The organism is Photorhabdus sp. P32, assembly GCF_038085095.1.
GTDB classification, from domain to species: domain Bacteria; phylum Pseudomonadota; class Gammaproteobacteria; order Enterobacterales; family Enterobacteriaceae; genus Photorhabdus; species Photorhabdus luminescens.
The window spans coordinates 1-57671 of the sequence record NZ_JAZGJN010000288.1 but is presented as its reverse complement, the minus strand read 5'-3'; the positions used below and the strand labels follow the sequence as shown (position 1 = coordinate 57671).

General features: G+C 44.8%; 48 protein-coding genes and 1 other RNA gene (1 of these 49 running past the window's edge). 34 read left to right on the top strand and 15 right to left on the bottom strand.

Annotated features, from left to right (window positions below; genetic code table 11):
• On the bottom strand, window positions 1–86 hold the 5' end (the start) of the coding sequence (gene nadC / locus V2H77_RS19155; protein WP_341500079.1) for a carboxylating nicotinate-nucleotide diphosphorylase. The gene continues 805 nt to the left of window position 1, outside the view; the window shows 86 of its 891 coding nt (coding positions 1–86); its start codon is at window positions 84–86; its stop codon lies beyond the left edge, outside the window.
• 254 nt (window positions 87–340) lie between these two features.
• Here nadC and ampE point away from each other — a divergent pair, with 254 nt between their 5' ends.
• A complete protein-coding gene (ampE, locus tag V2H77_RS19150; protein WP_341500078.1) occupies window positions 341–1195 on the top strand; it encodes a beta-lactamase regulator AmpE in 855 nt (284 codons plus the stop codon).
• 102 nt (window positions 1196–1297) lie between these two features.
• Here ampE and V2H77_RS19145 read toward each other — a convergent pair whose 3' ends face one another.
• The 8 genes from V2H77_RS19145 to V2H77_RS19110 form a co-directional block, all read right to left on the bottom strand.
• A complete protein-coding gene (locus V2H77_RS19145) occupies window positions 1298–2617 on the bottom strand; it encodes a hypothetical protein (protein ID WP_341500077.1) in 1320 nt (439 codons plus the stop codon).
• Complete coding sequence (locus V2H77_RS19140; RefSeq protein WP_341500076.1) at window positions 2601–5243, bottom strand: fimbria/pilus outer membrane usher protein; 2643 nt, start codon at window positions 5241–5243, stop codon at window positions 2601–2603. The genes V2H77_RS19145 and V2H77_RS19140 overlap by 17 nt, the downstream gene beginning before the upstream one ends.
• A gap of 82 nt (window positions 5244–5325) precedes the next feature.
• Window positions 5326–5991, bottom strand: coding sequence for a fimbrial biogenesis chaperone (locus V2H77_RS19135; RefSeq protein ID WP_341500121.1), 666 nt, complete (start codon window positions 5989–5991; stop codon window positions 5326–5328).
• On the bottom strand, window positions 5969–6091 hold the full coding sequence (locus V2H77_RS19130) for a hypothetical protein (protein ID WP_341500124.1): 123 nt from the start codon (window positions 6089–6091) through the stop codon (window positions 5969–5971). Before V2H77_RS19130 ends, V2H77_RS19135 begins: the two co-directional genes overlap by 23 nt.
• A 62-nt stretch (window positions 6092–6153) precedes the next feature.
• Window positions 6154–6819 (bottom strand): fimbrial biogenesis chaperone, encoded by a 666-nt coding sequence (locus V2H77_RS19125; RefSeq protein WP_341500075.1) that lies wholly within the window; start codon window positions 6817–6819, stop codon window positions 6154–6156.
• Between the two features lie 102 nt (window positions 6820–6921).
• Window positions 6922–7497, bottom strand: a complete 576-nt coding sequence (locus V2H77_RS19120) for a fimbrial protein (RefSeq protein ID WP_341500073.1) — start codon at window positions 7495–7497, stop codon at window positions 6922–6924.
• Window positions 7497–8195, bottom strand: coding sequence for a fimbrial biogenesis chaperone (locus V2H77_RS19115; protein WP_341500120.1), 699 nt, complete (start codon window positions 8193–8195; stop codon window positions 7497–7499). Before V2H77_RS19115 ends, V2H77_RS19120 begins: the two co-directional genes overlap by 1 nt.
• A gap of 138 nt (window positions 8196–8333) precedes the next feature.
• Window positions 8334–8885, bottom strand: a complete 552-nt coding sequence (locus V2H77_RS19110) for a fimbrial protein (protein WP_341500072.1) — start codon at window positions 8883–8885, stop codon at window positions 8334–8336.
• 861 nt (window positions 8886–9746) lie between these two features.
• Here V2H77_RS19110 and V2H77_RS19105 point away from each other — a divergent pair.
• From V2H77_RS19105 to acnB, 9 genes are all read left to right on the top strand, one after another.
• Window positions 9747–10325, top strand: coding sequence for a hypothetical protein (locus V2H77_RS19105; protein ID WP_049582366.1), 579 nt, complete (start codon window positions 9747–9749; stop codon window positions 10323–10325).
• A gap of 8 nt (window positions 10326–10333) precedes the next feature.
• Window positions 10334–10555, top strand: a complete 222-nt coding sequence (locus tag V2H77_RS19100) for a helix-turn-helix domain-containing protein (RefSeq protein WP_049582365.1) — start codon at window positions 10334–10336, stop codon at window positions 10553–10555.
• Window positions 10556–10900: 345 nt separating this feature from the next.
• Window positions 10901–11173 (top strand): lipoprotein, encoded by a 273-nt coding sequence (locus tag V2H77_RS19095; RefSeq protein WP_341500071.1) that lies wholly within the window; start codon window positions 10901–10903, stop codon window positions 11171–11173.
• 47 nt (window positions 11174–11220) lie between these two features.
• Entirely contained in the window at window positions 11221–11589 is a 369-nt protein-coding gene (locus V2H77_RS19090) for a hypothetical protein (RefSeq protein WP_341500070.1), read from the top strand.
• A 595-nt stretch (window positions 11590–12184) separates the two neighbouring features.
• On the top strand, window positions 12185–12949 hold the full coding sequence (pdhR, locus tag V2H77_RS19085; RefSeq protein WP_265378503.1) for a pyruvate dehydrogenase complex transcriptional repressor PdhR: 765 nt from the start codon (window positions 12185–12187) through the stop codon (window positions 12947–12949).
• A gap of 189 nt (window positions 12950–13138) precedes the next feature.
• On the top strand, window positions 13139–15802 hold the full coding sequence (aceE, locus tag V2H77_RS19080) for a pyruvate dehydrogenase (acetyl-transferring), homodimeric type (protein ID WP_088373302.1): 2664 nt from the start codon (window positions 13139–13141) through the stop codon (window positions 15800–15802).
• A 14-nt stretch (window positions 15803–15816) separates the two neighbouring features.
• A complete protein-coding gene (gene aceF / locus V2H77_RS19075) occupies window positions 15817–17409 on the top strand; it encodes a pyruvate dehydrogenase complex dihydrolipoyllysine-residue acetyltransferase (RefSeq protein ID WP_341500069.1) in 1593 nt (530 codons plus the stop codon).
• A gap of 206 nt (window positions 17410–17615) precedes the next feature.
• The gene (gene lpdA, locus V2H77_RS19070) at window positions 17616–19043 is read left to right on the top strand and encodes a dihydrolipoyl dehydrogenase (protein WP_341500119.1); all 1428 of its coding nucleotides are present in this window, start codon (window positions 17616–17618) and stop codon (window positions 19041–19043) included.
• 475 nt (window positions 19044–19518) lie between these two features.
• Window positions 19519–22116 (top strand): bifunctional aconitate hydratase 2/2-methylisocitrate dehydratase, encoded by a 2598-nt coding sequence (gene acnB, locus V2H77_RS19065; protein WP_341500068.1) that lies wholly within the window; start codon window positions 19519–19521, stop codon window positions 22114–22116.
• Between the two features lie 980 nt (window positions 22117–23096).
• Here acnB and V2H77_RS19060 read toward each other — a convergent pair.
• Window positions 23097–23393, bottom strand: coding sequence for a Dabb family protein (locus V2H77_RS19060; RefSeq protein WP_341500067.1), 297 nt, complete (start codon window positions 23391–23393; stop codon window positions 23097–23099).
• Window positions 23394–23768: 375 nt separating this feature from the next.
• Between V2H77_RS19060 and V2H77_RS19055 the strand changes: the two genes are divergently transcribed.
• Window positions 23769–24137, top strand: a complete 369-nt coding sequence (locus V2H77_RS19055; protein WP_341500118.1) for a YacL family protein — start codon at window positions 23769–23771, stop codon at window positions 24135–24137.
• Window positions 24138–24270: 133 nt separating this feature from the next.
• Entirely contained in the window at window positions 24271–25143 is an 873-nt protein-coding gene (gene mscS / locus V2H77_RS19050) for a small-conductance mechanosensitive channel MscS (protein WP_341500066.1), read from the top strand.
• Between the two features lie 111 nt (window positions 25144–25254).
• On the opposite strand, the gene V2H77_RS19045 is transcribed toward mscS, so the two are convergent.
• Window positions 25255–25635, bottom strand: coding sequence for a hypothetical protein (locus V2H77_RS19045; RefSeq protein ID WP_341500065.1), 381 nt, complete (start codon window positions 25633–25635; stop codon window positions 25255–25257).
• A 235-nt stretch (window positions 25636–25870) separates the two neighbouring features.
• Here V2H77_RS19045 and argO point away from each other — a divergent pair, with 235 nt between their 5' ends.
• A complete protein-coding gene (gene argO, locus V2H77_RS19040) occupies window positions 25871–26494 on the top strand; it encodes an arginine exporter ArgO (RefSeq protein ID WP_265512621.1) in 624 nt (207 codons plus the stop codon).
• 113 nt (window positions 26495–26607) lie between these two features.
• Entirely contained in the window at window positions 26608–27330 is a 723-nt protein-coding gene (locus tag V2H77_RS19035) for an oxidative stress defense protein (RefSeq protein WP_265378510.1), read from the top strand.
• Here V2H77_RS19035 and V2H77_RS19030 read toward each other — a convergent pair.
• Complete coding sequence (locus V2H77_RS19030) at window positions 27327–28229, bottom strand: LysR family transcriptional regulator ArgP (RefSeq protein ID WP_341500064.1); 903 nt, start codon at window positions 28227–28229, stop codon at window positions 27327–27329. The two genes, V2H77_RS19035 and V2H77_RS19030, sit on opposite strands and share 4 nt — an antisense overlap.
• A 399-nt stretch (window positions 28230–28628) precedes the next feature.
• Here V2H77_RS19030 and V2H77_RS19025 point away from each other — a divergent pair, with 399 nt between their 5' ends.
• The 4 genes from V2H77_RS19025 (at window position 28629) to serA (ending at window position 31898) form a co-directional block, all read left to right on the top strand.
• Window positions 28629–29183 carry a hypothetical protein gene (locus tag V2H77_RS19025; protein WP_341500063.1) on the top strand — a complete coding sequence of 185 codons (555 nt, stop codon included), beginning with the start codon at window positions 28629–28631 and terminating at the stop codon, window positions 29181–29183.
• 201 nt (window positions 29184–29384) lie between these two features.
• Window positions 29385–29546 (top strand): hypothetical protein, encoded by a 162-nt coding sequence (locus tag V2H77_RS19020; RefSeq protein ID WP_167337834.1) that lies wholly within the window; start codon window positions 29385–29387, stop codon window positions 29544–29546.
• 177 nt (window positions 29547–29723) lie between these two features.
• Window positions 29724–30383 (top strand): ribose-5-phosphate isomerase RpiA, encoded by a 660-nt coding sequence (rpiA, locus tag V2H77_RS19015; RefSeq protein ID WP_049582345.1) that lies wholly within the window; start codon window positions 29724–29726, stop codon window positions 30381–30383.
• Window positions 30384–30656: 273 nt separating this feature from the next.
• Window positions 30657–31898 (top strand): phosphoglycerate dehydrogenase, encoded by a 1242-nt coding sequence (gene serA, locus V2H77_RS19010; protein WP_341500062.1) that lies wholly within the window; start codon window positions 30657–30659, stop codon window positions 31896–31898.
• Window positions 31899–31949: 51 nt separating this feature from the next.
• Here the strand turns inward: serA and V2H77_RS19005 are convergent, their stop codons facing one another.
• The 3 genes from V2H77_RS19005 to zapA form a co-directional block, all read right to left on the bottom strand.
• Window positions 31950–32543, bottom strand: a complete 594-nt coding sequence (locus V2H77_RS19005) for a 5-formyltetrahydrofolate cyclo-ligase (RefSeq protein WP_341500061.1) — start codon at window positions 32541–32543, stop codon at window positions 31950–31952.
• A 37-nt stretch (window positions 32544–32580) separates the two neighbouring features.
• Window positions 32581–32767, bottom strand: a non-coding RNA gene (ssrS, locus tag V2H77_RS19000) — 6S RNA.
• Between the two features lie 110 nt (window positions 32768–32877).
• Complete coding sequence (gene zapA / locus V2H77_RS18995; RefSeq protein ID WP_323839944.1) at window positions 32878–33207, bottom strand: cell division protein ZapA; 330 nt, start codon at window positions 33205–33207, stop codon at window positions 32878–32880.
• A 187-nt stretch (window positions 33208–33394) separates the two neighbouring features.
• On the opposite strand from zapA, the gene V2H77_RS18990 reads away from it, so the two are divergent.
• From V2H77_RS18990 to V2H77_RS18915, 16 genes are all read left to right on the top strand, one after another.
• The gene (locus V2H77_RS18990; RefSeq protein WP_049582340.1) at window positions 33395–33970 is read left to right on the top strand and encodes a YecA/YgfB family protein; all 576 of its coding nucleotides are present in this window, start codon (window positions 33395–33397) and stop codon (window positions 33968–33970) included.
• A 48-nt stretch (window positions 33971–34018) separates the two neighbouring features.
• Entirely contained in the window at window positions 34019–35335 is a 1317-nt protein-coding gene (gene pepP, locus V2H77_RS18985) for a Xaa-Pro aminopeptidase (protein ID WP_341500060.1), read from the top strand.
• Window positions 35336–35342: 7 nt separating this feature from the next.
• The gene (gene ubiH / locus V2H77_RS18980; RefSeq protein ID WP_341500059.1) at window positions 35343–36521 is read left to right on the top strand and encodes a 2-octaprenyl-6-methoxyphenyl hydroxylase; all 1179 of its coding nucleotides are present in this window, start codon (window positions 35343–35345) and stop codon (window positions 36519–36521) included.
• Between the two features lie 45 nt (window positions 36522–36566).
• Window positions 36567–37799: an FAD-dependent 2-octaprenylphenol hydroxylase gene (gene ubiI / locus V2H77_RS18975; protein WP_341500058.1), complete on the top strand. Its 1233-nt coding sequence runs from the start codon at window positions 36567–36569 to the stop codon at window positions 37797–37799.
• 358 nt (window positions 37800–38157) lie between these two features.
• Window positions 38158–39252: a glycine cleavage system aminomethyltransferase GcvT gene (gene gcvT, locus V2H77_RS18970; protein WP_341500057.1), complete on the top strand. Its 1095-nt coding sequence runs from the start codon at window positions 38158–38160 to the stop codon at window positions 39250–39252.
• Between the two features lie 123 nt (window positions 39253–39375).
• Window positions 39376–39768, top strand: coding sequence for a glycine cleavage system protein GcvH (gene gcvH, locus V2H77_RS18965; RefSeq protein WP_341500056.1), 393 nt, complete (start codon window positions 39376–39378; stop codon window positions 39766–39768).
• 87 nt (window positions 39769–39855) lie between these two features.
• Window positions 39856–42732, top strand: a complete 2877-nt coding sequence (gene gcvP / locus V2H77_RS18960) for an aminomethyl-transferring glycine dehydrogenase (RefSeq protein ID WP_341500055.1) — start codon at window positions 39856–39858, stop codon at window positions 42730–42732.
• Window positions 42733–43404: 672 nt separating this feature from the next.
• Complete coding sequence (locus V2H77_RS18955; RefSeq protein ID WP_341500054.1) at window positions 43405–52320, top strand: two-partner secretion domain-containing protein; 8916 nt, start codon at window positions 43405–43407, stop codon at window positions 52318–52320.
• Between the two features lie 5 nt (window positions 52321–52325).
• Window positions 52326–52739: a hypothetical protein gene (locus V2H77_RS18950; RefSeq protein ID WP_341500053.1), complete on the top strand. Its 414-nt coding sequence runs from the start codon at window positions 52326–52328 to the stop codon at window positions 52737–52739.
• Between the two features lie 164 nt (window positions 52740–52903).
• A complete protein-coding gene (locus V2H77_RS18945; RefSeq protein WP_341500052.1) occupies window positions 52904–53926 on the top strand; it encodes a CdiA family toxin C-terminal domain-containing protein in 1023 nt (340 codons plus the stop codon).
• Window positions 53927–53935: 9 nt separating this feature from the next.
• The gene (cdiI, locus tag V2H77_RS18940; RefSeq protein ID WP_341500051.1) at window positions 53936–54292 is read left to right on the top strand and encodes a ribonuclease toxin immunity protein CdiI; all 357 of its coding nucleotides are present in this window, start codon (window positions 53936–53938) and stop codon (window positions 54290–54292) included.
• A 207-nt stretch (window positions 54293–54499) separates the two neighbouring features.
• Window positions 54500–54877 carry a hypothetical protein gene (locus V2H77_RS18935; RefSeq protein WP_341500050.1) on the top strand — a complete coding sequence of 126 codons (378 nt, stop codon included), beginning with the start codon at window positions 54500–54502 and terminating at the stop codon, window positions 54875–54877.
• A 44-nt stretch (window positions 54878–54921) separates the two neighbouring features.
• Window positions 54922–55314, top strand: coding sequence for a hypothetical protein (locus V2H77_RS18930; protein WP_341500049.1), 393 nt, complete (start codon window positions 54922–54924; stop codon window positions 55312–55314).
• A gap of 183 nt (window positions 55315–55497) precedes the next feature.
• Complete coding sequence (locus tag V2H77_RS18925) at window positions 55498–56028, top strand: filamentous hemagglutinin (protein ID WP_341500048.1); 531 nt, start codon at window positions 55498–55500, stop codon at window positions 56026–56028.
• Window positions 56029–56032: 4 nt separating this feature from the next.
• Complete coding sequence (locus V2H77_RS18920) at window positions 56033–56380, top strand: immunity 8 family protein (RefSeq protein ID WP_105399734.1); 348 nt, start codon at window positions 56033–56035, stop codon at window positions 56378–56380.
• A 144-nt stretch (window positions 56381–56524) separates the two neighbouring features.
• Window positions 56525–56908: a hypothetical protein gene (locus V2H77_RS18915; RefSeq protein ID WP_341500047.1), complete on the top strand. Its 384-nt coding sequence runs from the start codon at window positions 56525–56527 to the stop codon at window positions 56906–56908.
• Window positions 56909–57671: the final 763 nt, after the last annotated feature.

Genomic DNA, 57671 nt, shown 5'->3' with positions numbered 1-57671 from the left:
AGGGTTACGCTGGCAGGAATGTCGTTCTGCAAGTGTTCCATAAGAACAGCACGGCGCTGATCTACATTGTAATTTTGTTTTGTCATTAAAAAGCTCCAGAGGTGATAACAATATTGATGGTTTGAACATGCTACCCTGTTGTGTAGTGAACAACTACTATCTTGGTTTTGTTATCTAGATTTAGTATGAGCTTTGTTGTACTGACACAATGATTTATGGGCAGACCCAGATATAAAAGGGCATATCACTGGTTAAAGTGACGTTGCTTCGGAAAGAAAATTGATCTGGGATTTTATTTCGATTGGACACATTACCAGCAATTGTTGCAGGAGCAGAAAGAATGACTCTCTTTATACTGTTGTTAGTGTTGGCATGGGAACGGGTTTTTAAAATGGGTGACCATTGGCAATTGGAGCGCCGTCTTGAGCCATTGTTTACCGATTTGAAGTCTTTTTCGTTATGGAAAAGCCTTTTAATGACGTTAGTAGTCATGATGATTACATGGGTATTGATTGAAATATTAAATGATTTTATGTTCGGTATTTTTGAACTGGTTTTATGGGTATTCATTTGTTTGCTGTGCATCGGGGCGGGGCGCTTACGGCATGATTATCGTGAATATTTTCGTACTGTTCATCAGGATAACAGGGAACAGCAAAGAGAATATCTTACGCGTCTCGCGATTATTCATGGTTTACCTTCTGATGCCAGTAAAGAGAATATGTTGCGAGAGATACAAAATGCGTTGCTATGGATAAATTTTCGCTATTATCTGGCGCCGATTTTTTGGTTGATTGTGGCGGGTGAATTAGGGCCGGTTGCTTTAATGGGATATTGTTTCTTAAGGGCTTATCAGGGATGGTTGGCACAATATGGTACGCCGGTTCAGCGAGCTCAATCTGGCGTTGATGGCTTGTTGCATTGGTTGGATTGGATTCCCGTTCGTCTGGCTGGCGTTACTTATGCTTTATTAGGGCATGGTGAGCGAGCTTTACCGGCGTGGGTTGCTTCTCTTAGTGATTTAAGAACCTCACAATATAAAGTGCTCTGTCAGCTTGCTCAGTTTTCATTAAGTCGCGAACCCCATCTTGATTCAATTCAAACGCCTATTGCCGCAGTGATACTGGCGAAAAAAGTGACTTTCTCTATCATCGTTGTCGTTGCCTTACTGACAATTTATGGGGCATTGGTTTGATTCGTTGGCTTAATGACTCTGATTGGTTCGGGTTTTATTCATCCCTTTAGCTATTAGAGCTGGTTTTTGCAGCGCCGACTGGCGCTGCAACAATCGTAACAACTAAGCAGAAGGTTCGATGAAATTAACATCCGACCAGACTGAAATCACAGCGACAGCCTGGGCGAGTCCACCGGCGCCATCTGTCTTCATCAGAATGGGGACCACGGATACTTGTGTTGATGCTGTATAGCTATCGTCCCCTTGCTTAACGTATCTCGCGTTTTCCCCTTCACCTCGGTGCCCGGTACTGAGTGATAAGGGTTTGTTGGCAGAATCGAAGAACGCGAAAGCGACCTGATCTATTGACGAGGCTAGGGCATTCGGTTTACCCGGCACAAATGGCCCATCGATTCGGTAGAGTAGGCGTGAATGTTGAAAGACCTCGTCATCGCCGGAACAGGTGCTGTTTATCCCTATTTGCCTGGCTGATTCCAGTGGATCTCCCGCTTTTTTACCGGCTCTTTTCACTGTTCCCCAATTCACCGATGGAGGGGTAAGGACAACGGCACAGGTGGATGGCTTTTTAACGGATGAGAGGATGACGGTGGTCCACAGGGGTTTCAGCATGCCGTTAGGCCCCGATATTGCCGCTGGAGTCCAGCCGATCGAGCCCACTGACAAATGACTTCCCCCCGGTTTTGCATTGAAATTGCCGTCACTGTCCGGGTAAATCGCTCCGGTCACTGTGCGAACACTGACATCAACCAGGCCGTTAGCATCCGGGACGCAAGGAAGGTTAACGCCGCTATTCCCGGTTGCCAGATTGGCGGTGTGGTAAGTATTGGCTGAACCATGCGTCTGGCAAGAGAGTGAAGATTGCCCGATATCGACGGTAAAGTCACCGGTTCGACCTACCCGGGTGCTACTCGGTGACGACGAAGAGAGTAATGGGCTGGCGCCCGATCCCACGGTGTAGGCCATAAACTGCGTTCCGGCAGGGACACGACAGGTTGTCGACCAATCAAGCGGGCCACTGGTGGTATAGCCCACTATTTCATCACGTGAATAATCCCGCTTATCTTTGTTGTTTGGCGCCATTGCATAACCGGTGACATTGCGAACCATATGCACCAATTCAGCCTCACAGTCCTGATAAGTCTCTGTTGCCTGGAGTGGCAAAGCGGTGAATAAAAAGAGCAGTGATACTCCCAGGCCCATAAGGGTTGGGACCGGGTTTTCGACATGACTGCCCCACAAACGTTCAGTATTTAACATCCTTCTTCTCTCCAAATTATTCATCTGTTCAAATCGCGGGTCTAACTTCCGGGGATAACCGCTCTTTTGGCTGTGTTCCGGAGGCAAACGCGAGACAGGTGATGTTTTACCGGGCGCGCAGGTCAAGCTGCCCATATGAAGGTCATGCTTATAGACACACGGCATCGGCCTGCACCAGTTGTCCGGGGGTATCGGACGACACCTGATAACGGGTGGTGCATTGTTGATTTGCCCCGTTTCCCCATTTAACTTTCACATGACCGGCGGGCGGCATGCCGCTCAGATAAACCCGGCCGTTATCGCCCACAATGCCGCCGCCGGCCTGAGCCGCGTTCCCCGCTAGCGTTGCCGTGGCGCCAAAGGGCACGGGTTTGCCATGATGTGTCAAAGTCAACAGCAACTGGCTGCCTAAGCGCACCTGATAATTGGCCAGCGTCACCGCCCCCTTGGTCGGGTAAACGTTCTTACTGGTCTGGTCAATATCAACCCCGTCCGGCAGTGTGGACGGATCTAGATTGATGGTGTTTTTATGGTAGACCGATCCGCCCGGCAGGACGGCGTAGCCGCGCCAATCGGTCTGGACGTTGCCGTTACTGACCGTCACCCCTTTTGCGCCGGGCGCGCGGACTAACACCGCTTCATCACCTAATGAGCGTGATAGCGTCATGCCGTAAGGATGGATCAGGAGGGCGCCGGAAGTCCCGTAGGTGAAATGATGGCTATTGGCGCTGTCGTTGTAACCCAGATTAACGCTGCCCTGGCTGCCCTGATAACCCAGAGACAAAGACCGGCTGTTTTGCTGGCCGCTGTGTCCCCAGCCTTGTTGGAGGTTATAATTCAGGCGGTTATCCCATAACGTGCCGCTGATGCCGGTCTGTTGAGAGGTATGACCCTGCGAGTCGCGCGAGGCGGTATAGCGGGCATAAACGCCCTGTAACGCCGACGATGACCCAAAAAGACTGAGCGGGATCTGCATATTCAATGACAGTTGGCGGTTCTCCGGCCAGTGGCCCTCGCCTTTTATACGAGAAATGTTATAACTCAGGTTATAGCTGATCCCCATCAACATGGCGTTGTAACCCAGACTCAGATTGTTGTCGGTACGGCCATTCCAGTAATCGTTGCGCGTCCCGGAGGCGTAAAGACTGCCCCAGCGTCCCAGTGTCTGACGCAGATTGACCTGCCAGGTGCTTTGACGTCGGTCAAGCGCCCACGGGACCTGATATTCATTCAGGCTGTATCCCATGCTGTTAACATCACTAAAACTGTAGTAATGCTGAGTGGAATAGCGGTAGGCGGCCAAATCAATGCCGGTGCCGGTACTGATCAAATTCTTGGAGTATTTCACCCGATAAGATTGGCCCTGTTGCTGGTGACCTTCCTGACCCTTAACCCCTTGTAACTGGGCGCGGGCAAACGTCGCATCCGCAGACAGGGCGCCAAAAACCCCCAGTGACACGCCCGAGCCTAATACCCCCGACTGGTAGTTGCCGGCGACCAGCCCGCCGCCGTACAGGGTGATATTGTGCGGCAGGCCATAAACCAGCGTGCCCAGCGCAAATACCGGGGAACGGCTGCCATCGGTGAGGTTGCCGCCGTGATATTGACCGGTCGTCAACTCATATTTAATGCCGCCGGGTCGCTGCATCACAGGAACAGACGAAGCAGCGAAGGTGGAGACCCGGGTACTGCCATCTTCCTCTTTGATGGTGACCGTCAGGTCGCCCGCGCCCCCGGTAGTGTACAGATCGTTGAAACGAAACGGCCCCGGCGCTACCGTGGTTTGATAGACGGTATAACCATTCTGGGAGACGGTCACCTGCGCATTGGAGTTCGCCACCCCGGTTATCTCCGGGGCGAAACCGCGCTGACTGTCAGGCAACATAGCCTCTTCAGAAGCCAGTTTCATGCCGCGAAACGGGATGCTGTCAAAAATGTCCCCGCCGGTATAGGTTTCACCCGCGGTGAGCTCACTGCGCAGCGACTGGATATCCCGTTGCAGGTAGGTATTACTCACCTGCCATTGGGTCTGTGCCGGTGTGGAAAAACCGGCGGGCCCCTTGTTACGCTGACGGTTGTAACTGTAAGTTTGCGTGCTGCGCAGACGCCACGGGCCCAGATTCAACCCATTGCGAAAAGAGGCGAACAGATTGCGGGAGCGTGATCCGCCGCCGGCGCCCTGACCGTCATAACGCCCTTCTGAACCGTTAACGGTGTAGTTCATCAAAAAGGCCGGGATGCCGTTATCCCACAGTGACGGATCGACCATCCCGGAATGATGAGATTGCATAGCGACCTGAGGGACGCTCAGATCCAGACGTAAACGGGCGAAATCCAGAGTTGCACGGGCCTGCGGGATCTGTTTCGTCAGATCGGTAATGAGGCTGTCGTTCGTTTTTCCCTTAAAAGCCGGTAACCCGCGAACATTGACCCCATATTCTTCTAGCTGCGCAACCGTTAATACCGGTTGAAGATGGTTGTTAATCAGCCTGAATTCAATCTCGCGGTTGTCCACCTTATTCTGATTTATGTAGACATCGACCAGATAGCGTCCCGGTGCGACATACCCCGCGGTTTCATACGCCGAGAGATCGACATGACTGCGTTCACCGTCAGCGCCCATCAGGAAAGCCGGATTAAAGTATTCCCGCGCGGAGGCGGGCAGAGCCGTTGCCGTCAGTGAACACAGCAGACATAGGTACACCGGACGGGGCCGGAAACGGCCCGGTTGACCGGACGCACGTGGGTTACCCGCCCGTAGCGCAGACGGAAATAAAATGTTTATTGCCATAGCTCATCTCTGCTTCTAATTAAGCTTATGCTGTTAATCTTGAGGTCACTTTGCCGGTACACCGTCCGCAGATGCGGCGGGTTTATAACGGGACGTGGCGATCCTGACTGTCACCGGGAAAACGCCAGACCAGCAGGCCCGGTGTCCCGGCAGTAAACGAATGGGTTTGAAACAAATAGGTTTGTATGCCTTTCGGCGGCACCATCGTTTGGCGTGTGTGGTTATCCGCGTGTTGTGCGCCTATTTTCAGGACAGAAAAAGTCAGAAAATAGGGCGTGGGATTTTCCACCCGCAATTGCGTTCCCTGAAGGGAAAATTTCACCTGTTTAGCCACCGTGGCGTTATCCCGGGCGGGGACGCCCTGAGGACGATAAAACAGCCGAATATTCATCTGTAAGGCGACTTGCACTTGCGAATGCTGGCCGGTTTTGCGCTCCGGTGTTCCTGTGTCCGGTACGGCGACGCCGGGGATAGCCCGCAGCGAGACCACAAAGGCTGATTCCCGATCCTGCGGCAACTGCCCGCCAAGCTGGCGAATACGGAACAAAAATTTCCCACCGGCTTCGACCCGCTTTAACGGCGGCAGGACAACAAAAGGGGGAACTTGCCCGGCTTTGGCGTCAAAGCGACCGGTATCGGGGTCCATCGGGCTGACAAATCCCTGTACCAGATAGCCTTGTTCGGTGTGATTCGTCATGCTGAGGGTCACGCCGCCCGGGCTATCTTTAGCCACATACGATAACTGCATCGGGGAGAACGATAACCCCTGATTCTCCGCCGCCTGCGCCTTTAACAAGCCCCCTAGCAGCAGGGCGAAACAGAAGGGGTAAATCATTGATCCACCGCATGCTCGCCCATTTCCGTTACTGACTCTCTTCACTTTCCACCTCTGGATAAAACACGGGCGAATTTAACGCGCCGCTTTGGCGGTAAACAGGTTCGAAGCCCCGCCGTAATCATTAATCATCGACCAGCTCACCGATTTTTTGCCCTCCTGTCCGACATAGGTCACACAATCTTGCGGCGCTATCATGGAGGGATAGCGGTTCAGATCGAGCGCCTGTCCGTCCAGCGTGAGGCTGTCCAGCGACAGGAAATACGGGGTGGGATTGCACGCCTTCATGCCATCGGATTGCGGCTGAAAGCGAAGCCGTCCATATGCCTCTTCCGGCGACATCGGCAGGCCATGCGGTCGCCAGAAAAACTTGATCCGCATCCCCACGCTCATCGACGCCTGCTCCCGAACAGGCTCATCCGTCACCGGCTGAGTCGCGGGGATGGCGTTCATCTGCACATACCCGAGCGATTCCCGATCCACCGGAAAAGGAGGCCGGTTAAACGTCGGCAAAATACGAAGGCTGTTCTGACTGTTGGCCTCCAGCCTGAACAGCGGCGGCGTCACCACAAACGCCGGTGCGGCTTTCTCCTGAGCTCCCGTGATCCTCACCTGCACCAGCCACGCCTGAGATGTGGTGTTGACCACCGTCAGTGTCTGTGCCCGTTCCTCCTGGCTAAAAATCACCCGAGTTTTATTCAGGCTGATACCGGCTGCCTGACTGGGTTCTGTGCCGGTCATGCCTAATCCCAGTGAGAATAGTAGCGGCGCCAGCTTGTACCGCGTTGTGCGTGCCCGACCTGTTTCCACAACGCCTCCTGAAATCGGTTACCCGAGCTACGCTCAGTGATAGTCAAATTGAAATTGAATGTGTGCGGTCAATTCACCGGGAGTCGGCACAGCCGCACCGGATTCATGTCGCATATCCATCTGGAAGGTGATTTGACTGTCTTTGGCGGCGCTACCCAGTGACGCCAAATCCACATAATCGCCATTTTTCAGGTAGCTCCCCAGTCCGCCTCCCGGCGCTTGATAGCGCAGGCCAAATCCCACATTGCCCGCTACCGTGGAGGCTTTATCCCGAAATAACGTCGGATAGTCTTCTGACGTGGGACCGGCTATTTTAATGGCCGGGGTACGGCCCGCGCGGGCTGACCCGGCACAACCTGACAACGCCAGCGTAATGGGTTTGCTGCTCACAGAATCAATATGTCCCGCACTGTTCTGCACCTCGGTGAGTGGTACGGACGAAAACTTCACAGTGGAGGATGTCTGTACATTAAGCTCACAGGTTGGCTGCTCCAGCGTCAGCGCCAGCGTCAGTTCTGCCGTGTTGGGGCTCGCTCCCCCAGACAGGGGGGCGGTACAGAACAGACTGGCTAGGGTTGTCTGTCTGATAAGAGTCCACGGTTTTAACATTACGGTATCTCCCCCTGATAAGTGGATTCGCCCCCGAGGTCATTAATCACCGTCCAGCTCACTTTGGCCGGGTAATGTGCCCCCTTGAGCGGTAACGCCAGAGCAGAGAATGGCGAGACCATGTTCTCTTTCTGCTGCTTCGTCATCAGCTCCTGTCCGCCCACTTTCAGGGAGGTAAAGGTGATGTAGTAGGGTGATGGGTTGGTGACTGTTATTCCCTCGGCTGTTGGTTTAAAGTGCAGGGTGCTAAACCCTTTTTCGACAGAAATCGGTAGCCCTTGTGGGCGATACATCAGCTTAATTGTATTGGCTATAGCAATCTGTACACCCCCGGTGATTTGCTTGCGAGAGGGATTGTCGGATTCGGGGCTTAACGGGATGGCCTGTGCGGTAAACCAGAATAGGGATTCCCGATCGGCAGGCAGGGCTTTACCAGTTTTGATAATGCGCACCTGATTCTGGCTGCCAGGTTCTAGACGAAACAGGGGAGGTGTCACCACAAACGGAGCGGCTTTCTTCCGCTCAGAGTCGGCACTGACCGCCACCTGCATCAGATAGACGGCTTCCTTACTGCTATTTCGCACCGAGGTTGCCGCTGCGTGGCTGTCAGCCGGGTAGATAATGCGGGTAGTATCAATACTGACTCCCCCAGCCCTCGTGGCAGTGATCGAGGAGCCTAGTAGACCGGCCACTATCATCGCTGTCATCAATCTTTTCATTGATCCACCTGAAAGTGTCTGTGTTGGTATTGCGTAAGCAAGAATTGGACTTCCTTGTCCAATTCCACTGCTATGCTGTTCCTTGCGCCTGACGGCGTTGATTAGCTGTAAATTTGATTATCGAGTAACAAGTTGAAATGTCAGTGGTACACTGACACTTTCCCCAGCCTTAACAGATTTAGGGTCCTTAGCAACCAGCCCCACGGTAAATTCTTTTTTCACGCCAGTAAGAGCACCCCCCTTGTCAACCAGTGCAACCTGCTTGTTGTTTTCCAGGAGCGTGGTTTCATTCTTTTCTACCAGACCCACAGCTAGGCTATTTGTACCAGCCGTACCAAAGTATCCATCCCCACTCGCGGTCAGCGGCCCAGTAATTTTCAAATCAACGTTTCGTTTCATTTTGTCTGTTGTGTCCATTTCGGATGTACAACCTACTAGTGAAATAGTGAAATTCTGAGGCTTGACTAAGGTGCCGGTTGTGACAAAATCGCCCGGTATAGCATGGCCCAGTTCGATACTGGGCTTGTCGATTTTGACCGTACAAGTCGGCGCTCCTACAGAACCTGACACGACCATCGACGCACTATCACCAATGTTATCAGCATGTGCCGCCCCCATGCTCAGGAGCACTGCGGCTAATACGCTGGTTTTCAAAATTTGCTTTTTCATTTCATCTATTCCTTATCTACATCTATTTACATACATTTTGCCTAAAACAACATCACGACAGATTAAACAGACGGGCCGCCAACGCGGTGCGTTTACTAGTCATTTAGAGTTATTTTGTTTGGTTATTAACTAGATGAAATATTTATATAAAAATATTCACGCTAAGAAATGACTTGTGACTTATATCGTTTAGTTTGAGGGCCTTAGCCCTTAGCATCGGGAACTGAATATCAAATCGCTCAAAAAACAGCCTAAAAACAGTTCGTAATATTCATAATTTAAGAAATAATTTCCTTTTGAAATCAAAAAAATAAGTAATTTTTTACAAAATAATACAAAAAATCTCTTTTAAGTGATGAAATTTTCCGTATACTGCCCCGGCGGTTGAAGATAACCGAACAAAATAACTCTAAATGTTCGGTTTTTATTCCGTATCAGAAACTGGCTTTCACTGAAAGCGCCATCACAACCTTAAGCAACTTTTTCTTCGCGTTCCGTCTATTCCTATCATTGCCCAAAAACTAAGACTTCCAGATTCGCAAAAGAAATACATTAACTATTTTTATGAATTTTTTTGGTATTGAGCGAGCATATTGAGCTTTAAAAAGGCTTCCTGTGCAAACGGCACTGTTAACCTTCATGACAAAATATCGCTGTGGCGGATAAATTGCTTTGGGAGGAATAACTACTTTTTTCTTTTCCTATCAATAAATTAATGACAGTTTTCAATGATGATCGCTATGATTTATTGATTACTCTGAATCATATTCTGTCTATTTAGTGATAAAAAATTATTGTCATACGATAATTTTTAAAGTACTTTAGCGACAGTTTAGTTGAACATGTATATGGAATGACACAATGTGTGATAAACAGGAGTTTGTAACTAATCCCAGAATCAAGCTACTTAGCTTTCTGGCTATTATTATTGCTGCTGTTATGGCAATTGGTGATATAGGGTTCCATATTGCGTCTTGGTCGTTATGGCATGATACCACTCGTCAAGCTGTTCTTCAGGCATATAGTGATCTGATGCCTGCATTAATTGCAAAAGGATTTAAGCAGTCTTTATTAAGTGAGGTACTTTATATCTTACTGGATACGATACCTCGAATCATATCAACCGCTTCTTATGTATTAATCGGAATTTTGTTTTTCCGGTTTGCTAAAGGTGAAATATGGAGTGATCGTAATATTTCCGCTTCATTTATTATTGGTTTCCTGATGATTCTGGAGCAACTGCTTTACCCTGTGATTAATACATTACAAGGGATGGCGTTATCTGTAGATTTAGGAAAAGGACAACGGGTATTTAGTTTCTCGCTTGGTGTTAATTCAGAATCTCTGTTTATTATTATGTTTGGTGTATTCCTTCTGATATTTAGCTTAATTATGCGTGAATCTAAGAAGATAAGTGATGAGCAACGTTATTTTATCTGAGAATCATCATGAGTATTATAATAAGACTGGATGTGATCTTAGCGAAAAGGAAAGTAAAGTCTAAAGAATTAGCCGCCATTATTGGCATTACTGAGCAAAATTTATCATTGCTGAAAAATGGCAAAATAAAAGGTATCCGTATCGAGACGCTGGAAAAAATTTGTAAACATTTACAGTGTCAGCCTGGAGATATATTGGAATATGTGGAAGATGGAGAGGATAGCCGTTAATATAAAAAATAAAGTCACTGTATGTCTTTTGGTATCTTATAAGATGGAACTTTATATTCATTAGCCAGTTTTAAATGCATGAAAATATCAATTATTTCATGTTTTTTATCTAGCCTGTTACTCTTTGGTGTTAATGGAACGCCAATAAAGCAGGTTTTTCCTAGCGATAAGAATATATATTTCTCTCTGGGGGGATATTGTTCTGATATTCCGTGGAATGCCAGAAAGATAAAATGCATATGTAGATATTACTTACTCGATCGTAAGAAATGATCTCTTTTTTTATATGGTTTTTTGTTTAAGTTAAATTTTTATAATATATACAGCAATTTAAGGATATTAGGAATGAATAAATTTCTCATTGCTTTGTTATCAATATTTATGGTTACAGGATGTTCCATGCCGCAGTTAAGTGATGCTTATATTTCAACCTGTGGTTATTTTGAATGTAATGTCAAAGATATAATTTCGGGTGAAGAAGTCAAAGTCGATACCACGCATCCTGTGCCTGATTTTGATAAAAATACATCAATCCAAGACAGACAAATTATACAATCTGGTGGAAGGCCATCTTTTGAGAAAGATAGTTACCGTATTAGGGGAACTTTTAAATTCTAATTTAATTGTCCTGATTATTTTCTTTGGTTTTATTTGAGGCATTTTTTATGAATTCCATAAAAAAAATCACCATTATTCCTTTAATTATATTATTTACTTTATTGACCGGTTGTACATCGTGGGAAAAACCAGGCGCAACTAAGTATGAAAGAGACAGGGATTATGCTGAATGTAAGGCATTTGGTTATTCTCAATTACCATCAGACTGGACCAGCGAAATTGTTCATTCTTTCGAGACAAAACATTTTTCCTGTAAAGATAAAGACAAAAAAGAAGATAAATCCTGTAATCATTACGTTACTGTGCCAAAAACTGAAGTTAAGCGTTGGGATAAAAATGAATCGTCAAGGAGTTGGATAATTTCATCCTGTATGTATAGAAAAGGGTGGTATGAAAAGACGCGCTATTGGTTTTAATGATAGTACATTTTTCCCATCAGCAAGAGTTATGTGGAACTGTTGCTGGTGGTTCCTCACATATTTGCCATTATTCCTTTCTGATAACCAGTTTTAGCCCCTCGATTTTATTGATTTGAGCTACATTTATAACCTGATGGTATGCAATTGTATTTAAAATCAACAGGTGATGATTTGGTAGCTATATTTTTTTATAAAGATTCAACTCTTTTATTGCTGTAACGATTCACTATACTCATTTATACGTTTAAAAAGTTAGGTTAAGGTATTATCTTAGGATGTTTATTAACCTATTGGTTATCAACTTTTGCTAATTTTTAAAAAAAATTGTTAAAATTTGCAGGTTTTTATGATTTAGCACAAGGTCTTTATGGACAGTTGGTGAATACTTTGTTACTTTTATGGCCCAGTAGTTTAAATTGGTATTACCAATTGACTTCGGCAAAGACCGAGACAATGTTTATTCATATAACCTACCTTAAGTAGGCATTGATTGATTCAGGCTGTTTGAACACTGCCTAGGTTCAAACGACAAACAAAATAGCCTAATGAGATAGGTTCTAACTGGCTTGGTTCTAACTGACTTATAGTAAATATGGCTTATAGCAAAATCCGCCAACCAAAATTATCAGATGTCATTGAGCAGCGTCTTGAACATCTCATCCTTGAAGGATCTGTGCGTCCAGGGGAGAAGTTGCCGCCTGAACGTGAGTTGGCGAAACAGTTTGATGTGTCACGTCCTTCACTGCGCGAAGCCATTCAGCGGTTAGAAGCTAAAGGTTTTCTTTTTCGCCGTCAGGGTGGGGGCACGTTTGTTCAGAGTAACCTCTGGCAAAGTTTCAGTGATCCACTGGCACAACTACTGGCTGGTCACCCAGAATCTCAATTTGACCTCCTCGAAACCCGCCATGCTTTGGAGGGTGTTGCAGCCTATTACGCGGCTCTGCGTGGAACCGACGAAGATTTTGAACGCATTCGTGAATATCACCTTGTTATTCAACAAGCTCAGGAAAGGGGTGATGTCAATGCTGAATCCGAGGCGGTTTTGCAATATCAGCTTGTCGTTGCCGAAGCTGCGCATAATGTGGTTCTTCTTCATTTATTACGCTGTATGGCGCCTATGCTGGAGCACAATATCCGGCAGAATTTTGAGTTTTTGTATACCCGCCGAGAAATGCTGATGGCCGTCAGCGATCATCGGTCGAAGATTTTTGAAGCGATAATGGCGAGGCAACCAGAGAAAGCCCGTGAGGCATCCCATCGCCATTTAGCTTTTATTGAAGATGTCTTATTGGATCTCAGTCGCGAGCATACTCGTCGCGAGCGATCATTACGACGTCTTCAACAGCATCAGGAATAAAATTAGCTGTGTAGATCTTGAAGTTTGCTGCGTCTGCACAGCTAAGTTGAGTCCCTTTACTGAGGGCGCTAGCGGCAACAACAGTGAGGGCCTATCTTCCAGTCATGACCGGCTGAACGTCAAAGGGTATGACGGGAAGGTAGGCTCCAAAACAATCATTAGAAACAGATAACAGATAAGGAATACACCATGTCAGACATTTTGAAAAATGACGTGGATCCGATCGAAACTCGCGACTGGTTACAGGCGATCGAATCGGTCATCCGTGAAGAGGGTGTTGATCGTGCCCAGTTCTTGATTGATCAGGTACTGAACGAAGCACGTAAAGGTGGCGTGAATGTTGCGGCAGGTGCTGCGAACCGCGATTACATCAATACCATTGCTGTTGAGGATGAGCCTGCTTACCCTGGCAACCTGGATTTGGAGCGCCGTATTCGCTCTGCTATTCGTTGGAATGCTGTGATGACCGTGTTGCGGGCATCCAAAAAAGATTTGGAATTAGGCGGTCACATGGCTTCATTCCAATCTTCAGCAACCATGTATGAAGTTTGTTTCAACCATTTCTTCCGTGCCCGTAATGAAAATGACGGCGGTGACTTGGTTTATTTCCAAGGTCACATTTCTCCAGGTGTCTACGCTCGTGCTTTCCTTGAAGGCCGTTTAACGGAAGAGCAGATGAATAATTTCCGTCAGGAAATTCATGGCAACGGTCTCTCTTCTTATCCGCATCCAAAATTGATGCCTGAATTCTGGCAGTTCCCAACTGTTTCAATGGGGTTGGGGCCAATTGGTGCGATTTATCAGGCTAAGTTCCTGAAATATCTGGAACACCGTGGTCTGAAAGATACATCCAAGCAGACCGTTTATGCCTTCCTAGGCGACGGTGAAATGGATGAGCCAGAATCTAAAGGGGCGATCACTATCGCAACCCGTGAAAAACTGGATAACTTGGTATTTGTTATCAACTGTAACCTGCAACGTCTGGATGGCCCAGTTACAGGCAATGGCAAAATCGTTAATGAGCTGGAAGGCATTTTTGATGGCGCCGGCTGGCAAGTGATTAAAGTGCTTTGGGGCGAGCGTTGGGATGAACTGCTGCGTAAAGATACCAGCGGTAAATTGATCCAAGTGATGAACGAAACGCTGGACGGTGATTACCAGACGTTCAAATCCAAAGATGGCGCTTATGTGCGTAAGCATTTCTTTGGTCGTTACCCAGAGACCGCTGAATTAGTCAAAGATATGACTGATGACCAAATTTGGGCGTTGAACCGCGGTGGTCATGATCCGAAGAAAGTCTTTGCCGCTTTGAAAAAAGCGCAGGAAACTACCGGCAAACCAACGGTTATCCTGGCTCAGACTATCAAGGGTTACGGTATGGGCGATACCGCTGAAGGTAAAAACATCGCTCATCAGGTTAAGAAGATGAATATGGAAGGCGTTCGCCATTTCCGTGATCGCTTCAATGTATCTGTGGCTGATGATCAACTCGAAAATCTGCCGTATGTGACTTTTGATAAAGACTCTGAAGAGTACAAATATTTGCATGAGCGTCGTGCAGCTTTGGGTGGCTATCTGCCAAGCCGTCGTACTCATTTTGAAGAGAAGCTGGAACTGCCAACGCTGGAAGATTTTGGTCCATTGCTGGAAGAGCAAAACAAAGAAATTTCTACCACTATCGCTTTCGTTCGTGCCTTGAATGTGATGTTGAAGAACAAGTCAATCAAAGATCGTCTGGTTCCAATCATTGCTGATGAAGCGCGTACTTTTGGTATGGAAGGTCTGTTCCGTCAGATCGGCATCTATAGCCCTAACGGCCAGCAGTATACTCCGCAGGACCGTGAGCAGGTTGCTTACTATAAAGAAGATGCTAAGGGCCAGATTCTGCAAGAAGGTATCAATGAACTGGGTGCTGGTTCATCATGGCTGGCGGCGGCAACGTCTTATAGCACCAATAACCTGCCAATGATTCCGTTCTACATCTACTACTCTATGTTCGGGTTCCAACGTATTGGCGACCTGTGCTGGGCGGCAGGCGACCAACAGGCGCGTGGTTTCCTGATTGGTGGTACTTCTGGTCGTACAACCCTGAATGGCGAAGGCTTGCAACACGAAGATGGTCACAGCCACATTCAGTCTCTGACTATCCCTAACTGCATCTCTTACGATCCGGCATTTGCTTATGAAGTTGCTGTGATTATGCATGATGGTTTGGAGCGTATGTATGGTGAGAAACAAGAGAACATTTACTACTACATCACTACGCTGAACGAAAACTACCACATGCCGGCGATGCCAAAAGGTGCAGAAGAAGGTATTCGTAAAGGTATCTACAAGCTGGAAAGCTTGGCAGGCAGCAAAGGTAAAGTTCAGCTATTAGGTTCTGGTTCTATTCTGCGTCATGTTCGTGAAGCGGCACAGATTCTGGCTAACGATTATGGTGTGGGTTCTGATGTGTATAGCGTAACTTCATTCACTGAACTGGCTCGTGATGGTCAGGATTGTGAACGTTGGAACATGCTGCACCCAACAGAAACGCCACGTGTGCCTTATGTTGCTCAGATCATGAATGAAGCACCGGCCGTGGCTTCTACTGATTATATGAAGCTGTTTGCAGAACAAATTCGTAATTTCATCCCTGCAAGCGAATTCCGCGTATTGGGCACTGACGGTTTCGGTCGTTCCGATAGCCGTGAAAACCTGCGTCATCACTTTGAAGTTGATGCTTCTTACGTGGTAGTTGCTGCTTTGGGTGAGTTGGCTAAGCGCGGCGAAATCGACGTGAATGTTGTGGAAGAAGCAATCAAGAAATACAACATTAACCCAGAAAAAGTTAACCCGCGTCTGGCATAAGAGGTAAAGAATCAATGGCTATCGAAATTAAGGTACCGGATATCGGTGCGGATGAAGTTGAAGTCACCGAAATCATGGTGAAAGTTGGCGATACAGTGGAAGCTGAGCAATCGCTGATCACCGTGGAAGGTGATAAGGCTTCTATGGAAGTTCCATCCCCACAGGCGGGTGTTGTTAAAGAGATCATTATTGCAGTTGGCGATAAAGTTGAAACTGACAAACTGATTATGATTTTTGATTCCGCGGCAGGTGCGGTAGAAGCTGCGCCAGCGGAAGAGCCAGCAGCGATAACATTGTCTTCGCGTATGGCAGAGCCAGAATCAGTAGCTTCTGCGGCTATGAATGTTCATGTACCGGATATCGGTGGTGATGAAGTCGAAGTTACCGAAGTGATGGTGAAAGTTGGCGATACAGTGGAAGCTGAACAATCGTTGATCACCGTAGAGGGCGATAAAGCCTCTATGGAAGTACCGGCGCCATTCGCAGGTATCGTTAAAGAAATTCAAATCAAGGTCGGTGATAAAGTGAAAACCGATTCTATGATTATGGTATTTGAAGTTGCAGGTGCAGCCCCTGCCGCTCCGGTTGCCTCAGCGCCAGCGGCTGAACCAGAGAAAGCGGCAGCGCCGGTTATTGCTAGCAGAAGCTTCGCAGAAGAAGACAAAAATGATTTCGCTGAGAATAGCGCTTATGTTCATGCAACGCCGGTGATCCGTCGTCTGGCGCGTGAATTCGGCGTTAACCTGGCTAAAGTGAAAGGTACCGGGCGTAAAGGTCGTGTGCTGCGTGAAGATGTTCAAGCTTACGTGAAGGACGCGGTTAAACGTGCTGAGTCTGCTCCTGCATCAGCGGGTGGTGGTCTGCCTGGTATGTTGCCTTGGCCGAAAGTTGATTTCAGTAAATTTGGTGAAATTGAAGAAGTTGAACTGGGCCGTATTCAGAAAATCTCTGGTGCTAACCTGAGCCGTAACTGGGTGATGATCCCTCATGTTACCCAGTTCGACGAAACGGATATCACTGAGGTTGAAAACTTCCGCAAACAACAGAATCAGGAAGCTGAGAAGAAACAGCTTGGCGTGAAGATTACTCCGCTAGTATTCATCATGAAAGCAGTAGCAAAAGCGCTGGAAGAGATGCCGCGCTTTAACAGCTCTATCTCGGAAGATGGTCAAAAACTGACGCTGAAAAAATACATCAACATTGGTGTGGCAGTTGATACGCCTAATGGTTTGGTGGTTCCAGTGTTCCGTGATGTCAACAAGAAAGGCATCATTGAGCTGTCCCGTGAGCTGACTGAGATGTCTAAGAAAGCTCGTGCAGGCAAACTGACTGCATCTGATATGCAGGGTGGATGCTTCACTATTTCAAGCCTGGGCGGTATCGGCGGCACATCATTTACGCCAATCGTTAATGCGCCGGAAGTGGCTATCTTGGGCGTATCCCGTTCATCAATGAAGCCAGTATGGAATGGTAAAGAGTTTGTACCACGCCTGATGCTGCCTCTGTCTCTCTCCTTCGATCACCGTGTGATCGATGGCGCTGATGGCGCGCGTTTCATCACATTTATTAATCATGCGATGAGCGATATCCGCCGTCTGGTGATGTAATCTCAAAGGCCGGCCATGCGCCGGCCTGATTGTTATTGCGGTGACAGAGAAACAGCTTGTATCTGGTTGGTTTGTTGCGAGTTCTGTCACGTTAACGCGCTTTTCAGGTTATTAACAATTCTGTAAACTGCTCGCGGTGTGTAGGTCCCGGTGGAATATATCGTTTTTGGCGCCTGACCCGCCGGACAAACAATTAAGAGGTCATGATGAGTACTGAAATTAAAACCCAAGTTGTGGTGCTTGGGGCAGGTCCAGCAGGGTATTCTGCTGCTTTTCGTTGCGCGGATTTAGGTTTGGAAACCGTCCTGGTGGAACGTTACTCTACCTTAGGCGGTGTTTGTCTTAACGTTGGTTGTATCCCTTCTAAGGCATTGCTGCATGTAGCAAAAGTTATTGAGGAAGCTAAAGCGCTGGCAGATCATGGCATCGTTTTTGGCGAACCCAAAACTGACATCGAAAAAGTCCGTGTTTGGAAAGAAAAAGTTATTAATCAGCTAACCGGTGGTTTGGCTGGTATGGCTAAAGGCCGTAAAGTTAAAGTGGTTAATGGTGTTGGTAAATTTACGGGAGCTAACACGCTGGTTGTTGAAGGTGAAGGCGGCGCAACAACGATTAATTTTGATAACGCCATTATTGCCGCGGGTTCCCGTCCTATTCAACTGCCATTTATTCCTCATGATGACCCGCGCGTTTGGGATTCTACCGATGCGTTGGCGCTGACAACAGTTCCTGGCCGCTTGTTGGTAATGGGCGGCGGTATCATCGGTCTGGAAATGGGAACCGTTTACCACGCTCTGGGTTCTCAGATTGATGTTGTTGAAATGTTGGATCAAGTTATTCCTGCGGCTGACAAAGACGTGGTGAAAGTCTTTACCAAACGTATCAGCAAACAATTCAATCTGATGCTGGAAACCAAAGTCACCGTGGTAGAAGCTAAAGAAGATGGTATCTACGTCACGATGGAAGGCAAAAACGCGCCGACAGAACCACAGCGTTATGATGCGGTTCTGGTTGCCATCGGTCGTGTACCTAACGGTAAAATGCTGGATGCAGGTAAAGCCGGCGTTGTAGTTGACGACCGCGGCTTTATCCATGTTGATAAGCAAATGCGCACCAATGTACCGCACATCTTTGCTATTGGCGACATCGTTGGTCAGCCTATGCTGGCGCATAAAGGTGTTCACGAAGGTCACGTTGCGGCGGAAGTTATTTCCGGTAAGAAACATTACTTTGATCCAAAAGTGATTCCATCTATTGCTTACACTGAACCAGAAGTTGCATGGGTTGGCTTGACTGAGAAAGAAGCGAAAGAGAAAGGTATTAGCTATGAAACGGCAACTTTCCCGTGGGCAGCTTCTGGCCGCGCAATTGCTTCTGATTGTGCTGACGGTATGACTAAACTGATTTTCGATAAAGAAAGCAATCGCATTATCGGTGGCGCTATTGTGGGTACTAACGGTGGTGAACTGCTAGGTGAAATCGGCCTGGCAATTGAAATGGGTTGTGATGCGGAAGATATCGCGTTGACTATCCACGCTCACCCAACGTTGCATGAATCGGTAGGTCTGGCTGCTGAAATCTTTGAAGGCAGCATTACTGATTTGCCAAATGCGAAAGCAAAGAAAAAGAAATAATTTCTTAAATCGATTAGTCTAATTTACCGAAGCGGCTTTCATTGATATGAAAGCCGTTTTTTATTCTGGTATGACCTGTTTGAAGAAACTCGGTATAAAAAGTATGGCTTTTATAGGTGTTACTGGCAAAAATCAGTGGAATAATCTGTTTTAATAGCTTTGTCTGCTGTTAATTCAGAATATTACTATCAGTTAATGTTACTTTTATGTGAACGAATTAACATCGCATTCAAATTTTGGTATGCTGGACGCCCGAAGCTGGGCATAACTTGTTTGCACTTGCAGAGTTATGCTGGCAATCCTCTGACCTGGCACCCGGAACCATAATTAACAACCTGTCCCTGGAGGGGCTATTGTTGCGAAAACACATGTTGTTGCGCAAAGACGATAGCTTTATGAGGCAGGTTCTAAGGCAGGTTCTAAGGCGGGTGCAGAGCCGGGTAGATAAAATGACAATGAGAGCGAGGAGAAAGTCGTGCTAGAAGAATACCGCAAGCACGTAGCCGAGCGTGCAGCCCAAGGCGTCGTCCCTAAACCATTGGACGCGACACAAGCGGCGGCGCTGGTTGAGTTACTGAAGAGCCCACCAAAAGGTGAAGAAGATTTCCTGTTAGATCTGCTAATTAACCGTGTTCCCCCAGGCGTTGATGAAGCGGCATATGTAAAAGCCGGTTTTCTTGCCGCCATTGTGAAAAGCGAAACTATTTCACCGCTAATCACGCCAGAAAAGGCGGTTGAACTGCTTGGAACGATGCAAGGTGGTTATAATATTCATCCTTTGATTGATGCTCTGGATAATGAAAAACTGGCTCCAATTGCAGCTAAAGCGCTCTCTCATACTTTGTTGATGTTTGACAACTTCTATGATGTAGAAGAAAAAGCAAAAGCAGGTAATCCACAAGCCAAACAAATTATGCAATCTTGGGCTGATGCGCAGTGGTATTTGGAACGCCCTGAATTAGCAGAAAAAATTACAGTCACGGTATTTAAGGTGACGGGTGAAACAAACACCGATGACTTATCTCCCGCGCAGGATGCATGGTCACGCCCTGATATTCCGCTGCATGCTCTGGCAATGTTGAAAAATGCTCGCGAAGGGATTGTCCCAGATCAAGCTGGTGTTATTGGTCCAATCAAACAAATTGAAGAGCTGAATAAGAAAGGCTATCCGCTGGCTTATGTCGGTGATGTTGTGGGTACAGGTTCTTCCCGCAAATCGGCCACTAACTCAGTATTGTGGTTTATGGGCGAAGATATTCCATTTGTGCCAAACAAACGTGGCGGCGGCGTTGTTCTGGGCGGTAAAATTGCGCCGATCTTCTTCAATACGATGGAAGATGCTGGTGCGCTGCCAATAGAGATAGATGTGACCAAACTAAATATGGGGGATGTGATTGATATCTACCCATATAAAGGGGAAGTACGTCACCACGAAACCAATGAGCTACTGGCTGAATTTGAACTGAAAACAGATGTATTGTTGGATGAGGTTCGTGCTGGCGGCCGTATTCCACTGATTATCGGCCGTGGCTTGACCAGTAAGGCGCGTGAGTCTCTTGGTTTACCCCCCAGCGATGTCTTCCGTCAGGCGAAAGCGGTTGAGGAAAGTAGTCGTGGTTTCTCCCTGGCTCAGAAAATGGTTGGCCGGGCATGTGGCACGGCGGGTATTCGTCCAGGTGAATACTGTGAACCTAAAATGACTTCTGTTGGTTCTCAGGATACAACTGGCCCAATGACTCGTGACGAACTGAAAGATCTGGCGTGTTTGGGCTTCTCTGCGGATCTGGTAATGCAGTCATTCTGCCATACGGCGGCTTATCCTAAGCCAGTTGACGTCACTACTCACCATACCTTGCCTGATTTCATTATGAATCGCGGCGGTGTTTCTCTGCGTCCCGGCGACGGCATCATTCACTCATGGCTGAACCGTATGCTGTTGCCTGATACCGTTGGTACGGGCGGTGATTCTCATACTCGTTTCCCAATTGGTATTTCCTTCCCGGCGGGTTCTGGTCTGGTAGCATTTGCTGCTGCGACGGGGGTGATGCCTTTAGATATGCCAGAATCTGTGTTGGTTCGTTTCAAAGGGCAGATGCAGCCCGGTATTACTTTGCGTGATTTGGTTCATGCAATCCCTTATTATGCGATTCAGCAAGGTCTTCTGACGGTTGAAAAGAAAGGTAAGAAAAACATCTTCTCTGGCCGTATCCTCGAAATCGAAGGTTTGCCGGATCTGAAAGTTGAGCAGGCATTTGAGCTGGCGGATGCCTCTGCGGAGCGCTCTGCGGCGGGCTGTACCATTAAATTGGATAAAGCGCCGATTATTGAATACCTGCAATCCAATATTGTGTTGCTGAAATGGATGATTGCCGAAGGTTATGGTGACCGTCGTACACTGGAACGCCGTGTAACGGGTATGGAAAACTGGCTGAAAGATCCTCAACTGCTGGAAGCCGATGCTGATGCAGAATATGCAGCGGTTATCGAAATCGATCTGGCCGAAATTAAAGAACCTATTCTGTGCGCGCCGAATGACCCAGATGATGCCCGTTTATTGTCTGATGTGGCTAACAGCAAAATCGATGAAGTTTTTATCGGTTCTTGTATGACTAACATTGGCCATTTCCGTGCAGCCGGTAAGTTATTGGATCAACATAAAGGCCAATTACCAACTCGTTTGTGGGTTGCTCCGCCAACGAAAATGGATGCAGCTCAACTCACAGAGGAAGGTTATTACAGCATCTTTGGTAAGAGTGGAGCACGGGTTGAAATTCCTGGTTGTTCCTTATGTATGGGTAATCAGGCACGCGTTGCTGACGGTGTAACTGTGGTTTCCACTTCGACTCGTAACTTCCCGAATCGTTTAGGGACGGGTGCGAATGTTTACCTTGCATCGGCTGAACTGGCGGCTGTAGCTTCTCTGTTGGGACGTCTGCCGACACCGGAAGAGTACCAGCAATTTATGGATAAGGTTGATGAGACCGCGGAAGATACTTACCGTTATCTCAATTTTGATCAACTGAACCAATACACTGAAAAAGCGGATGATGTGATTTTCCAAACCGCGGTGTAATTCCGATATATTGCAATGCCAATGAATGGGAGGTAAAAACCTCCCATTTTAGATTGCTGGTTTTTAGCGTCTCGACTATTACTGCTGAGTTTTTATCAATGATAAAACGAGTGTTAAAAAGGTCGTTTTTGCCTGTCAGTATGGTTTTAAAATCTGGAAAAAAGGGCAAACGTATCGTGAAAAAGTAGATAAAAACTTTAATCATTAAAAGTAAAAAGTAGTGATTAAGGATTTTTAAAAGTGGATAAAAAACTCGATGCTATAACTGACATGAAAAGAGAAAGTATCAGGAAAAATGGATTTTAAATTGATTAATAATGTGATAAATAACAATATTAACCGTATTAGGAAAATCATCAGTTAAAAAGAATAAAAACATTTATCGGTATCAAAAATTATTGAAGGAAAATGGGGTTTGATTTTAATACTATTAACAGGCATGTTACTCTTTCTGGTTTTAAATCTAAAAAATAAAAACAGAAAAAACTTAATTGTCAATATAACATAATTCCCAGTCACATAATTTTACAGCACATGAATCGGGTTACTTACAGTGTTATTGTATTGCATTCATTATACAAAATAACGATAACTTAAATATGTCGGTTTAAACGGGTTTTATACTGTTTTAATTCGTCATGTTTATATTATTTTTATTTTATTTTCAATGAAGTAGGTGCGATTCTTCTTTTTAAAATGGTTTTTTATGCATCCTAAAATGGGAGGTAAAATACGCTATTTTATTATCTCATTATCTTTTATAAATAATGCTGATTCTACAGCAAGCTATTATCTGATAGGTAGGGTTAAAAACTTTTTATGTGGTATTTAATTATTGATTAAATATTTAAATTCTCTATGGAGATCTGCGTAATTTTATTTCTATCGATAATCGGCGCGTCTAATTACTTTTAGGTGCGCCAGCAATATTCGTTATGTTGAACATTAATTAGCAGATAGTTATTCCCTAGAAATGAAAATTACACTTCATAATCAAAGACAATGATATCAGCGACAGAACCTATAAGTAGATCTTTTAATTTGTCATGCGCTGGGTGAGACAAATAGTTTGAAATAGCTTTTTGGTCATCAAATGTCATGGTGATGGCATGTGTAAAACCTTTATTTTTATTTTCACTACTTACATTACCTCCCCACTCAATGGCAGAAATACCTTTGATTTGATGCGACATAGAAATCGCGGTATCTCTTATCGTCGTTAATTGTTGTTCTTTTATTTCGGGTGCGAATTTTAACAAAAGAATATGACGTATCATAATGGCTCCTACAGGGTGTCTTTGTTTTTCCAGACAAGATAGAAAATAAATGGTTGTATTGCAAGACTCTTGAATATACCTCATCGATTAGCGGACATGTGTTCGATTTTGCTGTTTTTGTTTCTCTGAGATATTATTAATCATAGTGCATTTGTTTATATTTGCACTGAGGCTGAACTCATCCTCCGATGAAAGCCGTAGCGGACACAAACCTCAAGAATAACTTGGGGTGTACATTTTGGTTATCCTAGGTGGAAACCTTACCGTTGTGTCGGCATAGAGCCTTTAATCTCCCACTTCTTATCAGTTTGTGGGTTGATTCTGGGGCAGAATTGTTAGCAAATATTAAAATGAAAAGACGTACCGGAGGTGATGATGGAATACGAATTTTTGCTGGATGTTACTGGGAAGGTGACTAGCCGGTTCTCAATGGATCATGAAGCTATTGGTCAGTGGCTGAATGAAGAAGTTAAAGGTGATTTAACGGTGATAGATAAGGTTGCCGCCGCGCTGGCTGAAATTAAAGGCAGTGAACGTCAATGGCAACTTGTGGGTCACGAATATACGCTGCTAATGGATGACGAAGAGATTATGGTTCGTGCTAATCAGCTTGAGTTTGAAACTGATTCGATGGAGGAGGGCATGAGCTATTACGATAATGAGAGCCTGGCTTTTTGTGGTACTAAGGATTTTATTGATATGTTGAATGATTATCGGGACTTTATTTTAAAAAACGATTGGTAAAAAGCTGTATATAGACAAAAAGCATTCTCTGGCACGATAGTTTTTTCTTACTGTTAATGGTTGTTATGAAGGATAGTCATCGAGTGATTTTACTCAATTATAGTTGAATAGCTAAAGAATCAAGGTGGTTTTAATGGAAGATATCAATCTGTCTGGTGGCATTAATCAAGCTACAAATTGGCTTATTAATCATCAGGATTTAATCATTCAATATCTGGTCAATACTGTTGCTGCTATTCTGATTCTTGTTCTGGGGTTGATGGCGGCGAAACTCATTAGTAAGGGCGTGAAAAGAGTTATGTCATTGCGTGGCATTGATGTAACGGTATCAGATTTCCTAGCTGCTATTGTTCGTTATTCGATAATTGCATTCACTATTATTGCAGTTTTGGGCAAATTGGGTGTTCAGACGGCTTCGGTCATTGCGGTTATCGGTGCTGCTGGTTTAGCTGTTGGTTTGGCTTTACAAGGTTCTTTGTCCAACTTTGCCGCAGGGGTATTGCTGGTGGCTTTTCGTCCAATCCGTGCGGGCGAATATGTTATTTTGGGCGCGGTTGAGGGCACGGTTGTTCAGGTGCAGATTTTCTCTACTACATTGCGTACAGCGGATGACAAAATCATCGTAATTCCGAATGGGAAAATTATTGCAGATAATGTTATTAATACCAGCCGTGAACCGAATCGTCGAACTCAGATTATGGTCGGTGTTGCGTATAATGCGGATATTGATGAAGTCAAAAAAGTATTAGGCAATGTTATTGCCGCAGACAACCGTATTCAGCATGACAAAGGCGTGACGATTCGTTTGCATGAAATGGCGCCTTCTTCACTGAATTTTATTGTGCGTGTATGGACGACCAATGGTGATGCTTGGGAGGTTTATTGGGATTTGATGGAGAATTTTAAACGTACATTGGATAAGCACAATATCAGTATTCCTTATCCACAAATGGATGTTTATTTGCATCAGAATCAGGCTATGGCGCGGAATAAAATGTGTGATTAATCAGAGGACGTTGGATAATAACCTTCTGATGGAGTGAATAGACAGTAAATTTTACCAGTAAATCAGCGCCGCGCTATGGATAGCGCGGACGCTCTGTTCTCTTGGCTTATTTTATTGACATAGGGTATTAAGGTTGTTTTTAATAAAATCATCGTTGATATCTTCTGTCAGTGCTATTTTCTTGTTATCAGATAAGCAAAGGACAGCGGATGAAACATCTGAAGTATGAAGATTAATATCAGCAGCAACTATCCCATCACCTTTTTCACCCTGTATTTTTAGAATAAAACGCTCGCAGCCTTTTTTACATAAAAACGGTTGATAATGGCTGAGTGTTACGTCTGTAATATTTGCTGTACCAATATAGTATTCAATTGTTTCATAGTGGTTTAATGCCTCTTCAACATCATTTCGCAGTAAATAGTAGTTTCTGACAGTAAGAATAGCAATAATAATGATTACTAACAGTATGAAACCCATAATTTTTTTCAAAATAACCTCTTCCTCTTATTTTCATAGAATTGATAGATTCATTAACGCTTTTAGTATGTATTAGCTTGATTTCCTTTGAATTAATCAAATGGTTCTCCTGTAAAAATCTGCTTTTTGGTTGGTTATTAAAATTTCTTATGATCAATTAGAAGCATTTATTTCCTCTAATGCGCTATTCTTCTTAATATTCTGAACATTGAAATAGCAAAGTGAATAATTATCGAGGAGTTTTTTTATGTTATCGACATTTGTGCAGGGTTTTTTTCTTAGCGCAGCAATGATTTTGCCTCTTGGTCCACAAAATGCCTTTGTTATGCAGCAAGGTAGCAAGAGACAATTTCATTTGATGAGTGCAACTTTGTGCGCGATCAGTGATGGTTTTCTGATTGGTGTCGGTGTATTTGGTGGTAGTGCATTACTTAGTCAGTCAACTTTACTCTTGCAGCTTGTCACCTGGGGAGGTGTTGCTTTTTTATTCTGGTATGGATGGGGGGCTTTACGTGTGGTTTTGTTTGCCAATGTTGAACAGATGCAGGCGAGTAGTACAGCAAAAAACCGTTGGCGGGTAATTGCGATTATCTTTGCGGTCACTTGGTTAAATCCGCATGTTTATTTAGATACCATTGTTGTTTTGGGCAGTATTGGTGGTCAGTTATCTTCAGAACTCAGGCCCTGGTTTACTTTTGGTGCGGCAAGTGCCTCTGTTAGTTGGTTTTTTTCTCTGTCATTGCTGGCCGCATGGTTTTCCCCTGTGTTAAGTAAGCCGCTTTCTCAACGGATTATTAATGGGTTTATCTGTGTCATAATGTGGTATATCGCATGGCAACTTGCTAAGCAGGGATTACTAATTTCTGATTGAGCTGGACACTTCTTTGCATGCAGTCTCTGTGTTAGTGTTTTATTCATCCCATGTATATTTCGGTTTTTCCGTGGGATGAACATTTTCTGTAACAGGTTTTCTTCGGAGGTTGTGTGAAATTGAAATCATTAGGGTTGGCCGCTATGTTAAGTGCCGGGGTGCCACTGGCTGCACAGGCTGCTGATTTACCCGGAGTCCCTCATGTTATTACTTCTGGTAATGCGGTAGTGAAAGCAGAACCGGATATAGCAACATTGATGATTAACGTCAATATTTCTGCTAAAGATGCTTCTGGAGCTAAAAAGCAGGTTGATGAACTGGTTGCTAAATATTTTGATTTTCTGAAAAAGAACGGTATTGAAAAGAAAGATATTGATGCAGCGAATTTGCGTACTCAACCTGATTATGAGTATGACAATGTATCTGGCAAATCAGTGCTGAAAGGCTATCGTGCGATCCGTTCAGTGGAGGTGAAGGTTCGTAAGTTAGATCAACTTAATGATCTGCTAGATGGTGCATTAAAAGCGGGTTTGAACGAAATCGTATCTGTTCAATTTGGGGTGGACAATCCGCAAAAATATCGTGACGAAGCCCGTCAGAAAGCCATTGAGAATGCGATTGAACAAGCTGATGCATTGGCGAAAGGCTTTAATAGCCAAGTTGGTTCGATATACAGTATCAATTACCGGGCGCCAGAGGTGATTGACCATATGAAGTATCGCAATTCTGATGTGATGATGGCGGGAGGTGCTGCTGCTGGAGTGGGTGAAACTTACCAGCAGGATAGCATCAATTTCAGCGATCAGGTTGATGTTGTGTTTGAACTAAAACCTTAATCAGTGTCATCTTGTCTTAACATCTGACGCCCAAATTTTAACAGGGCGTCAGTCACTTTTTTCATGGTCCTGCTTTCTGGTGCGAAACGATGCCAATAGAGCATCCGGCGCTGACATAAACCCGGTGTCAGGTCGATCAGTTCACCATTTCTCAATTCCTGATCAATCTGTAAATGAGGGATCATACAACAGGTGGAGCCCTGTTTTGCCAGTTGTACAAAGGCTTCAGATGAGTTGACGATATGACATGGAACGCTACCCGGCGATAATTCGAAGTTCTGTTGTAAAAATGCCTGATGCATATCATCCAGGTGATCAAATGCAACCGCAGGGGCTTTTAGTAACGCCGAACGGGTAACCCCATTTGGGAAATAGCGAGCAGCAAATTCTGGTGAGGCGACAAACAGGTAATCCAGGGCGCCTAATTTATCGACCAGACAACTAGGTAGTGGTTGCGGTTGAATACTGACCGCGCCAACGACTTCGCCTCTTCTTAACTGTTCTTGAGTCCGGGTTTCATCTTCAACTTGGATATTGAGCCGGATAGGTGAGTCAGCGAGTACCGGGTGTAGAGCCGGTAACAGCCAGGTTGCTAAGCTGTCAGCGTTGACTGCCAATGAAAGCAGCAATGGAGTATCTGTACCCTGTTCATCGCCTAACCATTGTTCTTCCAACAACTCTACCTGATGTAATAGTGCCAGTAGTTTTTGTCCTTGTTCGGTGGGGCGCGGAGGAACAGTGCGTACCAGCAGAGGCTGACCGAACAGATTTTCCAACTGCTTGATACGTTGAGAAACTGCTGATTGAGTGATACAGAGTTTCTGGGCGGCACGCTCGAAACCGCGTTCTCGGATCACCGCATCTAAGGCTTGTAGTGTTCGGTAGTCAGGGCGTTTCATTGTAGAAAGATTCTCCACTTAATTTTGCTGAGTAGCACTGTTTATTTTTCTGAATATCACTATGCCATATTTTCCTGATGGATGAGGAAATTATCTGGCGGGCCGTAAAATCCTACCTTCCAGAAATTACTCATGTTATACCCCATTTGGATAAATTTTTGTTGGTTAGTAACCTTTGGGAAGGTGGTTCCATTTTTGAAGTCTAAGTTTGTTGACGTGGTTGAATAGGCGATATGCTCAGGAGAAATCACTGGGTGAAACTGTTTTTGGCTTAATGATGAATTTTTGATCTGATTAAAGATTGTTTGCATGTTTCGCTTAAGTGTGGTTTTTCAATAAAATTGTTAAAAAAGCGTTATTTTTGGCTATTTAATAACAATATGGGTAAGGTTGCTTTTTATGCTGTCACTGAAACATGTTGCACAATTAACATATAATACTTTGCAGTTATATATGGATCAGAGAGGAATAGATTTGGCAGTTGGTCCTATCTCTGACAGCGATGCAAACATGTTAACAAGAGCGTATGGTGAGCTTAATTGGGACTATTATATTACAGAGATCAGTAATCGACATGACTGTTTCAGCTTATGTATAAAATTTGTCACATCAAGAGAAAATCTCCAAATTGAGTCTGTTCCGGCTGGGGTCGCCCTATCGACATATGATTTGAACGATAAGAGTTTTAATATCCATGTATTGGAAAATTTTGTGAAGGATACAGAAAATCACCCGTTGCATAGAAAGATGCTTTTGTATACTCTGTATGCAACATTGATTTTCATGAATATGGTTGATGGTGAAGACGTCAGGATTCATGAACCCGTTAAGGATAAAATAGCTTACTATCGTTCGTTTGGTTTTGAGCTAGAGCGTTGTGGATATGTAATGTCATGTGATATTAAGACATTAACAGCAAAATTGAAAAGTAGGTCTAAGGAGTTAGCTCTTTGAAATCTCTGCGTTTATATGTGCGTTATAGTGTCCAGATAGACCAAGTCAAGTAGAATAGTTATGTTGTTTATTTAGATTGGTTGAAGGTGAAGTCTTACTAAATTTGTTGCTATGACCATAACAGAAAGATTTTGTCGGGGAATTTTTATCCCGTATGACTAAATCAGTTCAGTAATGTGAAGTTGTTTTAGAGGTGTTGCTATGAGAGCACAAAAAGAACCGATGTTCGATACCATTCAAACTTATAAAAAAGCTGGAGAGACTTTGGATTTTCTTATGAAAGTGGGGCCGGTTTTGGAAGAACATGCACAGGCGCCAAGCCAAGAAAAGCAAGGTCGTCGTCGCAATAAAGAAGCTGCATAAACATCACTTTTTTTGTAGCCCGCCATATGGCGGGTTTTTGGCATCATTTAATCTTATATTTCCCATAACTTATCCTACTCAACTTTAATTGAATTGCGGTTTCTTTGTTGCCGTCAAAGTTTATACTAGTCGAGGTCTTTCCTTGTAACTGGTAACTGATATAGGCAATGAATTGATATGACTCAGGACGAACTGAAAAAAGCAGTAGGTTGGGCAGCACTCGAATTTGTTACACCAGGAACAATTGTGGGTGTGGGGACAGGTTCAACGGCTTCACATTTTATTGATGCCCTCGGTTCCATTAAAGATCAGATTGAAGGGGCAGTATCCAGCTCTGAGGCTTCTACTGAGAAGCTAAAAAGCTTGGGAATTCCTGTATTCGATTGTAATGAAGTGGATTCCCTTGATATCTATGTTGATGGTGCGGATGAAATCAATGGCAATATGCAGATGATTAAAGGCGGGGGTGCTGCATTAACGCGTGAAAAAATCATTGCTGCAATAGCTAAAAAATTCGTTTGTATTGTTGATGCTTCTAAAAAAGTTGATGTATTGGGTAAATTTCCTCTGCCGGTTGAAGTGATTCCAATGGCTCGCGCCTATGTTGCTCGTGAGTTGGTTAAATTGGGGGGAGTACCAAAATATCGTCAGAATGTTGTGACTGATAACGGCAATCTAATCCTTGATGTGCATAATCTAGCCATACTCGATCCTGTTGAGTTAGAGAATAAAATTAATCGTATCTCAGGTGTGGTGACTGTGGGCCTATTTGCTAACCGTGGTGCGGATATTATATTGATGGGAACACTTGATGGAGTGAAAACCATCACTCAATAATATTATTCGTAGAGGGCGAAATTTTTCGCCCTTAAAAATTTTTTCACTTTTAAAATAGGTGAAGAATTTAGTGATATATTTCATATCTCTGATTGTTATTTAATCCAAATCCTAATTTTGTTCTTTTTCGGATCATTTTATTCCGCATAATAACTACTTTGTTAAGACTTATGTGACAAGAATAGCAATCGTTTATATTGCTGTGTTCGTTTTTTTTGTTATGTTGAGAGAATGAATCTTAAATGTAACGAAGCGTAACAATAGGCAGGATAAATGGTTAAGGTATCTCTGGAAAAAGATAAGATTAAATTTTTGCTATTAGAAGGTGTGCATCAAAGCACGGTAGAAAATCTGCGAGCAGCCGGTTATAGCAATATCGAATATCATAAGGGAGCATTAGATTCCAAAGAGTTAAAAGAGGCAATTCGTGATACCCATTTTGTTGGTATCCGTTCCCGCACACAACTGACCGAAGAGATTTTTCAGGCAGCCGAAAAATTGGTTGCTGTAGGTTGTTTCTGTATTGGCACCAATCAGGTTGATCTGAAAGCGGCGGCAAAACGTGGTATTCCTGTCTTTAATGCGCCATTTTCTAATACTCGTTCGGTTGCTGAAATGGTTCTTGGTGAATTGCTGTTACTGCTGCGTCGTATCCCTTTAGCGAATGCGAAAGCTCATCGAGGAGTGTGGGATAAGCAGGCTAAGGGCTGCTATGAAGTGCGTGGGAAAAAACTGGGTATTATAGGTTACGGTCATATTGGTACTCAGCTTGGTATTCTGGCTGAAAATATTGGTATGGATGTCTACTTTTATGATATTGAAAACAAATTGCCATTAGGTAATGCCCATCAGGTACGTCATTTGTCAGAATTACTGAATATGAGCGATGTGATTAGTTTGCATGTACCAGAAACGCCATCAACGAAAAATATGATTGGTGCAACGGAACTGACACTGATGAAACCGGGTTCTATCTTGATCAATGCTTCACGTGGGACGGTGGTGGATATCCCGGCATTATGTGATGCATTGGAAAGTGAACATCTGTCAGGGGCGGCTGTGGATGTGTTCCCTGTTGAACCGGCAACTAATAATGATCCGTTTGAGTCACCGCTGTGTAAATTTGATAATGTGTTGCTGACCCCGCATATCGGTGGTTCTACCCAGGAAGCGCAGGAAAACATTGGTTATGAAGTCGCAGGAAAATTAGCGAAATACTCTGATAATGGTTCTACCTTATCAGCAGTAAACTTCCCAGAAGTGTCTCTTCCTGTTCATGCTGATGATACCAACCGGTTTTTGCATATTCATGAAAATCGTCCGGGTATATTGAACAGTATTAACCAAGTGTTTGCTGAACAGGATATCAATATCGCCGCTCAATATCTGCGTACCAGTGGGGATATGGGTTATGTGGTTATCGATATTGTGACTGAAAATCCTGCTCAAGCTGAAATGGTATTCCAGAAACTGAAAGCACTGCCGGGCACTATCCGTTCTCGTCTGCTTTACTGATTATTTTGAACTATCATAAATGGGCGCTTTGTATAAGGCGCCCATTTTTTACTACCATTGCCAGATTTTTTCAGGTGTGATGATTTCGGGTAATGGGATATCCCATTCGGCTGATGGCAGTGTATCGACTAACTGGCAGTTATGCGCCAGACCTATCGGATAGAAATTTTTTTGTTGCCACTGGCTCAGAGTACGATCGTAAAAGCCGCCTCCCATGCCGAGTCGCTGCCCTGTGCGGTCAAAAGCAACCAGAGGAATCATCATGATATCCAGTTCTGATAATGGTAAAACTTGTTTAACATCTAGCGGTGGCTCTTCTATATTGAAGCGATTTCTGATGAGCGGGGTATCGGGTTGATAGTTTAAAAACAGCAGATGGTGATAACTGAAAGGGTGTAATACGGGCAGGTAGATCTGCTTATTTTGTTGCCAGAGTTGGTTAATCAGTGGACGGGTATCGAGTTCACCATCAAACGAAAGAAATAGTGCGATTTTATTGGCTTGGCGAATTTTGGGGTGGTTAATCGTTCGCTCAGCAGCCTGCTTGGCAAAAAGGGATTGTTGTTCAGGAGTAAGTTCTCGGCGTTGCTGGCGTATTCTCTTTCTAATGCTTTGTCTGAGTGATAATAGGGACTCTGATTGCATAGAACCTGCCGGTGGGTAGCAGTAGCGATTAAGGTTGAGATTCTCCAAGATGCCGTTACAGGTAGTAACCCTTGAACCCTTGGTTCAAGGTGAACGCAGCGTCGCAGCTTTAAGGCTTCTCGGCCGAACCGAGCATGCACACCAGACTACGGAGCACCACATTCTATAATGTATGAAATATCGGCTCAGGGGACTTTCCCCGTTAACGAACATCTCAGAGAAATTTATTCAGCGCTTGTAAGCAACTTTATGACACCTATTGTATGAAACTAAATACAGAAAGCAACTAATTCTCGAATGATTCACTCACTAATGTATGATTTATCAATAGAATTCATTCATTTGGTGAAATAGCGCTCTCAGTGATGCGACCTTGTTCCACTAATGCTTGTTCTATAGTCTGTTGAAGCATCTTTATTTTCTGTTCCATATTATAGGCATAGTCACGGGTTTTCACTTTTTCTTGTGCCAATTCGTGACAGATATTCAGTGCTACAATAAAAATCAGTTGTTCAGTATTGGTTACTCTGGTGCGCTCTTTTAAATCGTCTAAACGTTGTTCAAGTTCCACAGCCGCTGCCAGTAATGCTTCTTTTTGCTCTGATGGACAATTGACACGTAGTGACCGCCCAAAAATCTGGATATCTACCGGTTGTGCAGACATGACCCCTTCCTGACTTATTACTGCGCTCCGGTTTTAATTCTGAATTTACAGAATTGAAACCGGCGCCAATCATTATAACGCGATACCGATAGACAACTCACGATTAGCGACGGTTGTTGTCTGGTATAGCGACTCCCCTTGGTGGTAGCATAGCATGAACTTACACCGTCAACGATGACCAATACACATGTCTATACAGAATTCATTACCAGATTATCAATCTTTTGACGAAATATTGCATCAACAGTCAGTGGCACTGACGGCAGCGGAGATGCATGGGTTAATTAGCGGCCTGCTGTGCGGCGGTAATCGCGACAGTAGTTGGCAGGTCTTAGTTCATGACTTAGCGAATGATGGGCTCGCTTTTTCCTATCCATTAGCTCAACAATTGCGTGAATTACGTGAAATCACATTTGAATCACTGGATGACAGTAATTTTACATTCGGTTTATTGCTGCCTGATGAGGAAGATAATGTGTTTGAACGAGCAGATGCATTAGCTGGATGGGTTAACCATTTTTTGCTGGGATTAGGAGTTGCTCAACCGAAGTTCGCTGATAAAAAAGAGATCGGGGAAATTATTAGTGACTTGCGCAATATCGGTCTGCTTGGTTATGAAGAAGGTGATGATCAAGAAGAGTTGGCTCAGGCGCTGGAAGAGGTCCTTGAATATGTGCGGGTAGCTGCGCAGCTTTGTTATATCGCCTTTACTGAACCTAAAACCGTTTTAATCGCAAAAAATGACAAACCAACATTGCATTAATTGGTGTTTATTGAACGCAAAATAATTAACTCAGTCGCAGGAGAGGGTATGCTCAAACAAGAATATTTATCCCGCCGTCAGGCTTTATTGGCAAAAATGGCTCCGGCCAGCGCAGCGATTATTTTTTCTGCCCCGCCTGCGCCACGAAATTCAGATAATGAACATCCTTATCGTCAGCATAGCGATTTCCTTTATTTAACTGGGTTTAATGAACCGGAAGCGGTGCTGATATTAATTAAGAGTGATGATACGCATAGTCATAGCGTGCTTTTTAATCGAGCGCGTGACTTAACAGCGGAAATTTGGTTTGGTCGCCGTCTTGGACAAGAAGCGGCACCGGAAAAACTGGGTATTGATCGCGCTTTGCCTGTTGATGATATCAAAGAAGAACTTTATCTGTTGCTGAATGGTTTGGATGTGGTTTATCACGCACAAGGCGAATTTGCCTACGCAGATGAAATTGTCTTTCAGGCGTTGGATATATTAAGAAAGGGCAGTCGTCGTAATCTTTCAGCGCCTTTAACGATAACTGACTGGCGCCCTTGGGTGCATGAAATGCGGTTGATCAAATCTAAGGCAGAAATTGAAATTATGCGTCGGGCAGGTGAAATCAGCGCTCAGGCCCATATGCGCGCGATGAAAGCTTGCTGCTCAGGAATGTTTGAGTATCAACTGGAAGCTGAAATTCATCACGAATTTACTTATCACGGGGCTCGTTACCCGGCTTACAACACGATTGTAGGGAGCGGTGAAAATAGCTGTATTCTGCACTACACCGAGAATGAAAGTAGGATGAAAGAAGGTGATTTGGTGTTGATTGACGCAGGTTGTGAATATCTGGGTTATGCCGGAGATATCACCCGTACTTTCCCTGTCAATGGCAAGTTTACCCGTGCTCAGCGTGAAATTTACGATATCGTACTGAAAACGCTCAATATTTCATTGGAGTTGTATAAGCCAGGCGCCAGCATCAACAAAGTCACAGAACATGTCGTGCGGATTATGGTAGAAGAGTTGGTGAGGCTAGGCATTATGCACGGCGAAGTTGAACACTTAATCGAAACTAAAGCTTATCGCCAGTTCTTTATGCATGGCCTCAGTCATTGGTTAGGATTGGATGTGCATGATGTCGGTGACTATGGTGTAGAGCGTGACCGTATTTTGCAACCAGGAATGGTATTGACGGTTGAACCGGGGCTTTATATTGCCCCGGATGCAGATGTGCCGGTGGAATATCGGGGTATCGGTATCCGTATTGAAGATGACATTTTGATCACTGAAACAGGTAATGAAAACCTGACAGCCAGTGTCGTTAAAGAAGCTGATGAGATTGAAGCTCTGATGGCGAAAGCAAAACAGGGTTAAGTTAAGAATGAACGTGATTATCGTTGGTGGAGGCATGACCGGCGCGACGCTTGCGTTGGCGATATCTTCCCTGAGTAAGGGGCGGATTCATGTGTCCCTGATTGAAGCAGCAGAGCCGGAGCAGAAACATCCCGGTTTTGATGCCAGAGCGATAGCGCTGGCTTACGGTACTTGTCAGCGTTTACAACAGATTGGCGTTTGGTCTGCTCTGGAAGATTATGTGATACCAATAACTCACGTTCATGTTAGTGATCGTGGTCATGCAGGGCCTGTGAACCTTTATGCAAAGGAATATAACATTCCAGCTTTGGGTAGTGTTATCGAATTGTATGATGCAGGGCAGTGTTTGTTCAAATTACTGAAAAATGCGCCTGGTGTAACGCTATATTGTCCATCCAGGGTTATGGCTGTTGAAAGAACCCTGTCATCGGTCGCTGTTACTCTGGACAGTGGTGAACGCCTGCAAGGCGAATTGCTGGTAGCGGCAGATGGCAGCCATTCTGCTATTGGTCACGCTTGTAATATTCAGTGGCAACGGCGCGCTTATGAACAGGTTGCCGTGATTACAAATGTACTGACTTCAGAGCATCCGCAAGGCAGTGCATTTGAACGTTTCACAGAATATGGCCCACTGGCTTTGCTGCCAATGTCCGGGGGGCGGAGCTCGCTGGTATGGTGCCATCAGTTGGCGCGGAAAAAGGAGATAGCGGGTTGGAATAACGAGCAATTTCTTAGGCAGTTACAGCAAGCATTTGGCTGGAGACTAGGGAAAATATTGGAAACCGGTCAGCGTCACAGCTATCCATTGACACTATCTACTGCAAATCAACAAATTAGCCACCGATTGGCGCTGGTGGGAAATGCCGCGCAAACATTACATCCGATTGCTGGTCAGGGTTTTAATCTTGGTATGCGAGATGTTATGACACTGGCTCAGATTGTTTCTGAGGCTTTTGCTGCTGGTCAGGATATTGGTACTTATCAGGTTTTGACCAACTATCAACAACAACGAGTTTTAGATCGGGAAAACACCATCGATATTACCGATGGATTGATACGGATATTTGCCAATCGTTATTTTCCATTACAAATCGGGCGTCACTTTGGCCTGATGATGATGGAAAAATGCTCTCCTATGCGGGATATACTGGCCCGTCAGACTCTAGGTTGGATCGCCCAAAGATAACCGCAGATCGCAGATAAAGCAGACAAAATAAGAGGACATTATATTATGCAATCATTTGACGTGGTTATCGCTGGTGGCGGTATGGTGGGTTTGGCGCTTGCCTGTGGTTTACAAGGCAGTGGCTTGCGGGTGGCGGTGGTGGAGAGTTATCCGCCTGCTCAACCTGTTATTGCTGGAGAAGAGTATGCTTTGCGGGTTTCTGCGATTAATGCAGCTAGCGAGCGCCTGTTACAGCATCTTGGTGTGTGGCGACAGATCTTGGATATGCGTGCCAGTCCTTATCAAGAAATGGAAGTTTGGGAACGGGATAGTTTTGGCCGTATTCAATTCAGTGCGGCTGAATATGGGCTGGAATATCTTGGTCATATCATTGAAAACCGGGTTATCCGTGAGACATTATGGAAAAAGGCAGACAGCTTATCTGATGTGACCATTTTGGCGCCGGCGGCTTTGAAGCAGGTTGCTTGGGGTGAAAATGAAGCTTTTATGACTTTATCCGATGGTCGTATGTTAACTGCTCGTTTAGTTGTTGGTGCTGATGGCGCTCATTCATGGTTGCGTCAACATGCTGATATCCCTCTCACATTCTGGGATTATGAACATCATGCATTGGTCGCCACTATTCGCACCGAAGAGCCACACGGCGGGGTTGCCCGTCAGGTCTTTTATGGTGATGGTGTTTTGGCGTTTTTGCCGCTTGCCGATTCCCATTTGTGTTCTATTGTCTGGTCACTGCCGGGTGAGGTCGCAGAACAGTACAAACAGTTTGATCATAAGCGTTTCAACCAGCAATTGGCGGTAGATTTTGATCTGCGTCTTGGTCAATGTGAACTGATGAGTGAGCGTCTGACAATTCCACTGACCGGTCGTTATGCCCGTAATTTTGCGGCTCATCGTCTGGCCCTGTTAGGCGATGCAGCTCATACCATTCACCCATTGGCAGGTCAGGGGGTGAATTTGGGCTTTATGGATGTCGCTGAACTGATAGGTGAATTACGTCGTTTGCATGGTCAGGGAAAAGATATTGGTCAGCACTTTTATTTACGTCGCTATGAGCGCCGTCGTAAACATGGCGCTGCTGTGATGCTCGCTGGAATGCAGGGCTTTCGCCAATTATTTGATGGCAATAATCCGGCGAAAAAACTTTTGCGGGATGTCGGGTTGTCTCTGGCAGATAATTTACCGGGAATTAAACCTAAATTACTTCGTCAGGCAATGGGGTTGAATGACTTGCCGGACTGGCTCTCCTCTAAGTCCTATTCGGCTGAAAAAATCTAATTTAGCCTCTGCTTATCGATAACTTTTTCTCATATCTTGCTGAAATATGAATAGGTGATTTTATTCATATTTCAGTTAGTTTGTAACAGAAAATGAGTGTTTTCTAAAGTTAATTGTTAATTTTGAGTATTATGACTCATTTTAATAGTTGAAAATTCTGCATACTCATAACACGTTTTTTTGTGGTCACTGAATTGAACCCTATTTTTACTTATGGTTCATTTGGGTTTTCAGTGATAACTTTCATTTTAAGATATCGTTTGCGTCGCGTTTTTTAGCCGCTTTTTGTTCATGATTCACAGTATCTGTCGGTTAATACGCGGTATGTTTTCATGTAGGAAATGAAAAGAGGGAAATAATGGCAAAACAAACTCCATTGTATGACCAGCATCTGGCTTGTGGTGCGCGTATGGTAGATTTTCATGGCTGGATGATGCCTTTGCATTATGGTTCACAAATGGATGAGCATCATACTGTCCGCACTCATGCCGGTATGTTTGATGTTTCCCACATGACGATTGTGGATCTGCATGGTACGGGTTGCCGTGATTTCTTGCGTTATCTGCTGGCAAATGACATTGCTAAATTGACAGAAAAGGGTAAAGCCCTATACACCGGGATGCTTAATGCTTCTGGCGGTGTAATTGATGACCTGATTGTTTATTACCTTAGCAATGATTTTTATCGGCTGGTGGTCAATTCTGCGACCCGTGAGAAAGATCTGGCTTGGATCAATGAGCATGTAGTCAATTATTCGGTTGATATTCAGGTTCGTGATGATCTGGCGTTAATCGCGGTTCAAGGACCGGAAGCTCAGGCAAAAGTACAGTCTCTGTTAAATAATGAACAAAAACAAACTATTGCTGGTATGAAACCTTTCTTTGGTATTCAGGCGGATGATCTATTTATCGCAACAACGGGTTATACCGGTGAAGCGGGTTATGAAGTCGCATTACCAAAAGAGCAAGCCGCGGATTTCTGGCAAAAATTGCTTAATGCCGGCGTTAAGCCCGCGGGGTTAGGGGCGCGTGATACGTTGCGACTTGAAGCGGGTATGAACCTCTATGGACAGGAAATGGATGAAACCATTTCTCCTCTTGCGGCTAACATGGGCTGGACAATCGCCTGGAAACCTGAAGAGCGCCAGTTTATCGGCCGTGAAGCGCTAGAAAAACAGCGCGAAGAGGGCGCTGAACAGTTGGTTGGCTTGGTGATGAGAGAAAAGGGTGTGTTACGTGGCGGTTTAGCGGTTAGCTTTACTGATGAGATGGGCGCCTTACATTCTGGCGTTATTACCAGTGGTACATTCTCTCCAACATTAGGATTCAGTATTGCCCTTGCTCGTGTGCCGCAGGGGATTGGTGAACAGGCGGTTGTCCAAATCCGCAATCGTGAAATGCCGGTTCAGGTAGTCAAACCCAGTTTTGTACGGGCGGGTAAACCTCTCGTATAGTCATTTTTATCGAATAATAACTTGATGAGTAAATAGCGATTTATCCCGGTGGGCATGATTGGTGCGCAGGAACACAAAATAGCCGGATAGGGGTAGATTGCAGGATTGAAGGAGATAATGGTAATGAGTAATGTACCCGCAGAGTTAAAATATGCTGAATCACATGAGTGGGTTCGTGCAGAAGGTAATGGTGAATACACAGTAGGTATTACCGAGCATGCACAGGAGCTGCTAGGCGATATGGTTTTTGTTGATTTGCCGGAAGTAGGCGATGGAATCAATCTTGGCGATGACTGCGCCGTTGTTGAATCAGTAAAAGCGGCTTCTGATATCTATGCGCCACTGAGTGGTGAAATTATTGCCGTTAATGAAGCGCTAAATGACTCGCCTGAATTAGTTAACAGCGAGCCTTATAACGAAGGTTGGCTGTTCCGTATTAAAGCCGCTGATGAAAGTGAACTTTCGAGTTTGCTGGATGCCGAAGGATATCAGGCACTTCTGGACGAAGAAGAATAATATGCTTACCGTCGCCCTGCTTCACATTGTGAGCAGGGCGTTTTTATTTGTATGCCATTTCTGGCCAGCTTCAGGAATTAGTAACAAATGACCCAGACATTAAGCCAACTCGAGAACCAGGGCGAGTTTATCCGCCGTCATATTGGCTCTTCCGCCGAACAGCAAAAAGAGATGCTGGAGACAGTGGGGGCAAGTTCCCTCGATGAGTTAACACAGAAAATTGTTCCCCGTGATATCTCGTTGCCAGAGCCACCCGATGTCGGCGGTGGTGCGACTGAACAGCAAGCATTAGCTGAACTGAAAGCAATCGCCAGCCAAAATAAACGTTACCAATCCTATATTGGTATGGGATATGTGCCTGCTGTGCTTCCGCCGGTTATTTTACGTAATTTATTAGAAAATCCTGGCTGGTATACCGCCTATACGCCTTATCAACCAGAAGTTTCTCAAGGTCGTCTTGAATCACTGTTGAATTTCCAACAAGTGACGATCGATTTGACGGGTTTGGATATTGCCTCTGCCTCTTTGCTGGATGAAGCGACTGCTGCCGCTGAGGCAATGGCAATGGCAAAACGGACCAGCAAACTGAAAAATGCTGACCGTTTCTTTGTTGCTGATGATATCCATCCACAGACACTAGATGTTGTTCGTACCCGCGCTGAAACCTTTGGCTTTGATGTGATTGTGGATAAAGCAGACAAAGTCTTGGAGCTGGACGGTGTATTTGGCGTGTTGTTGCAACAGGTTGGCACAACAGGCGAAGTTCATGATTATGCTGATCTGATCGCACAACTGAAACAGCGCAAAATCATTGTCAGTGTTGCCGCTGACTTGATGGCGTTGGTGCTGCTGACTGCGCCGGGTAAACAAGGGGCTGACATTGTGTTTGGCTCTGCTCAACGCTTTGGGGTACCAATGGGGTATGGTGGTCCCCACGCAGCATTCTTTGCCAGCCGTGATGAATTCAAACGCTCTATGCCGGGACGTATTATCGGCGTATCCCGTGATGCGGCAGGTAATACCGCACTGCGCATGGCAATGCAGACCCGTGAACAGCATATCCGCCGTGAGAAAGCGAATTCCAACATCTGTACTGCTCAGGTATTGTTGGCAAATATCGCGGCGATGTATGCGGTATATCATGGTTTGAAGGGACTGAAACGTATTGCGGGCCGTATTCATCGTCTGACTGACATTCTGGCAGCCGGGTTACAGAAAGCTGGATTGACTCTACGTCACAAAACTTGGTTTGATACGCTGACGGTTGAAGTCGCGGATAAAGCGGCGGTATTGGTCCGGGCAGAGAAAGCTGAAATCAATTTGCGTACCGATATTTACGGCGCGGTGGGTATCACATTGAGTGAGGCTACCCGTCGTGATGATCTGGTCAAATTGTTCTCTGTGCTGACAGGCACGGATGACAAGCTAGATGTTGAAGTACTGGATAAAGCGCTGATGACGGAAAGTCACTCCATTCCTGCCTCAATGTTGCGTAGTGATAACATCCTTCTGCATCCGAATTTCAACCATTATCACAGCGAAACGGATATGATGCGCTATATGCATCGTCTTGAGCGCCGAGATTTGGCACTGAATCAGGCCATGATCCCGTTGGGTTCTTGCACCATGAAACTCAATGCTGCGGCAGAAATGTTACCGATCTCTTGGCCTGAATTTAATCAACTGCATCCATTCTGTCCGCCAGAGCAAGCGCAGGGTTATCAGCAAATGATCAGCCAATTATCTCACTGGCTGGTGCAACTGACAGGTTATGATGCCGTTTGTATGCAGCCAAACTCCGGTGCGCAGGGTGAATATGCGGGTTTGCTGGCTATTCGCCGTTACCATGAAAGTCATGGGGAAGGGCATCGTCATATCTGTCTGATCCCAAGTTCTGCTCATGGCACCAATCCGGCTTCTGCTCATATGGCGGGAATGACGGTTGAGGTGGTGAGTTGCGATAAAGAGGGCAACATTGATCTGGCAGACCTGCGTGAAAAAGCGGAAAAATCCGGTGACGAGCTTTCCTGCATCATGGTGACTTACCCGTCAACCCACGGCGTATATGAAGAAACTATCCGTCAAGTGTGTGAAATCATTCATCAGTATGGTGGTCAGGTTTACCTTGATGGTGCGAATATGAACGCGCAGGTTGGTATTACCGCGCCAGGTTTTATCGGTGCTGATGTTTCGCACCTCAACCTTCACAAAACATTCTGTATCCCACATGGCGGCGGTGGCCCAGGAATGGGGCCGATTGGCGTAAAAGCCCATTTGGCGCCGTTCTTGCCGGGGCACTCGGTAGTTCAAATGGATGGCATTACTGAACAGAGAGCCGTTTCAGCGGCGCCATTTGGTAGTGCTTCTATTCTGCCGATTAGCTGGATGTATATTCGAATGATGGGTTCGCAAGGATTGAAACAGGCAAGCCAGACAGCGATTTTGAATGCTAACTATATTGCTGCTCGTTTAAAGAATGATTATGACGTGCTGTATACGGGGCATAACGGCTATGTGGCCCATGAATGTATTCTGGATATTCGACCGTTGAAAGAAGAATTTGGTATCAGCGAGATGGATATTGCCAAACGCTTGATTGATTACGGCTTCCATGCGCCAACCATGTCATTCCCGGTTGCCGGTACGTTGATGGTGGAACCTACGGAATCAGAAAGCAAAGTGGAAATTGATCGTTTTGTTGATGCTATGCTGGCAATTCGTGCTGAAATTGGCAAAGTGGCGCAAGGTGAGTGGTCATTGGAAGATAACCCATTGGTCAATGCGCCTCACGTACAAGCTGAGCTGGTTTCTGACTGGAGCCATAGTTACAGCCGTGAAATCGCGGTTTTCCCAACCTTAGAAACCAAAACCAATAAATATTGGCCTGCGGTTAAACGCCTCGATGATGTTTACGGTGATCGTAATCTGCATTGTTCCTGCGCACCTATCAGTGATTATCAATAATTACTAATATAATAGTCAACACCAGTATAATAACTGGTGTTGATATTTTTATATTTACTGGTTAAATTGATTTAAACATAAATTAATTTTATATATTTATCGCCTTTCTCTCCCATATTTTACATGCTATTTCTAATCTAATAGTATCTTTTATTACCGATATTTTTATTTAACAAACTGTTTTTATTTATATTTTATTTAAATAAATTTTTATGTGTAATGATATTTCATTAATAACAAATTGAAACTATCATTAATATAATAATTTATTATTATTGTATATTTATAAATCTCATGAATTAAATTTTCCTATGGATGTCTCTTCTATTGAGACAGGGAAACACGGCGAGTAGTACGAGATTGATTCTTTTCCTTAATATCCCGTCACAATTTAATATCTCCAGCCTTACCGCGATTTCACGACATTTCATATAACAAATTCCCCATTATCAGGATTAAAAAATTTAATGTTGATCACATTTTGATCTATATATTCATGCAATGAATTAATTTCACATTAGAATGGTTTAATGTTGTCACTATTAAATTATCAATATTCTCTGTGGGAATATGACCGTTTTATCACCAAAGGCAGACTGTGGGTAACGGGGTCGCTTATTTAGTCAGCATCACTGACTTTGTCACACTTAAATTAAGAAAAGGGACAGTACGATGGATAAACGCCACAACTCGGTGGCTAGCGCCACGAGTTATCTTTTAATTTACCTGACGGCAATTCAGCCGTTGCACCCGGCTATGGCCGCTGGCATAACACCGGATAACAGCCGTACACAGGTACAAAATCAGGGCAATGTGCCGGTGGTGAATATTGCTACGCCGAATGAGGCAGGGATATCCCACAACACCTATCAAGAGTTTAATGTTGCCACTCAAGGGGCCGTACTCAATAACGCGACACAGGCGGCTCAATCACAACTGGCAGGGCAACTTAACGCAAACCCTAACCTGAAAGGCAAAGCGGCGGAACTGATTATTAACGAAGTGACCGGCAGCGGCCGCTCTGACCTGCAAGGCCAGTTGGAAATCGCTGGCAATAAAGCCAATGTGATGATTGCCAACCCTAACGGCATTACCTGTGATGGCTGTGGTTTTATTAATACCGCCGGCGCAACCCTGACTACTGGTAAACCCCAATTTGATAAACAGGGCGCGCTGGAAGCGCTGGAAGTGAAAAAAGGCCAGATTACCATTGGCGGCAAAGGGCTGGACGGCAAGACGACGGATTATGTCGATATCATCAGCCGGGCAGCGGAATTGAATGGAAAAATTCAGGCTAACACCCTGTCGATGACTCAGGGGGCCAACCGTATCAGCTTGAAAGACGGCTCGGTTAAACCTATCGCCGGAGAAGGGACAAAACCGCAATTGGCGGTTGATACCAAAGCTTTAGGCGGCATGTATGCCAATAAAATCCGACTGATTGCCACTGAAAAGGGCGTTGGGGTTAATCTCACTAACTTAACCACAACCCAAGACGCTATCAGTTTAACCGCTGAGGGTAAAATTATCTTGGGAGAGGTACACGCCAAGACGGACCTCAATATCAACAGCAAAGCCATTGAAACGGCGGCACAAAGCCATGTGCAAGCGGGTCGAAATCTGATATTGACCACCGAAACATTGCAAAATCAAGGTCAAATCCGTGCGGGTGGTGATGTCACCATTAAAGCGACTAAACTTGATAACGTAAACCCGACCAGACGAAGTCATCCCATTATTACCGCGAATAAAAATAACAACATTGCCGCTAACGAGATAAATAATGTTGGCGAATTAAGCGCGGTACAAAATCTCACCCTGACAGGCAAAAATTTTTCAACGCAGGCGATAAAAGACAATCAGGAAAATATCATCGGTAAACTGAGTGCTGGTGGGGATCTGACGGCTGTATTTAAAGATGGATTTAGTTTTAATTTTGATAAAGAACATTTTAAACAGGGAGAGAGACCCACTGATCTGGCTTTAATCACCGGGAAAAACATTTCTCTCACTGCCAGAGACTTAGTAAATCGGGCGTCAATGATGGCAGAACAAAACTTAACCGTTGATGCAGAAACAGTGTATTTAAGCCAGGGGAATTTAAAAGCTGGGAATCATGTCATGCTGGATGGAAAGTCGCATCTTGATGTGAATGACTATGATATTTCCGGTCGTGATGTCACCTTGCTAGCTAGCCGGGGGCTGCTTTCTGTTGCCTCTGGAGACGACTATACCCCGGAAGGAATAAAGGTATTAACCACTCTTTCTGCTGATAACATATTACGCATTATCGCCGATGGTCCTATTAATATCGTAGATACCTTGATTAACCGGGCGAAAAATATCTTTTTGGCAACCAATGATAAGCTTGAGATTTATGCCTCTGGAGATTTAATTGATTTTAATGATGAGCAGAGTCCATTAAATGACGGCGCTAAACAAGAGTTAATTAATCAGCGTCTGCGCCAACTCAGCCAATTGCAAGCGGATGAAAATATTGAGGTCCAGGCGGGAAAGATTATCGATCTGCGAAGCATTTCCTTGACGGCAGGGAAGGATATCACGCTGACCAGTGGCGGCACGCTTGATATAAGTAAAATAACAGCAGAGAACCCCTATGAATATGAAAATGAACACGGAGAGGGTTATGAAAAGCGGGATGAATATGGAAATGCCGGTGACGAAGAAGACGAACAATCTTACCCACAATTTCAATTCCCAATAGAGAGAAGTACCATCACTGCCGGCAATAATTTAACCCTGAATGCTGGCGGTAACATCATTGATACTGAGGCAGCGTTGTCGGCAAAAGGGACGACTGTCATCAACAAAAACAATGCTGAATTGCACTCACCTGAAGGAAAGTATAATTCAGTTGAAGGAAAGTATACGCCGGTGACTTCTGCGCTGATTGAAAGTGCGTTAAGGCATGGTTCTGAACTGACAATGAACTTCTCCGAAATAGAAGGAGAAGTACCGGGAATTAAACTTGCGGATAAGCAAACGCGAATTACCTCGAAAAACAATCGCCCTATTATTCATATTGCGGCGCCTAACGCTCGTGGTGTTTCACATAACCGTTATCAGGCGTTTAATGTTGGCACTTCGGGACTGGTATTGAATAACGCGACCCATGATGTGCAGTCTCTACTGGCGGGGCAAATTGGCGCGAATCTGAACTTCAACGGTAAATCGGCGGAACTGATTATTAATGAAGTGGTGGGGACTTTTGCCTCAAATCTGCAAGGTTTGTTGGAAGTCGTAGGGCAGAAAGCTAATGTCTTCATCGTCAACCCGAACGGCATGATTTGTAATGGCTGTGGTTTTATCAATACTCCGGCTGTCACCTTATCGACCGGTAAACCGGTGTTTGATAAAGACGGGGCGTTAGCGGCCTTGGAAGTGAAAAAAGGCGCCATCATCTTGGGCGAAAGGGGACTGGATGCGAGGGCGCAGGATGATGTCGATATCATCAGTCGGACCACTCAGCTCAACGGTAGACTACAGGCGAAAAACCTGACATTGACACAAGGCCCCAACCGGATTGATTTCAAACGCGGGACGATTGTCCCCATTGCCGGGGAAGGTTATACCCCTTGGGAAGCGATTGATACTAGGTCATTGGGGGGAATGTATGCCAATAAAATTCGTCTGGTGAGTACCGAGCCGGGTAAGGCTGTCAATCTCACCAACCTGACGGCGACGCAAGGCGACATCAATTTGATCGCCGACGGTAAGGTTATTCTGGGGGATGTGCAGGCCAAAACTGACATAAACATGCGCGGTAAAGGCATTGCAATGGCGGAACAGAGCCATATGCAAGCCGGTCAACATCTGACATTGACCACCGATACCTTGCAGAATCGGGGACGAATTCATGCTGCTGGCGATGTCGCCATTAAAACGAAAGCCTTGTCTTTAGATGGGGGAAATATCAACGCCGGGAACCATGTCCTGCTACAGGGCGAGAACAGTTTTACGATGCGTGGCGCGAATATCTCCGGTCTTAACATTACCTTGATTTCCAACGGTTATAGTACTTCTGTTTTACCTGGAAGCAGTGACACGCCGGAAGGCACACAGGCATTATCCCTTATTTCTGCGGTTAATACGCTGCGTATTCTGTCTGAACGCGGATTATCGCTTTCAGATACGTTAATTAGCCGGGTAAAAAATATCTTTGTGGCGAGTAATGAGTGGATTGATATTAATCAGCATTTGGCAGCGGATGAGAATATTGATCTTCACGCGGGCGGCGGGATAAATTTGGAGGGCATTTCTCTGACCGCAGGGAAAGATATTGCCCTAACCAGTGGTAGCTCGCTTTATGTTGGTAATGTCACCGCCGGTAGCAATTTAACCCTGATTGCCGGCGGCAATATGGCGGAGACAACATTATCGGCAGAAGGGATGGCCGCAGTCGCCAAAAATAGCCCTGCGTTGTACTCAGCCGACGGGAAATATACCCCGGTGACTTCTGCGTTGATTGACCTCGCATTAGGCAATGCTCCCCAATTGGACATCAATATCCCAGAAATAGCTGGTGGAATACCCGGGATTCAACTGGCGGATAAACGAACGCGGATTGCTGTGAGAAATAACCTGCCTATTATCCATATTGCGGCGCCTAATTCCCGCGGGGTTTCACATAACCGTTATCGGGAGTTTAATGTTGGGGCTTCGGGGCTGGTGTTAAATAACGCTACTGATGCTACCCAATCCGTACTGGCGGGACAAATTGGGGCAAACCCTCACTTTAACGGTAAATCGGCTGAGTTGATTATTAATGAAGTGGTGGGGACTTTAGCCTCAAATCTACAGGGATTGTTGGAAGTGGTGGGGCAAAAAGCCCCGGTCTTTATCGCTAACCCGAACGGCATAACCTGTAATGGCTGTGGCTTTATCAATACCCCGGCGGTCACCTTATCGACCGGGAAACTGGTGTTTGATAAAGCGGGAGCATTAGCGGCCTTGGAGGTGAAAAAAGGCGCCATTACCGTTGATGAAAAGGGGCTGGATGCGACGGCGCAGGATGATGTCGATATCATCAGCCGGACCACTCAGCTTAACGGTAAACTACAGGCGAAAAACCTGACATTGACACAAGGGCCCAACCGGATTGATTTCAAACGCGGGACCCTTGTCCCCATTGTCGGGGACGGTTATGCCCCCTGGAGAGCGATTGATACCGGGTCATTGGGGGGCATGTATGCCAATAAAATCCGTCTGATCAGTACCGAGCCGGGCAAGGCGGTCAATCTGACCAACCTGACCGCAACGCAGGGCGACATCCGTTTGACTGCTGATGGCGAGATGACGCTGGGAAATATACAGGCCAAAACCGATATCACTGTAAGCAGTAAAGGCATTAAAACGGCGGAACAGAGTCAGGTGCAGGCAGGGAAAGATATTACACTGGCCGCGAACACATTGGACAACCGGGGTAAGATTATCGCCGAAGGGGATGTGCGGTTGTTTATTGACCGTTTAGACAATCAGAATAAGGGGCTGATTCAGGCCAATAATCATCTCTGGTTGCAAAAAGATGCGAGCGGTAACTTAAGCACTGAGATTAGCAACACTTCTGCGACGTTGAAAACTAATAATGGCGATATCATCATTCGCACAAAAGCGTTAAATAATGCCTGGGATGCCAGCGTCACTGCGGGCATGAACGCTTATATCAATGCGACCAAGCTGGATAACAGCCAAAGCCAGTTTCATGCGCAGAAAAATCTCATCTTAACCGGCCGCGACTTTAACAACGGGATGGACGGTAAACTCTCAGCCGATCTTAATGTGGTGGCTGATTTTATTGATAAATTCAACGGAACTGTATTCATATCGGCGAAAAATATTCTGCTTCATGCCGGTGACATTATCAGCATGGGATACCTCAAAGCGGACAATGATCTGTCAGTCATCGCCGAACATAGAATTAATGCCCGCCAAAATAAACTGGCAGCAAAGAGAAATCTGACCTTGATTGCGGGTAAAGATATTGACGCCTTTCAAGCTGAGTTGAAGGGAGAAAATGTTGAACTACTGACGCACGAAGGCGACATTCGGATGTGGGGGGATAGTTCCCGTATTTCGGCCGGTAATAATTTGCAGATGTTCGCGAGTCACAAGCTGGATCTCTATGGTCTTTTGTTCGATAAATCAAGCAACATAACGTTAAATGCGGGTCGTGAAATTGATGCCAGCCAAATTAAATTGGCCGCACAGAAAAATCTGACACTCACTGCGGGCAAAGATATCATCGCCCGTCAAATTGAGCTGAAAGGGGAAAATGTAGAGCTTCTGGTGCGCGAAGGTGATATCAGGATGCCGATGGGAGGGGATGATTCCCGTATTTCGGCCAGCAATAATTTGCAGATGTTCGCGAATCACAAGCTGAATCTCCAGGGTATTTTATTTGATAAAGCAAACAATATTACGTTAAATGCGGGTCATGAAATTGCTGCCGACCGGGTTAAATTAGCGGCGAATAACAATCTGACATTAATTGCGGGCAAAGATATCACCGCTCGTCAGGCCGAATTAAAGGCGGAAAATGTAGAGCTTCTTGTGCGTGAAGGCGACATCCAAATGGGATGGAATAAGTCTGATATATCATTACCCTCAATTTCGGCCAATAATCATTTGCGGATTTCAGCGGGTAACGATCTGGATCTCTTCGGAACCCAGTTAAATAAATCACACAATCTGACATTAAGTGCGGGCCGTAACTTGAATGCCAGTCGAAGTCAATTGAACGCTGCGGGCAATATTAATCTGTTTGCGGGAAATGATTTAATGTTGCGCAGAGCGCGAATCAGTGCCGGGCAACAAGTTATGCTTAGTGCGGGTCACGATATTGATATGTCTCGTCCTAATACGCCGGAGGCGTCAGAGAGTCTGTTTTATTTATCCGAATCATATGGATTAGACAAACTCGCTGAATTAAAAGAACGAATGACTCCGGTTGATTTATCCGAATTAGGCACACAAATCACCGCCGGTGATCACCTGCAACTCAGTGCGGGGGGCGATATCGCGGGTATAGCGAGATTAACCTCGACTCAGGGGAACGTCTCGGTTAACGCCGGCCGGGATTTACTGTTCTCTGCCCAGAAATATTCGCCGATTAATGATGGCGATAAGCACTACCTTTATGCAACCGGCTCCATCAATGCTGCTAAAAATCTCACCTTAGTTGCCGCAGGCAACCTGCTGACATCAGGAACCCGTTTGACATCCGGCAATGATATGTTGCTTTCCGCGGGTGGAAATGTTCGCTTTGAATCGCGACAAGAATTTATTCGCGAGGGGAATATTGAGCGCTTTACGCAACACGCCAGCCGGCTGAATAGTGGCGGCGCATTAACCATTCGCTCCCAGGGCAGTATTTTATTCCAGGCGACGGAGTTAATCGCCAAAGGCGTGATGGATATCGCGGCAACCGGCGGCTTTCTCTATGCGCAAGCAATGGAGGAGGTCTATAGGCGGGAAGAAACGGAGAAAAGCTGCAAAGGTTTTGGTCCCATAAAATCGTGCAAAGTATTTGGTTCTAAAACAGAGCATAAAATACAAATCAAGCATACCAACAAAGTCACAGAATTTACTGCCGGTGGTGATATTAACCTGATGGCAAAAGATGAAGTGACATTAGAAGCGAGTCGAATAGAAACCGATAAAAACGCGAAAATCACCAGCCAGACCGGGAAGGTGAACTTCAAGGCGATGCCAAATATTGATTTTGAGCAGACCCTCACCACATCAAAAGGCTTTTTTATTACGCAGCACGATAAAGGTCATCGTGAGGAAACATGGGTCATTCCGTCAGTGCATGTTGGCGGTACGCTGACGGTAGAGGCGGCGAAAGGTATCAACGCGGATGTGAAAGTGAAAGAGGGGCAGTTACTGGAAGACGCGTTAGGGGTACTGGGTAACGCCCCCGGTACGGAATGGTTGAAAAATCTTCAAGACCGCAATGATGTCCAGTGGAATCGGGTTAAGGACGCTTACAGCAGTTGGGACAAAAAAAGCGAAAGCTTAAACCCCGTTGCGGGGGCAGTGATTGCAATTGCCGTCGCTGCGGTCACGGCGGGTTCGGGCCTGGCTGCCTGGGCGGGAAGCGGCGCTGTGGGGGCGACAGGGGCTACAGGCGCTACGGCGAGCGCGGTTTATGGGGCGGCTTATGGCGGTATGATAGGGCTGACCTCTCAGGCGGCGGTGGCGTTAGTTGAAAATAAAGGGGATCTCACCAAAACACTGGCCGCCTTAGCGAAGCGCGACGCCGTCAAATCCCTCGTGACCCAAATAGCCGTGGGCGGCGCATTAGGGGGACTGGACCACACGATGGGTTGGGGAAAATTAGTAGAGGGACAAGGCGTTGTCGATCCCGTAAAAGCGCAGCTTCCCTTATTGAGTAATCATAACTGGAGTCAGGTAGCTCAACGTGTCGCGGCGCAATCCGTCGTGAGCTCAACCATAGGGACGGCTATTAACGGGGGCAGTTTTACGGATAACCTGCAAGCGGCGTTATTGAGCAATGTGGGTAACCAGATTAACGCCGAGGGAGCCGGATTGATTGGTGATAAGGGTCAGATTCTGGGTGTCCCGGGTAAAGCGATTAGCCATGCTGCGGTATCTGCCTTGGCTGCCGAGATTGGCGGAGGGAATGCCAAAGGGGCAGCGGTGGGGGCATTAGCAGCGGAACTGGCGGCTATAACGCTGGATAAAACCTTTAGCGACCCGATGGCAATTCAGGCTGGTGGTAAAGTCATCGGCGGTGTTGCTGGGGCGATTGCAACTCATAGCGCAGAGGGGGCTAACAGCGGCGCCAATGCCGGGGAAATAGTGATTGTGTATAATTCTCTAGCCCATCTTCTGTCCGCCGCAGAGAAAGAAAAGTCAGGCACAATCAAAGCCTACGAGGAGAAAAAGCAAGCCTTTTGTCAGCAGTCACCGGAGGCGTGTAAACAAGCCGGAGACGTTATCAGTTTTGGTACTGACTTCGTGCCAGTTGTCGGAGATATCAAAGGTTTTGTTGAAGCGCAGAGTGCGTTAGATTATTTGGCAGCCGCAGTAGCGATTATTCCGGGAGCGGGTGATGCCGCCGGGAAAACCATCAAGGCGGTAGAGAAAGCCTTACAGAAAGGTGACGTTGGAGAAGCTTCTAAACTGATCAATAAGGCCAGTGATGAAATCGCATCAGTTTCACGCCCTAGTCACAGGAAATCAGAAATTGATGTCGGGAAAGATTTAGGGGATGGCTGGAATGGTCAGGTTACATTTAAAGAGGGTAAGGAAGTTCCCTATGGAACTAAAGGCAGTGTTCGTCCAGACTGGTGTCAGGGTAATATTTGCAGCGTTGAAGTGAAGAATTATAACATTGCAACGAACAAAAATGGCCTGATTAATAATGTTGCCAAACAAGCGATTGAGCGGCAGAAAAATCTACCTGCGGGAATGGAACAGCGAGTAATTATTGATATCCGTGGGCAAACTGTGTCGCTAGAACAGGAGAGGGAAATTATTAAAGGTATTGTTCAAAGATCAAATGGAATTGTAGATCCGGCGGTAATCGAGTTTAAAAGGTAACTAACATGAAACATATTGGTTTTTATGGCGGTAGTTCTATTGTGGAGCTTGGTTCTGCATCAGAAATGACCTACTTTTTTTCTATTTTAAATGAACAGATACATGATATTAATGATCAAAAAATCTTGTCTCAGTTTTACCAAAAGTATCTTCATCTTCATGAACTAGAAGAAGCATCTTCGTTGATAACGCAGCTCCGTCAGAGATTATCAAAGGAGCAGGCATGCAGATTTTTTAAATACTTTGAAGGAATAGAGCATTGTATAAAATCCGCCCAAGGATTTCATGGAGACTGGGGTATTTATAAGCCAGTTAGAATAGTGATAACAGACATGCCTGATTTTATGACAGATAGAGATCGCCCTCTTGAGCAATACGATGCTTTAAGCCCAGACGATCCACCATTCTGGTTACGTTAAAAGAAGCTTCCGGCTTTATGAACTGCACCCTCAAAAGTTAGGCACTAACTGATTAAGGTGTAGTTCATCCAATCGGGCTATATTCTTTTATTTTTATGACAACTGGTCTGCCAGCATAAGAATTGAGTTGTTCCAGTCAGAACCTTTTAATGGTGAGTTGAGGTTTGGGCACCATTAGTCATACCCCGGAAGGCGCTTATAGCGCAGCAAACAGCGCAGAGCTTGTCTATCGTAATAACATGACTGAGCATATGTTGTATCAGTTATCGGTAGATAATCAAAAAGATATATTAGCGGCAAAGAAAGGGGATAAAGCTGCGGAAGAGCGCGTCGTTGCGCGACGGAATGCAGCGATTGCCGTGACCGCAGTGGCGGCAGGCGGCTATGCGCTGGTTTATGGCGGTCATATACTGATTGCGGGTTCGGCTGAAATGGCAACGGCAGGGCGTGTTGCGCTTGAAGGCTGTAAAACGAATCCGGCGCTGTGCCTGAATAACGTGGGAATTTTTGTTGCTGATACGGTTGTGCCGGAAGCGGCGGTTGGGACCGGTGTTTTGGCTGCTGGAGCGGTAAAAGTATTAGGTAACAGCAAAGAAGGTGCGAAGGATCTGGCAGAAGGATTGAGTCATGCCTCAAAACCGCTGTTAAGCAATGCTAAACCTGATACCCATGCCGTAGCTAGTTTAATTGAAAATGAGAAATTGTATGTTGGAAAGGGAACGACAACCATCATAACCCCAGAAGGTATTAGTTTCCAGATTAACCAGCCAAAGCATTTAGCGACTGTAGATGGTTTTTCCCAAAAATCAGGAATTGCGGGCGGGCACAATGCAGATGTTTTTTATAGTGTTGTAAAAGACAAAGGAATACAAATCGTAAATGAAACGCCTACTGGTGTTAATGGAATAACTCATATCGAATATAGAGAACCTGCTAAAGATGCTGTTGGAAATTTTACAGGAACTTACAAAGGTAATGGTTCAAAACCATTTGAAAAGATTATCTATGATCCCAAAATTTTTACTGATCGGAAAATGTTAGAGTTAGGTCAACAAGCTGCTGTCAGTGGTTACAAACAAGCTATAGCTAGAGGTCAACAAGCATATGATGCTACAGCAGATGGTGTTACATTTAGGGTATATATTGATAAGAAAACAGGTGGGATAAGTAATTTTCATCCAAAATAGGACATATAAATGAAATTTTTATTTGAGCTACCTTATGATCATTCTAATTTTGACTGGATCATAAAAAGCTATTTTGACCTTATGTATAATGACGAGCGTTTTTTAGATGCCGTAGAAAATATTGTTCAAAAAGAATCTTTTATGTTAGATGGTGTATATTGTTTTTTCCCTGACATGAATAGTGAAGATGAATATTTTGAAGGTGTTCAGTTTGTTGTTGGTTATCCGCCAACTGATGAAGATACGATAACAGTTAGTGAAGAAATTTGTTATCACTATGTCAGATTGGCCTGTGAAAAGTATCTTGAGTTTCATCCAGAAGATACAACTAAAGTTAATGAGCTATTGGCAAAAATGCCAATATAAAATCAATATTCCCCGATCATGTGAACTGTCCCCCAAAAGTTAGACATTAACTGATTAAGGCACAGTTTATCCAATCGGGGTTATATTCTTTTATTTTTATGACAACTGGTTTGCTAATATAGGAACTGAGTTGTTCCAGTCAGAACCCTTTACAACAAACCAACCATAATTAGAAATCGTGACTATTTCAGCCATTCACTTGATCGTATGCAAAGGCAAGGAATTACTCCCACCGTAGTCGGAGATAATCTTGAACACGATCATATTCCATCTTTCGCTGCCCTTAGGAAAGCCAAAGAGAATGAACTTGGAAGAAAGCTAACACCTCAAGAAGAAAAGACTTTATATAATAATGCTACTGCTGTTGAACTTCCTAAAGATGCTCATGCTAAGAGTCGAACTTATAGAGGTAAAAATACATCAGAACAGGTAAATCAGGACGCAGCAGACTTATGTGGAGCAGTGTGTCGTGATACTGAAACATTAAGAATTAATATGATAGAACGTGGATATGATCCTAAGTTAGTTGACGAAGCTATTAAAAAGATCGTAGAGCGTAATCGTCAGATGGGAGTGTCTGAATAGTGTTGAGATGGCAAGATTACATTAGCATGGTTAATGAATCGAGTGTGAATAATATTTTTGTCCTGTTACCTCAAGATATTGGTGAATTACCTGTAGTTACAGCTGATATGTTAGGAGAGAGGGTTTACTATTCATTCTTTCAGGCAGGTATATTGTTTTTATTGGAAAATGATTTGGTAACCCAAATTACTTTCTTCATGAAACCAGAAGAGGGTTTTTCGATATATCAAGGGGAATTCCCTCCGGGAATAGGAATCGATAATAAAGAAAAAGATATTGTAGCAGTAAAAGGAAAACCATCGGCAAGTGGCGGTGGTAAGACAGATATGCTGTTGGGGTATATCAATAGATGGATAAAATATGAAAGTAATGATTATGTCTTACATATAGAATTTGCCAAAGATGGTCGATTGGCGAAAATATCATTACAGGCTTAATAACTGTTAAAGTTTCCAGTAAGTTTGAACTGAAAGCCTACATCACGTAGGCTTTCAGCCTTTTGTCAGCAGTCACCGGAGGCGTGTAAACAAGCTGGAAACGTTGTCAGTCTTGGTACTGACTTCATACCGGTCATTGGTGATATCAAAGGTTTTGTTGAAGCGCAGAGTGCGTTAGATTATTTGGCAGCCGCAGTAGCGATTATTCCGGGAGCGGGTGATGCCGCCGGGAAAACTATCAAGGCGGTAGAGAAAGCCTTACAGAAAGGTGACGTTGGAGAAGCCTCTAAGCTTATTAATAAAGCTAGTAGTGAAATCTCTGCATATAACTCGGCAACCTATCCGAAATTGAAGCATGACTTGACAAAACAAAATTTGCACAATATTGCTTCACAGGATTCAAGACTAGCCGCAGCGATTAAAGGGGATAATGGTAAGGTTAACTTCGGCATAGGAAGTGGAAGTCGTGAAGAAGCTGATCAGTTAGGGAAGATATGGGTTGGTGATGGTGCAAGACCAATCAGCGATGGAACTGGCTTAGTTAGCGCTGATGGTACACGTGTATATAGATACCCCAAAGAAAAACCTAACGCACCAATCTCTGTAAATCCAACAGGGTTTCAGGCTAATTTTGAAACGTACACCATTAATCCAATAACAGGACAAAAAGTTAAAACTGGTGATGGTCATTTGAGTGTATTTAAAGAGAAATAAGAAGATGAAAGCTGTGTTAAAAACTTTAGGAAATGATTGGTGTGATCTTAATACTTTCGTACCTGAAGAAGTTGATAGTTTTAATTTATTGCTAACTCTATCTATAGGTCCAGAACAAGAAGATGGTATAAATTATTTTCAGGTAAATGTTTGTACCCCTGAATGGTTTTGCAAACACCAATGGGTGCCAGAACTAATGCGGCACACACTTCTGGTACGTAAATATGATTTGGATGAAATCCAAAAAACTATCACGGACTATATTGATCAATGCGAAGGTGATGACTGGATGGAAATAGCCCAAAAGCTTTCCCGTGTCTTTGCATGGGAATATGAAGATTATCAACCTTAACCTGTTGTTATTCAAAGAGTCCAGCTCAAGAGCTGGATTCTTCCTTTAGCCATCAGTCATTCTCAGCCAGTTGAATGATGAACTGTCTGACCATTAGCAGCAGAACTGGCGGCTATAACGCTGGATAAAACCTTTAGCGACCCGATGGCAATTCAGGCCGGTGGTAAAGTCATCGGCGGTGTTGCGGGGGCGATTGCAACTCATAGCGCAGAGGGGGCTAACAGCGGCGCCAATGCCGGGGAAATAGTGATTGTGTATAATTCTCTGGCCCATCTTCTGTCCGCCGCAGAGAAAGAAAAGTCAGGCACAATCAAAGCCTACGAGGAGAAAAAGCAAGCCTTTTGTCAGCAGTCACGGGAGGCGTGTAAACAAGCTGGAAACGTTGTCAGTCTTGGTACTGACTTCGTACCGGTCATTGGTGATATCAAAGGCTTTGCCGAGGCTGAAAGCGCGTTAGATTATCTGGCAGCCGCAGTAGCGATTATTCCCGGTGCGAGTGACGACTTAAACATAACTCAGATTAATTAACTTTTCTTTAATGTTTAATAACGCTTTATTGCATCGACAATAGTTAAAAGTTTGGCGGGTTAATAAGTCAGAAATATGTAACGGTTAGACAGGTATTTAACCGTTAACAGTGCGTGAAAATAGCTTGGAAAAATAATGATATAAATTGATTTTAGCGTTAAATTACATTGGCAGTATAAAAAGAGGAATGGTTTAAATCAAACAGTAAAAAAATATGTTCTTGGATGGGGTAAAGTGGTGTAAAGCCAATTTAAGTTATCACGGTTTTGTATAATAAATGTAAAATAATAACGCTGCAAGTAACTTAATTCGTATGCTGTTAAATCGTTTATTTTAGGATTTTGTTATTCAAATTTTTCATGATTGATGATTTAATGGGTTTATGAAAAAATTTATTCCTTGGTTGAATGCATTATTAAAGACAGTTCCTTTTGAAAAAATAGACTATCTGATTAATTTATTCATATTTATCCGTTTTTACCAGGAGGAATAAGCATTAATAAAATCAACCTTTATTTTTCATCTTTCACTGATGGTTTTATAATGGACAGGTTTTAGGTGATTATTAAAAATGATCGTTTTAACTCTTGGGTTAACTGGTATAAAGTTTTAATGAGGGTTTTTACCCCAGTTTTTTATTAAGATTAATCATCATGATATATTTTATGTTTAAAAAAACATTAAATCACTTTCCAAAATGGCGCTACACCTTATCTGCCAACAACCCTGTGTATAACAATGAGTTGAATAAAACCATGTGTAG

Excerpts from the sequence above, each read along its gene's own strand:
- V2H77_RS19090 (WP_341500070.1), top strand. The coding sequence starts at position 11,221 with ATGAATTCCATAAAAAAAATCACCATTATTCCTTTAATTATATTATTT.
- cdiI (WP_341500051.1), top strand. The coding sequence starts at position 53,936 with ATGAAATTTTTATTTGAGCTACCTTATGATCATTCTAATTTTGACTGG.
- rpiA (WP_049582345.1), top strand. The coding sequence starts at position 29,724 with ATGACTCAGGACGAACTGAAAAAAGCAGTAGGTTGGGCAGCACTCGAA.
- V2H77_RS19005 (WP_341500061.1), bottom strand. The coding sequence starts at position 32,543 with ATGCAATCAGAGTCCCTATTATCACTCAGACAAAGCATTAGAAAGAGA.
- gcvP (WP_341500055.1), top strand. The coding sequence starts at position 39,856 with ATGACCCAGACATTAAGCCAACTCGAGAACCAGGGCGAGTTTATCCGC.
- aceE (WP_088373302.1), top strand. The coding sequence starts at position 13,139 with ATGTCAGACATTTTGAAAAATGACGTGGATCCGATCGAAACTCGCGAC.
- mscS (WP_341500066.1), top strand. The coding sequence starts at position 24,271 with ATGGAAGATATCAATCTGTCTGGTGGCATTAATCAAGCTACAAATTGG.
- ubiH (WP_341500059.1), top strand. The coding sequence starts at position 35,343 with ATGAACGTGATTATCGTTGGTGGAGGCATGACCGGCGCGACGCTTGCG.
- V2H77_RS19025 (WP_341500063.1), top strand. The coding sequence starts at position 28,629 with ATGCTGTCACTGAAACATGTTGCACAATTAACATATAATACTTTGCAG.
- V2H77_RS19115 (WP_341500120.1), bottom strand. The coding sequence starts at position 8,195 with ATGATAGTGGCCGGTCTACTAGGCTCCTCGATCACTGCCACGAGGGCT.
- V2H77_RS19095 (WP_341500071.1), top strand. The coding sequence starts at position 10,901 with ATGAATAAATTTCTCATTGCTTTGTTATCAATATTTATGGTTACAGGA.
- V2H77_RS18935 (WP_341500050.1), top strand. The coding sequence starts at position 54,500 with ATGCAAAGGCAAGGAATTACTCCCACCGTAGTCGGAGATAATCTTGAA.
- V2H77_RS18950 (WP_341500053.1), top strand. The coding sequence starts at position 52,326 with ATGAAACATATTGGTTTTTATGGCGGTAGTTCTATTGTGGAGCTTGGT.
- V2H77_RS19100 (WP_049582365.1), top strand. The coding sequence starts at position 10,334 with ATGAGTATTATAATAAGACTGGATGTGATCTTAGCGAAAAGGAAAGTA.
- V2H77_RS19055 (WP_341500118.1), top strand. The coding sequence starts at position 23,769 with ATGGAATACGAATTTTTGCTGGATGTTACTGGGAAGGTGACTAGCCGG.
- V2H77_RS19135 (WP_341500121.1), bottom strand. The coding sequence starts at position 5,991 with ATGCAGTTATCGTATGTGGCTAAAGATAGCCCGGGCGGCGTGACCCTC.
- aceF (WP_341500069.1), top strand. The coding sequence starts at position 15,817 with ATGGCTATCGAAATTAAGGTACCGGATATCGGTGCGGATGAAGTTGAA.
- V2H77_RS19020 (WP_167337834.1), top strand. The coding sequence starts at position 29,385 with ATGAGAGCACAAAAAGAACCGATGTTCGATACCATTCAAACTTATAAA.
- V2H77_RS19105 (WP_049582366.1), top strand. The coding sequence starts at position 9,747 with ATGTGTGATAAACAGGAGTTTGTAACTAATCCCAGAATCAAGCTACTT.
- lpdA (WP_341500119.1), top strand. The coding sequence starts at position 17,616 with ATGAGTACTGAAATTAAAACCCAAGTTGTGGTGCTTGGGGCAGGTCCA.
- gcvT (WP_341500057.1), top strand. The coding sequence starts at position 38,158 with ATGGCAAAACAAACTCCATTGTATGACCAGCATCTGGCTTGTGGTGCG.
- gcvH (WP_341500056.1), top strand. The coding sequence starts at position 39,376 with ATGAGTAATGTACCCGCAGAGTTAAAATATGCTGAATCACATGAGTGG.
- serA (WP_341500062.1), top strand. The coding sequence starts at position 30,657 with ATGGTTAAGGTATCTCTGGAAAAAGATAAGATTAAATTTTTGCTATTA.
- V2H77_RS19060 (WP_341500067.1), bottom strand. The coding sequence starts at position 23,393 with ATGATACGTCATATTCTTTTGTTAAAATTCGCACCCGAAATAAAAGAA.
- ubiI (WP_341500058.1), top strand. The coding sequence starts at position 36,567 with ATGCAATCATTTGACGTGGTTATCGCTGGTGGCGGTATGGTGGGTTTG.
- V2H77_RS18990 (WP_049582340.1), top strand. The coding sequence starts at position 33,395 with ATGTCTATACAGAATTCATTACCAGATTATCAATCTTTTGACGAAATA.
- V2H77_RS19030 (WP_341500064.1), bottom strand. The coding sequence starts at position 28,229 with ATGAAACGCCCTGACTACCGAACACTACAAGCCTTAGATGCGGTGATC.
- zapA (WP_323839944.1), bottom strand. The coding sequence starts at position 33,207 with ATGTCTGCACAACCGGTAGATATCCAGATTTTTGGGCGGTCACTACGT.
- pdhR (WP_265378503.1), top strand. The coding sequence starts at position 12,185 with ATGGCTTATAGCAAAATCCGCCAACCAAAATTATCAGATGTCATTGAG.
- V2H77_RS19120 (WP_341500073.1), bottom strand. The coding sequence starts at position 7,497 with ATGTTAAAACCGTGGACTCTTATCAGACAGACAACCCTAGCCAGTCTG.
- V2H77_RS18920 (WP_105399734.1), top strand. The coding sequence starts at position 56,033 with ATGAAAGCTGTGTTAAAAACTTTAGGAAATGATTGGTGTGATCTTAAT.
- ampE (WP_341500078.1), top strand. The coding sequence starts at position 341 with ATGACTCTCTTTATACTGTTGTTAGTGTTGGCATGGGAACGGGTTTTT.
- pepP (WP_341500060.1), top strand. The coding sequence starts at position 34,019 with ATGCTCAAACAAGAATATTTATCCCGCCGTCAGGCTTTATTGGCAAAA.
- V2H77_RS19145 (WP_341500077.1), bottom strand. The coding sequence starts at position 2,617 with ATGCCGTGTGTCTATAAGCATGACCTTCATATGGGCAGCTTGACCTGC.
- V2H77_RS19125 (WP_341500075.1), bottom strand. The coding sequence starts at position 6,819 with ATGACCGGCACAGAACCCAGTCAGGCAGCCGGTATCAGCCTGAATAAA.
- V2H77_RS19110 (WP_341500072.1), bottom strand. The coding sequence starts at position 8,885 with ATGAAAAAGCAAATTTTGAAAACCAGCGTATTAGCCGCAGTGCTCCTG.
- V2H77_RS19140 (WP_341500076.1), bottom strand. The coding sequence starts at position 5,243 with ATGGCAATAAACATTTTATTTCCGTCTGCGCTACGGGCGGGTAACCCA.
- argO (WP_265512621.1), top strand. The coding sequence starts at position 25,871 with ATGTTATCGACATTTGTGCAGGGTTTTTTTCTTAGCGCAGCAATGATT.
- V2H77_RS19130 (WP_341500124.1), bottom strand. The coding sequence starts at position 6,091 with ATGCGGTGGATCAATGATTTACCCCTTCTGTTTCGCCCTGCTGCTAGG.
- V2H77_RS18955 (WP_341500054.1), top strand. The coding sequence starts at position 43,405 with ATGGATAAACGCCACAACTCGGTGGCTAGCGCCACGAGTTATCTTTTA.
- V2H77_RS18915 (WP_341500047.1), top strand. The coding sequence starts at position 56,525 with ATGGCAATTCAGGCCGGTGGTAAAGTCATCGGCGGTGTTGCGGGGGCG.